Source organism: Oceanimonas aquatica, assembly GCF_030732065.1.
Lineage (GTDB): Bacteria > Pseudomonadota > Gammaproteobacteria > Enterobacterales > Aeromonadaceae > Oceanimonas.
The window spans coordinates 1-56,016 of sequence record NZ_JAVBHX010000004.1 but is presented as its reverse complement, the minus strand read 5'-3'; the positions used below and the strand labels follow the sequence as shown (position 1 = coordinate 56,016).

Sequence of the window (56,016 nt, the reverse complement as noted above, 5' to 3'; positions counted from 1 at the left end):
GAAGTGGCACTGGGTGCCGTGTTCTGGTCCGGCATCATTTTTACCGCCATGAGCTTCTGGAAGATTCGTGAATGGGTGCTCGACGCCATTCCCCAGTCGCTGCGCTATGCCATGACCGCCGGTGTGGGCCTGTTTCTGGGCTTTATCGGCCTGAAAACCGCCGGCATCATCGCCGACAGCCCGGTCACCCTGCTGACCACGGGTGATCTGACCCAGCCCCCGGCCTGGCTGGCCGTTGCCTGCTTTCTGATTATTGCCGTACTGGCGCATCGCAAGATCTTCGGCGCCGTGCTGATCGGCGTGCTGGGTACCACCCTCATCGGTCTGGGCATGGGCATTGTGGAATACAACGGCATTTTTGCCGCGCCGCCGAGCCTGTCCCCCACCCTGTTCAAGCTCGACATCATGGGCGCCCTGGACGTGGGCATGATCACCGTGATCCTGGCGTTTTTGTTTGTGAACATGTTCGACACCGCCGGCACCCTGATGGGCGTGGCCGAACGCGCTCACCTGCGCCGCCCCGACGGCACCATTGAAGGCCTGAAAAAATCCCTCAAGGCCGACAGTGCCTCGTCCGTGATCGGTACCTTTGTGGGCTGCCCGCCGGTGACCAGCTACGTGGAAAGCTCCGCCGGCGTGGCCGCCGGTGGCCGTACCGGCCTGACCGCGGTGACCATTGCCGCGCTGTTTCTGCTGTCGCTCTTTCTGGCGCCGCTGGCCGGTATGGTGCCCCCCTACGCCACCGCCGGCGCCCTGATCTATGTGGCCTTTCTGATGACCAGCAGCCTGGCCAACATCGAGTGGCACGACTACACCGAAATGGCCCCGGCCGCCATCACCGCCCTGATGATGCCGCTGACCTTCTCCATCGCCAACGGCATCGCCATGGGCTTCATCGCCTACACGGTGCTGAAAGTGGCCACCGGCCAGGCCGCCAGGGTCTCGCTGGGAGTGTATGTGCTGAGTGCCATCTTCGTGGCCAAGTTTATCTTTATGTAAGCCGTTGCCACTGAATGTAAAAAGCCACCGCAATGCGGTGGCTTTTTTATTTCCGGCGGACTCGTCTCACCCCGCCAGGCGGCTCATGCGCTGACGCAGCTCGTTCATCTTGTCGTTCATCACCTGTTCAAACCGGCCCAGCTCCAGCAACAGCCGCTCCCGGGAGCTTTCCCGGCCGAGCAGTTGCTCCAGCTCTTCAATGGCTGCATCCAGGGTTTTGGCCACTTCCCGGTCGATCACTTGCGGAAAACGGAACTTGAGGCTGCTGGGCTGACAGGAGTCCGCTGCGTGCTCAAACCAGACTTTCAGCTCCTTGTGATCATCAGCGTCACGCAGACGAAAACGGCTGATGGCATTGATGTTCTCAATGCCCATGGCAGCGAGCGTGGGGTAAGCCTGACTCATAACAACCTCCGTCATTCACACAAATCATTTACATCTCATTAACCGAAAGGCTAGCTATTTGTGCTGCTGGACGCTAGAGCCAGTTACCGGTGGGGAATGAGACCAGCTGGCCCTATTGAATGCCGCCGGCTGGTGCTAATGCCGGGGCAGGAGCACTTCTAGAGTGGGAACCACTACCTGTGAATACAACAAAGACAAGGAGCCGTCATGGCAGCAAATTCTCTTACCCTGGAACTGAGCCCGGAGCTCGCGGCACTGTTTGAAGAATACGAGGCCCTGACCCGCGTCAGCGCGGAGCAGTATGTTCAGCAGCTGGTGGAAAAGACCCAGCCCACCCTGGAAGCCATGGTGGCGGCCCTGCAGGAAGCCGGCGACGACGAAGACGCTGTGATGGAGCTGTTTGGCAAGAAAATGGCGGAATCCATGCTGCGTCAGCAGCAGGCGGCCCAGGCCTGAAAACAATAACGCCATGCGCAAGGCATGGCGTTATTGTATGTGATTACTTCAGCGCTTCTATCTGACGGCGCAGTTCGTCCAGCTTGTCCTGCATGACCCTTTCCATGTGCTCCAGATCCGCCAGCAACTGCTTTTTGGTGTCGGCGGTGGTGTCATCGGTGCGCACCTCGCTGCCCAGCAGGGTGTGCAGCTCCAGCAAGGCCTGGCGCAATACCGGGCTGGTGTCTTCCAGCTGGTGCCACTGCTCGGTTTTCTGAAACTCCACCGGACCCAGTGATTTGGGGCGGGCAAAGGTAAACTTCTTGCTGCGCGACAACAGCGAGCCCTTGGGTCTGTGGTAATAAATCTTGAGTACATCCGCCCGGCCTTCGCGACGAAGCTGGTAGCGGCTGATGTTGTCAAAAGAGGTGATACCCATCTGGGTAAGGGTGGGATACTGATTGCTCATTGCTGCTCACTCGGAAGTTCATTATTCAACACAATCCCGCACTTCTTGCGGAGAAAACTGTTGCTTCAGGCCTTCTTCCTTGAGCAGCGCCGACACGCGGGCCGGGTCGAGCAACAGGCCGAGAAGTCTAGCCCGCCCCGGAAAGAATGAACAGGGCCAGTTCAGCCTTTTCGCTGGCACCAGCAGCCTGACGAAGTCAGGCTGAAACCAGCACGGTTTTGGCCCGGCAGAACTCTTTCAGCGCCGGCCGCTGGGCCGGATCGGAGTGCGGCGGCCAATGCCGGCCATGGTAAGGATCCGGATTGACCCGACACAGATCAAAGGGCAGCGCCCGGGCCAGCTGCTCGCCGCGAGCGCGATCCTGAGTCCAGATGGACGCCATGCCATCGGGCGGCAATTGCCGGCACAGCGCCACCATGGCCGCGTCGTCCGCCACCCGCAATACGCCACAGAGCGGACCGGCGGGCCAGGCGGGAAACAGCGTCATGGCCGGATCATCACCCTCGATCAAGGTGGGCGGGTAATACCAGCCTTCTTCGTCAGGCAGGTAACCGCCGCAGCGAATGCGCCCGCCCCGGCGTTCGGCCTCGCGCAGCTGACGCTCCAGCCATTCCCGCTGGCCGCTCTTGGCCAGCGGCCCCAGCTCCACGCCCAGGTCGTCGGGCTGCCCCGGGTGAAGCTGAGCCAGCCGGGCGGTCAGCAGCTCCAGAAAGGCTTCTGCCAGCCCGGGGGTGATCAGCACACCACCCTCGCTCTGGCGCCAGCTGGCCCGGTAACGAAAACAGCTGTTCAGCACCGATTCCACCGCCGGCTCCAGCGCGGCGTCGTCCAGCACCAGTTGCAGATCCGCCTGAACCAGCTCAAGCCGCACCGGCTTGAGCTGAGCGCCGGCCAGGGCCGCCATGGCCGCCCCGCCCTTGCGCTCGCCACTGTAGGCCAGGCCGCCGATGCGCGAGTCCGCCACCAGTCCGGCCACCTGCTCCTTGGAGATCCGCAGCGGGGTCACCAGCCCTTCCGGCACCTCGGCCTCGACCATCAGCCGTTCCAGCAAGGTCACAAAGCGGGACAGATGCTCCGCCGGCTTCAGTAACAGGCCATTGCCGGCCATCAGCGCAGGCACCAGCAAGCGAAAGCATTGCCACAAGGGCGCCGGTCCGGCGGTGAGCGCCAGCATCAGCCCCAGAGGAAGCTGACTGACCTGGCTGCGCGCCGACGGCAGCATGGCCTGGCCATGAGCGGCAAAATGGGCACACTCCTCGGCGCAACGCTCCACCTCCTGCAGGCAGTCGGCCAGCAGGGTGCCGGTTTCCAGACTCAGCTCCCGGGCCAGGGACTCGCGCTTTGCCGACAGGGTGGAGGCCAGCCGGAACAACAGCGCCGCCCGTTCGGCGGGCGTCACTTGCTGCCAGTCCAGCGTGGCCTCATGGGCCCGGGTCAGGCATTGCTCCAGGCCGGGTCCGCTCAGGCAGGCATGATGAGCCAGCACGCGGCCAGAACTGGGATCAAAGGAAACAAAGGTCATAACACGGCTCCTTGTGCAGGGCTCACCGCGCCCTCGGCAACGAAATCGGCTGGTATACTGAATGCTGTGGTGGCACTCGGTACCACGTTTTCACCGACGTTAATCAAGGGTTAACCGGCCCGCAAAGGCCAGTTGCCTCTGTTGTATGGAACCAGGAGACAATTCCCATGCCCGAGCCGACGGCCGGCTATTTTTCCCGCATGCAGCGCCTGCTGCCCTTTCTCGACTGGTGGCCCCGGGTCAATGGCAACAGCCTGCGGTCCGACGCCCAGTCCGGCCTGACCAACGCCATTGTGGTGCTGCCCCAGGGGGTAGCCTATGCCCTGATCGCCGGCCTGCCGCCGGAATACGGCCTGTATGCCGCCATTATTCCCGCCGTGATCGCCGCCCTGTTTGGCTCGTCCTGGCACCTGATTTCCGGGCCCACTGCCGCCATGTCGGTGGTGGTGTTTACCTCGGTCAGCCCGCTGGCCGAGCCCGGCACCGCCACCTTTATTGCCCTCGCCCTGACCCTGACACTGATGAAGGGGGTATTTCAGCTGGTGCTGGCCCTGGCCCGGCTCGGGGTGCTGGTGAATTTTGTGTCCCAGTCGGTGGTGATCGGCTTTACCGCCGGCGCCGCCGTGGTGATCGCCTCCAGTCAGCTGCCCACCCTGCTCGGTGTTGCCATCGAGAGTAACGGCAGTGTCACCGGCACCTGGTGGCAATTGCTGCATCATTTACGGGAAGTGGACTATTACAGCCTGTCGGTGGCGCTGTTTACCGTGGCGGTGTGCGTAGCGATCAAGCGCTGGCGACCGCGCTGGCCCAATATGCTGATTGCCCTGGCCCTGGCCAGCGGACTGGCGGTGATGATCGATCCGGCTCATGAGCACATCGCCCTGGTGGGGGCCATTCCTTCCGGCCTGCCGCCCTTAAGCCTGCCTGATTTCAGCCTGGCGAGCATCAGCGCTCTGGCCCCGGGAGCACTGGCCATCAGCCTGCTGGGGCTGGTGGAAGCCGCCGCCATTTCCCGGGCCATTGCCAGCCGCTCGCATCAGCGTCTGGACGACAACCAGGAGTTCATCGGCCAGGGGCTGTCGAACATAGTGGGCGCCTTTTTCTCCTGTTACGCCTCGTCGGGCTCCTTCAGCCGTTCCGGCATCAATTACACCTCCGGCGCCCGCACCCCCATGGCGGCCATTTTCGCGTCCGGTTTTTTGCTGCTGATCGTTCTGCTGATCCCCGGTATTACCACCTGGCTGCCCCGCCCGGCCATGGCCGGCCTGCTGCTGGTGGTAGCCTGGAACCTGATCGACTTTCGTCATATTGGCATGATTATTCGCGGCTCCCGCTCCGAGGCCACGGTGCTCACCGCCACCTTTGCCGCCACCCTGCTGGTGGAGCTGGAATTTGCCATTTACACCGGGGTGATCCTGTCGCTGGTGTTCTACCTCAAGCGCACCTCCACCCCGCGGGTGGTGTCGATTCTGCCCGACCCCGACAGCAAGCATCCGTTTTTTGTTAACGCCGAACGCCGCCGCCTGCCCTACTGCCCCCAGCTCAGAGTGATCCGCATTGAAGGCTCGCTGTTCTTTGGCGCGGTCAACCATGTGCAGGAATACCTGCAGGCCATTCGCGAGCCCAGGCTGCTGATTGTGGGCAACGGCATCAACTTCGTCGACATGGTGGGTGCCGACATGCTGGTGCAGGAGGCCGAGCGCCGGCGCGAGCTGGGCGGCGACCTTTACCTGTGCAACCTGCGCGAAGGGGTGCTGCGCTTTTTGCTGCGCAACAACCGGCTCGATGACATTCGCCGGGACCATGTGTTTATCAACAAGGGCCAGGCCATCCACCGCATTTACGATCAGCTGGATGCGGACGTGTGCCGCACCTGTACCGCCCGTATTTTCAGGGAATGTCATATTCGGCCGCCGGGGCAGCCCAACGAAGCAGACTGAGAGCACACTGGCCATATGGCCGCCGCGCAACTGGCCCTGTTCAGGGCTTCGGTGACAGTTAGAGTGTGTTAACACTTTGTTATTCTTAGCCGTTGCCAGCGAGGCCAGTGCCATGACCGATCTTCTTCACGACCACCCCAGCCGGCTGCGCCCGGTACGCGAACTGTTCAACCTCGACGTGGACATGCAGGTACCGGTGTTCGAGCACAAAGACGAACACGTGCCCGACATCGACCCCAACTACTGCTTCAATCCGGATGTCACCCTGGCCATTCTGGCCGGCTTTACCCGCAACCGCCGGGTGCTGCTGCAGGGCCTGCACGGCACCGGCAAGTCCACCCACATTGAGCAGGTGGCCGCCCGCCTCAACTGGCCCTGCGTGCGGGTCAACCTCGACGGCCACATCAGCCGTCTGGATCTGGTGGGCAAGGACACAATCGTGCTGGAGGAAGGCAAGCAGATCACCCGCTTTCAGGAAGGCATAGTGCCCTGGGCGCTGCGCCGGCCGGTGGCGCTGATCTTTGACGAATTCGACGCCGGCCGCCCGGACGTGATGTTCGTGATCCAGCGCATTCTGGAGCAGGACGGTAAGTTCACCCTGCTCGACCAGAATCAGGTGATCACTCCCAACCCCAATTTCCGTCTGTTCGCCACCGCCAACACCGTGGGCCTGGGCAACGTCACCGGCCTGTATCACGGCACCCAGCAAATCAACCAGGCCCAGATGGATCGCTGGAACATCGTCGCCAAGCTCGACTACCTGCCCCGGGAAGACGAAATTCAAATCATTCAGGGCAAGGTGCCCCGCTATAACGACGCCCGTGGCCATGAGCTGATCAGCCGCATGGTGGCGGTGGCCGAGCTCACCCGGGCCGGCTTTGCCGCCGGCGATCTGTCCACCCTGATGTCGCCCCGCACCCTGATCGCCTGGGCCGAAAACACCGAGATCTTCAATGATGCCGCGCTGGCGTTCCGGCTGTCGTTTCTCAACAAGTGCGACGAGGCCGAACGTCCGCTGGTGGCCGAATACTACCAGCGCTGCTTTGATGAGGAGCTGATCGAACCGCAAACCCTGCAACTGACGGCAATCTGAACCATGGCCGACTCCAACCACACTCCGGATCCGGCCGCCGAGGCGCGCCGCCAGCAACGACTGGAAGAGCTGTGCGCGGCGCTGATACGGGCCCAGTCGGCTCAGGCCGCGGTGCGCTACCGGGGCCACCGGCTGGAATGGCGCGGCAAGGCCTATCCGCTGCGCGCACCGCACCTGCAACTGAACGCCCAGCAGGACGACTGGGCTTCATGTCGGGGCGTGGCCGATGCCATTGCCCTGCGCCTGCGCCATCATGACACCGAGTTGCACCGGCACCTGCTGCCGGCGCCGCCGGTGGCCCGGCTGGTATTCGAGTTGCTGGAGCAGCTCAGGGTCGAATCCCTGGTCCCTGCCCACCACCCCGGCAGCCGGCGCAACCTGCATTACCGTTTCAGCGCCTGGAGCAATCGTTTTCTGGCCTCGGGCCAGACCGAAAGCCACCTTGGCATGCTGCTGTTTACCCTGTCGATGATGAGCTGGGTACAGATGGGTGGCGGTCCCATCGACGAAGGTACCGAGATGCTGATCGAGTCGACCCGCATGTTTCTGCTGCGGGAAATCGGCCAGCCCTTTGGCCGGATCCGGCGTTGCCGCGAGGATCAGGCCGCCTACGGCGAGCAGGCGCGGGCCATCGCCCTGACCGTGAACGAACTGATCGAGGATCTGCAACAGCAACTGGCCGACGGCGAGCAGGATCAGGACGCGCTGGAAGAGGTCGGCAACGGCTTTGGCCTGCTGCTGGATTTTGATGGCGACGGCGATCAGAGCGGCAGTCTGGCCGGCGGCGCCTCGACCCGTGACAGCGACGGCGAAGCCGGCTACCGCATTTTTACCAGCCAGTACGACAAGGAATGGCAGGCCGCCAAAAAGGTGCGTCCCGAGCTGCTGGCCCGACTGCGTCAGCAGCTGGATGAGCGCATACGCGCCCAGGGGCTCAACCTGAATGGCCTCACCAAAAAGCTGCGCCGGCTGCTGGCTCGCCCTCACGACGACGGCTGGCGCTTTGGCGAAGAGGAAGGCCGCCTCGATGGCCGCCGGCTATCAACCCTGGTCACCAGCCACGCCGACCGCCGAGTGTTCAAGCAACCCCGGGATGAATGGCAGGCCAATGCCGCGGTCACCATACTGGTGGACAACTCCGGCTCCATGCGTACCCACATGGAACATATCGCCATGCTGATCGACCTGCTGGTACAGGGGCTGGAGCGCACCGGTGCCCGCACCGAGGTGCTCGGTTTTACCACCGGCCACTGGAATGGCGGCAAGCCACTCAAGGACTGGCAACGCCGGGGCCGCCCGGCCAACCCGGGGCGCCTTAACGAGCGCTGCCACCTGGTCTACAAGGGTACCGATACCCCTTGGCGCCGGGCCCGGCGCAGCCTGGCGGCCCTGCTCAAGAGCGACATGTTCCGGGAAGGGCTGGACGGCGAAGCCTTGCTGTGGGCCGAGCAGCGACTGCTGGCCGAGGATGTGAACGAGCGCCTGCTGCTGGTGATCTCCGACGGCTGCCCCATGGATACCGCGACCCGCCAGACCAACGAGCAGGACATTCTCGACAGCCATCTGATGGCGGTGGCCGATCGCATCGACCGGGATCCGCGCATTCGCCTGTGCGCACTGGGAGTGGGGCTCGATCTGAGCCGATATTACCGCCACAACCAGTTGCTCGATCTGGAACACAGCCCCGACAACCGCATTTTTGATGAAATTCTGGGCCTGTTAACAAGAGCCATGCGAGGCTAAACCGAATTCCTGACCAGTGTCATCTCACACAAAATAATTAACAGTTTTTTTACAAAGGACATTTTCAAAGCATTGATAAAAAAGAGGTTTTATTCTGGACCCAGCTTGAAAACACAAGTGGCCCTAACCAATTTAACAGCCTCATTCAAAGATGTTGTCAGGCTTTCGAGAAGCCGAACACCACGGCAAGCCGTCCTGGCGGTCCCTTTCAGGGCAGAGCGGCATGTATTGAGCCAGTCTCACGGAGTGTTCGCACTCCGGCTATCACGGAAGGTAAACGCCCGGTTTCAACCGGGCCACACAACTGGAGCAAGAAACCATGATATTCAAGCAACGTTTTGTGAAGTCCGTCTCCCTCGCCCTCTGCCTTGGCGCCGCCATGGCCAGCCCTCAGGTGCTGGCGAAGACATTTCGTATTGCAGTCGGTGATGCTGCCGGCAGTGCCCAGCACCAGCTGGGTCTGAAATTTTCCGAAGCATTTGCAGAAAAAACCGACGGCAAACACGACACCCAGATGTTCCTCAACGGCCAGCTGGGTGACGAACAGGCCACCGTCAACGATGCCTCCATGGGATTGCTCGACTTCTCCATTCTGGCCATCAACAACGTGACCCCCTTCTCTCCGTCGGTGGGCGTACTGACCCTGCCCTACATGATGCAGAGCCTGGATGACGCCGTGACCCTGACTCAAGGGGAAGTGGGCCAGCAACTGGTGGAAAACACTGTTCGTGATGCCGGCGTGCGCATTGTGGGCTGGACCTATACCGGATTCCGGGTACTGACCAATTCCCAGAAGCCGGTAGAAAAGCTGTCCGATCTGCAGGGCCTGAAGATTCGTGTGCCCAACAACGAGATCATGATCGACACCTACCGCGCCTGGGGCATCAACCCCACCCCCATGGCCTGGTCCGAAACCTTTACCGGCCTGCAGATGGGCGTGGTCGACGGTCAGGACAACCCCTACATCACCGTATCTTCCATGAAGTTCGATGAGGTGCAGAAATACATCACCAACATTCGTTATCTGTTCTCCATTGAGCCGCTGGTCATGTCCGAAGCCGTATTCCAGGAACAGCCGGAAGATGTGCAGCAGGCCATTCTGGAAGCTGGCAAGGTAGCCACCAAGCACAGTGCCGAGTGGCTGGTTGCCCAGGAAGACAAGATCAAGACCGAGCTGGTTGAGAAAGGTATGGAAATTACCGAGCCGGCCGGTGGCGAACAAGAGTGGATCGACAAGGCCGTCAGCCAGGTCTGGCCCAAGTACTACGACCAGCTGGGTGGCAAGGAAGAACTGAACAAGATCCTGAAATCCCTGGGCCGGGACACCATCTAAGCAACAGGCCTAGTGATACTGCCCCCGGTCCCACCGGGGGCAGCGTCCATCAGGGAGGAAAATGCCATGAGTATCGGCAAACTTACTTATAAAATTATCGACAACATTGAAAGGGTTCTCTGCAGCACCCTGCTCGCCACCTTTGTTGTTATTCTGTTTATTCAGATCATTTCGCGGCAGTTGTTCGATTACTCCATCTCCTGGAGTGAAGAACTATCCACTTATATGTTTGTCTGGTTCGTCTATTTTGGTGCCAGCTACGCCACCAAACTGGCGGCCCACAACCGGGTTACCTTTCAGTTCAAGCTGTTCCCGCCCCGCGTGGCGGTGTGGAGCGAAGCACTGGCCGACCTGATCTGGGTGGGTTTCAACAGCTACTTCGTCTGGCTCAGCTATGACTTCGTGTTCAATAAAATGAACCTGTTCTGGAAATCCCAGACCCTCGGATTTCCGATGAAATACGTTTACATGATCCTGCCCATCGCCTTTGCACTGATGACCTTTCGTATTTTGCAGGTGAATTACTACAAGCTGGTCAAGGGCATCGACATTCGCGATCCCGAGTCGCTGGAAGTGGAAAAACTCATGGACTCGGCCCAGCAGCCGCAGGCAAATGATCCTGCGCAAAAGGACGAACCCCAGTCCCCCACTCAAGGCCGAGTAAAAGCGGGAGCACATCATGGTTGAATCATCCGTCGTACTAATCCTGTTCGGCAGCTTTCTGGCGCTGCTGCTGCTGGGTGCGCCCATCAGCGTGTCGCTGGGGGTATCGGCGCTGGCATCGTTCCTTTATCTGGGTGAAAACCCCATCAAGTTCGTGCAAATCGCCTTTACCTCGGTGGGCTCCTTTCCGCTGATGGCGCTGCCCGCCTTTATACTGGCCGGCGCCCTGATGGAAGCCGCCGGCATTTCCAAACGGCTGGTGGATCTGGCCGAGAGTTTTGCCGGGCCCTTTACCGGCGGCATGTCGGCCGCCACCGTCATGGCCTGCATGTTCTTTGGCGCCATTTCCGGCTCCGGTCCCGCCACCACCGCCGCCGTGGGCATGCTGATGATTCCGGCCATGGTCGATCGGGGCTATGGCAAGGGTTATGCCTCGGCCATTACCGCTTCTTCCGGCGGTCTGGGCGTGGTCATTCCGCCGTCCATTCCCATGGTGATCTTCGGTATTTCCGCCATTGGTCTGATGGCGCCCCCCGAGGCAGTGGCCGAACACGGCCAGTTCCAGTCGGTATCCATTCCCAAACTGTTTATTGCCGGCTTTTTCCCGGGACTGGTGCTGTCCTGCGGCCTGCTGACCATGAACTATTTCATGTGCAAGAAACAGGGTTACAAGGGCACTACCGATGGCTGGTCCGGCGCCAACATTCTTGCCATGCTGCGCAAGGGAACCTGGTCGGTGCTGGCCCCCATCGTGATTCTGGGCGGTATTTACAGCGGTCTGTTCACCCCCACCGAGTCGGCCATTGTCGCCATCTTCTACACCCTGTTCATCGGCTTTTTCGTGCACCGGGAGCTGAAGATAAAGGACGTGCTGCGTTCGCTGGAAACCACCACCTGGCTTACCGGCCGCGTGCTGCTCATCCTGTTTACCGCCACCGTGTTCGGACGGCTGCTGGTGGAAAACCAGATCCCGGCCATCGTCGCCTCGTCGATGCTGGAGCTGACCAGCAACATCTACCTGATCTGGGCGCTGATCATCTTCTTCCTGCTGTTTGTGGGCATGTTCATGGAGACCCTGGCGGCCATTCTGATCCTGACTCCGGTACTGCTGCCGGTGGCCTATAGCCTGGGGATTGACCCGGTTCACTTCGGCATTGTGGTGGTGTGTTGTCTGTCCATCGGCTTCCAGACTCCGCCATTGGGTGAAAACCTGTTTATCGCCTCGGGGGTATCGGGCACCTCCATCGAGGAAATTTCCGTGCGGGCCCTGCCCTTTGCCCTGACCTCGGTACTGGCGGTGTTCATTATCGCCTTTATACCGGAAATCACTCTGTTCCTGCCCAGATTGCTCGGGTATTAGGGAGCCAACTCAAGTCTGTAACAATGCCGCCGGCGTGATCAGGGTCAAGGCCCGTTCGCGCCGGCGGCATCATCATGATGTCATGGTTCAGCGTCTATGCTGATCAGTGAAAATTACGATTCCAGCCAGTAAGGGAGTACCACATGCTGCCGCAAGTCAACCGAATCCTGTATTGCACCGACCTGTCCAAGAACGCGTCCTACGCCTTTCAGTATGCCGTGTATCTGGCCAAACAGACCGGCGCCGACATTCATATTCTCAAGGTGGTGGAGCAACTCTCCAGCGACGAAAAGCTCACCCTGCAGTCCTATATTCTCAACCAGAACAGCCGGGAAGAGTTTTTGCACCAGCGCCTGAACCACGCCAAGGCCCAGTTGCAGGAGCGCCAGGATTATTTCTGGGAGCATATCGCTCCGGAAGAAAAGGCCCTGCGCCCCAAAATCACGGGCTGCGAGGTGGTGGAAGGTTACCCGGAGCAGACCATTCTGAAGCGCTCAAAGGAGCTGGACTGCGATCTGATTATCATGGGTGCCCACGAAAAGGGCTGGCTGCAGACCCTGCTGGGCAGCGTGGCCAAGAACGTGCTGCGCGAATCGCGCATTCCGACGCTGATCGTGCCCCGTCCGGAAAAGAACAAGGCCTGATCCCTTCAGGCGGCTCCCGTCTTTCGACAGGGGCTCCTTACCTTCACCAGGCCACTCCCCGGCATTTCACCAGGTCACCCCCGCCAAGGCGGGGGGTCCACCCAGCAGACAACACTCACGTTGATTACCAGGCCTGGCAGGCGTAGCCGTTGTAAAGGCATAAAGCCCATGTCAGTTACTGCGCCGATATTAATGCCGCTGCACACCTGCCCTGGATTCCCGTTTTCAGAGTATGACGACATGTGGGCACTTCTTGCTTGTAAAGTCGTCACCCCCGCGAAGGCGGGGGCCATGTCACCGGCTTCGTCGATGTTAATGCCGCTGCACACCTGTCCTGGATTGCTGTTTTCACGGGAATGACGGGGTTCGGGCAACGATGCAACTGATACACTCCGAAACAAAAAAACCGGGCATCGGCCCGGTTAAAAAGCGTACACAATGAATGCTAGGCCCAGTGGATCCTGTCCTGATCCTCGGGGCGGGTAACCGCACGACCCAGAGGCACATGATCGTTGATCGCCTCGCGGATCGCCGCTTCTTCCTCGGCGGTAAAGCCGCCGCACAGTTCAATCAACTCGATGCGGCGGGTCAGCATTTCCTGAGCGGCCATGATGGCTTCTTCCAGGGTGCTGACGCCGGATACTGCCAGATCAAAGGCTTCGCTCTTGATGCGGCCATGATGCTTGAACATCTCCAGGCTGGGCGCTTTTACAATAAATCCGTAACGACTCAGGCTCATCTGTTCTCTCCTTGTTCAGGCGCTGACGCGGGTGGGTGCCGCAGTGGTCTGACGGTTGTGGTGCACTATGCTGGCCAGGGCGCAGGACGCCAGCCTCGCCTCGGGCGGATCGGCACGGGAGGTGAGGATAATGGGCACGCGCGCCCCCAGCACCAGACCGGCGGCGGTGGCCCCCATAAAGTACACCATCTGCTTGAACAGAAAGTTGCCCGACTCCAGGTTGGGCACCAGCAGAATATCGGCCTCGCCCGGAACCTGCCCGGAAATGCCCTTGATCTCGGCCGCTTCCCGGGACACGGCATTGTCGAACGCCAGTGGTCCTTCCACCACGGCGCCGGGCAGGGCGCCCATGGCCGCCAGCTTGACCAGCTCGGCGGCGTCCTGGCTCGAGGGCATGCTCTTGCTCACCTCTTCGGTGCCCGACAGCAGCGCCACCTTGGGCTCGTCGCAGCCCAGGGCGTGCAGCAGCTCAATGGCGTTGCGGGCGATATGCAGCTTGTCGAGCACACCGGGCTGTACGTTGATCACCGCATCGGTGATGCACAGAGCCCGGCAGCTGCCCGGCACCGTCATGTGGAATACATGGCTCAGGCGGCTGTCGGTACGCAGCCCGGCGGCACGGTTAAGCACCGCCCGCAGCAATACGTCGGTATGCACATGGCCCTTCATGATGGCGTCGGCCTCGCCCTGACTGACCAGGGCCACCCCCAGACGGGCGGCATCGGCCTCGTCGGCAGCATCCACCAGGCGGACGCCGGACAGATCCCAGCCCATGGCCTCGGCTTCCTGGCGCACCCGCGCTTCATTGCCCACCAGAATGGGCGTGATCAGCCCTTCCTGCTGTGCCAGGTGCGCGCTGGCCAGGGACACCCGGTTGACCGGGTTAATCACCACTGTGCTGACGGCTGAGTATTGCCGGGCCTGCTCCAGCAGATGGGCCGGACATTCCTTAGGATTGGTATTGAGCATCACGGATTCCCTTTGATGATGGCCAGTAGACAACCGAATACCGCTCGGCAAACGGGATTGGGTTGGCTTTCTGGAAAAAACCCGGCCGCAAGCGGCCGGGTAAAAAGACTGCCCCGAAGGGCAGCCGTACCTGTCAGCAATAGTCCTTGTACTTGTCCAGGTGACGTACCGGCTTGGACAGGGCGTCACGACGGAAGGGGTCGCCCAGTTCGCGGGTACACATGATTTCGATAACGGTGGTCTTGCCTTCTTCCATCTGGCGTTGGATAGCAGCCTGCAGAGTCGGACCCACGTCTTCCAGCTTGTCGACGGTTACCCCTTCGGCACCCATGGAGCGGGCGATGTCGGCAAAGCTCGGGTTTTCCAGATCACCGGCCACGAAGCGGCGGTTGTAGAAATCAACCTGGTTCTTCTTCTCGGCGCCCCACTGGCGGTTGTGGAACACGATGGAAGTAACCGGAATGTGCTCACGTACGCAGGTCATGATTTCCATCATGGACATGCCCCAGGCGCCGTCACCGGCGTAGGAAACGGCCGGACGGTTGGGCGCGGCGGTCTTGGCACCGATGATGGTCGGCAGGGCGTAACCGCAGTTGCCGAAGCTCATGGCGGCGAAGAAGGAACGCGGCTTTTCAAAGCGCAGGTAGCTGTTGGCCACGGAGTTGATGTTACCGATATCGGTAGACACCATCACGTCTTCGGGCATGGCCTTTTCCAGCTCACGCAGTACCTGACGCGGGTGCAGGTAGTTACCCTGCTCTTCGGACTGCTCGGCGATCATGTCGAGGGAGTAATCGTCCTTCTCGTGAATCCACTGGTCCAGCTCTTGTTCCCAGGCTTCTTTTTCGGAAGCGATTTCGGTGGCACGGGCGCCCTTGTTTTCCAGGCAGGAGACGTTGAGGCTCTGCAGGCGATCCAGAATGGTCACGGCAGCGGCCTTGGCATCGCCACATACGCCCACGGAGATCTTCTTCACCAGGCCCAGCATCTTGGCATCGCAGTCCACCTGAATGATCTTGGCTTCCTTCGGCCAGTAGTCCAGACCGTGCTGCGGCAGGGTACCGAACGGCCCCAGACGGGTGCCCAGTGCCAGTACCACATCGGCGCGGGACAGCAGCTTCATGCCGGCCTTGGAGCCCTGGTAACCCAGCGGACCACACCACAGCGGGTGGCTGGCGGGGAAGGAGTCGTTGTGCAGGTAGCTGTTCACTACCGGCGCACCCAGGTATTCGGCCAGCGCCTTGCACTCTTCTACCGCGTCGGCCATGACCACACCGCCACCGGAGATGATGACCGGGAATTGGGCTTCGGCCAGCAGGGCCGCGGCCTGCTGCAGGCTTTGCTCACCGCCGGCACCACGCTCGATGCGGATCGGCTGAGGGATTTCCACGTTGATGTCGCCGTAGAAGAAGTCACGGGGAATGTTGAGCTGGGTCGGACCGTTTTCCAGCATGGCGCGGTCAAAACAGCGGGCGGTGTACTCGGCCATACGCGCCGGGTTGGACACATGGCCCTGATATTTGGTGATGGTTTCAAAGAAGGGCAGCTGCTGCGCTTCCTGGAAGCCGCCCAGGCCCTGAGTCATGGAGCCGGTTTCCGGCGTGATGCAGACCACCGGGCTGTGGGCCCAGTAGGCGGCGGCAATGGCGGTCACGAAGTTGGTGATGCCGGGACCGTTCTGAGCGATACACACACCGTGACGGCCACTGACCCGGGCATAGCCATCGGCCATGTGACCGGCGCCCTGCTCGTGCACCGTGGGGATCAGGCGAATGCCGGCGGGGGCGAAAATGTCCATGGCATCCATAAAGGCAGAGCCCATGATACCGAAGACGTCGGTAACACCGTTGGCCGCCAGGGTTTCGACCAAAGCTTCACTGGGAGTCATACGTGGCATAACTGTCTTCCTTTTGCTGTTTCCCGTTGGTGGCGGCCTTAAGCCAACCCCCTCGGTTGGGTTGAGTTCAATATTCCGTTTTCTGTTCGGGCAATTGCGTTTGTTATGACGAGCAAGCACCGCTGCAACACTGAGTCTTTGGTGGCTCGCTTGGGAAACAGCTTAGGAAGGGGGGGCAAGGGAACATAGGGCCAGTTTTGCCACCCATGTTACGCCAGCGTTAAAAAATTGGTATTTCGCCATCGGCCAACCTGAACCGGACACTGGGCTCAAGTGGCTTTCATACCGGACCGACCCGGACTCCTGTTTTTCAACCATCAGGGGCTGGCCTGCCGGCTCAGGGCCGCAATGCGCCCATCTTGTCTGCCAGCAGGGTGCTTTGTTGCCAGAAGCGCTCGGCAAGTTCCGAGCGAGGCTCTCCCAGCCGGCACAGCTCAATGGTGAGTTCCAGCGGGCGCACGCCGTTGAGGGGCAACACCCGGCCGGTGGCCAGCTCGTCACGTACCAGGCTTTCGGGCAGAAACGCCACGCCCTCGCCCTGCAGCAACTGCGCCTTGAGCCCCTCGCCCAGGGCGTTTTCACACACCGGCTGCCAGGGCTGCTCCGCCAGGGCCGGCAGGCATTCCCGCTGTACCAGTGCCCCGAGATAGGCATCCTTCGGGTACAGCAGCAGCGGCAGCGGTTGCTCATCGTCAAGCTGAAACCGGGGGCTGCCCTGATCATCGGTGGCCGAGACCAGCGCCAGCCGGTCCTGACCCACCCGCAGCCGCTCCACGTTCAGACGCTGCAGCGCCGCGGTGCTGCCGGCATCGGCAAAGCACAGCAAAAAGTCCACCGCCCCCGCCACGAACTGCTCCATGGCCTCGTGATAGTGGCCGGTATTGAGCCGCACCAGGCCCTCGCCCAGGGCCGGCCGCAGCCGGTGCAGCCAGGCGGGAAAAAAGGTCACCGCCAGCGCCGGCTGGGTGATCAGGCTCAGGCCCGGCGTCTGCTGCTGGCTCAGGCGCAACTGGCTGCGCATGCCGTAGACCTGGGCCAGCAACTGGCGGGCCTGCTCCAGAAAGGCTTCACCCGCCGGCGTCAGCTCCAGCGGATAGCGGTTACGGCACACCAGCGCCACCCCCAGCCAGTTTTCCAGGGAGCGAATGCGCCGGCTGAACGCGGGCTGGGTCACAAAGCGGCTTTCCGCCGCCCGGGAAAAGCTGCCCTGCTCGCTGAGCGCGATAAAATCATGCAGCCATTTGGTTTCCATGAGCATGTCCTTGTTGTTAAAAATAACGCCTATGCAAAAAAGTAACCGCGATGGCCGAAAACGGCATTGGCTCGCTCAACACCATCATCAATAACATAAAAGCAACATTCATTTGTCTTGCTTCACGGAGGAAATCCCATGGCTGCCGACACCCACTCTCCGGTAATGGGCCTGCTACACCGCCTGGACGGCACCCGCAAACGCTATTTTCCAGGCATTTGCGTGGCCGCCACCATCGGCATCGCCGCCAGCTTTTTGTCCCAGCATTATGGCGCCCCCGCCATGCTGATGGCGCTGCTGCTGGGGCTGGCGTTCAACTTTCTCAGCCAGGAGCCCCAATGTGCACCGGGCCTTGAGCTGTCGGCCAAAACCATACTGCGCCTGGGCGTGGCCATGCTGGGCCTGCGCATCACCTTTGGTGACGTGCTTACCCTGGGCTGGCAGCCCATGCTGATGGTGTGCTCCGCCGTGGTGCTGACCATCTGCTTTGGCGTGGTCATGGCCCGCTGGCTGGGCTTCTCCAAAGAGTTTGGCACCCTCACCGGCGGCTCTGTGGCCATTTGCGGCGCCTCGGCCGCCATGGCCATCAGCAGTGTGCTGCCCCAGAGTGAGCAGGCCAAGCGCGACACCCTGTTTACCGTGATCAGCGTCACCACTCTCAGCACCCTGGCGATGATCTTCTACCCCATGATAAGCGACTCCCTGGGGCTGTCGGATCAGGAAGCCGGCCTGTTTATCGGTGCCACCATTCACGATGTGGCCCAGGTCGTGGGCGCCGGTTACAGCATGTCGGCCGAAGTCGGTGACCTCAGCACCTTTGTGAAACTGCTGCGGGTGGCCATGCTGGTGCCCATCGTAATGACCATCGGCATTCTGATCCGCCGCGCCGCCAGCAAGCAGGGTGAAAGCAGCGGTGGCAGCCGAGTGGCCATTCCCGGCTTTCTCATCGGCTTTGTGGTGCTGTTTGTACTCAACAGCCTGAGCTGGATTCCGCAGGAAATTGCCCAGCCCCTGGCCGGCAGCTCTTCCTGGTTGCTGCTCACCGCCATTGCCGCCCTGGGCGTGCGCACCCAGCTCAAGGACATTCTGTCGGTAGGCTGGAAGCCGGTGCTGCTGGTGGTACTGGAAACCGTCTTTATCGCCCTGCTGGTACTGGCCTACCTGCTGCTGATGGGCTGATATTTTCTTCTTTTACTACCCTTGCTATTTTTCGCCCCGCCTTTGCGGGGTTTTTTTTGTTGTTGTCGGGTTGAGAAATAAGCTTGCCGCTTCGCGCCAATTTGCGGGCGAGCCGCCCGCGCTCCAAAGAACGGTGCTTGCAGACGGCCTGAGGGTTAAGCAAAGCAGCAACAGGGATTGCCGAAGCCGACCGTCAAATGTCAGGGAAGACATTTGCCGAGCGTCCCATGGAGGGGCTCGAAGCGTGTCGGCGAAGGCAACCCTGCTGCTGCGCGGACAGACGATGCTCCAGTGTTGGTCAGGTCATGTCCTTGATCAGCGCCACCAGCGCCTCGATACCGGGACGAATGCGCTCCGCCGATATGGAGGAATAGCCCAGCCGGAAATAGTTGAGCGGCACATGCTCGCCCTGAAAATGAATATCACCGGGCTCGATCAAAATGCCTCTGTCGGCGGCTTCCTTGCGCAGCAGGCGGCTGTCCAGGCCTTCCGGCCCCCGCACCCAGTAGCAGGAGCCACCAAAGCCGGGCTGGCGGCTGGAACTCGGCAAAAACTCGTCCAGGGCCGCGCCCATCTCCTGCCAGCGTTCTTCATAGGCCTTGGCCAGGTTCATGATCAGGGCATCGTGATAGCCCCGCTCCAGAAACAGCGCCACCGAACGCTGGTTGTTGGCCGCCGGATGGCGCAGCATCAGCCGGCGCAGGGCCCGGGCCTCGCGGATCAGCTCCGCCGGTCCCACCAGGTAACCCAGCCGCAGCCCGGGCGCCAGGGTCTTTGACAGGCTGCCCACATACAGCACCCTGTCATTACGGTCCAGGCTCTTCAGCGCCGGGGTCGGGTTGGCCTTGAAGTTGGTTTCGCTCTCGTAGTCATCTTCAATGATCAGAAAGTCCTGCTCGCTGGCCTGCTTTAACAGCTCATAGCGCCGTTCCAATGGCATGGTCACCGTGGTCGGACACTGGTGGCTGGGGGTGGTGTACACCAGATCGCAGCCGGACAGCTTGTCATCGATGATCAGCCCCTGCTCATCCACCGGCAGCGGCCGCACCTGTGACGGGTTCATGGTGGCGATATTGCGAATATCCACATAGCCCGGATCCTCGATGCCGATGGTGCTGTCCTTGTCGAGCAACAAGCGCGCCAGCAGGTACAGCGCCTGCTGAGCGCCCACCGTCACCAGGATCTGATCCGCCGAGGCCCAGACGCCGCGCCGGGGCAGCAAGCGAGTACGGATCTGCTCGATCAGCAGGGGATCGTCGTTGTCAAAACTGTCGGACGCCCAGTCGCGAATGGCCGGAATACTCACCGCATCGCGGCAGCATTCGCGCCAGTTGTTGCTGGGAAACAGGGTGGGATCGAACTGGCCGTAAATAAAGGAATAGGGATATTTCTGCCAGTCTCTGGGCTTGCTGATGTTCTGTTGCCCACTGGGATGAATTTTGAGCTTGCGGCTCCAGTCCGGAGGTGTCCCTTCGGTGCTCTGAATTTTGGCATCGGGCACTTCGGGCTGGCGCGACAGAATTTCGGGATTAACGAAATAGCCGCTGCGCTCCCTGGCCAGCAGATAACCGTCATCCAGCAGATGCTCGTAGGCCAGTACCACGGTATTGCGGGCAATGCAGAGCTGCTTGGCCAGCTTGCGGCTGGACGGCAGCGGACTGTCGACGGGAATATTGCCGTTAAGAATGGCGGCGGCGATCTGCTCGCGCAGTTGTTGTTGCAGGCTGGTGCTTTTTTCGGTGGAAAGATGGAACAACGGAAACATGAAAAGACTTTCCTGTCAGCGAGTTGGGTTCGTCTGGCGGGAACACGCAGTGCGCCCTCTGAGTCATGGTTTTAACTCAGAGGGCGGCAAAGTAAAAGCATTGTTAACAATTTAATGCAGTTTTACAGCACTTCGTCACGCAAATGGTACCAGTGATACAGCATGCGCTGCCCCAGACGGCGGAAGGGCGCGAACAGATGCCCCGGCAGCGGCGAGTTGTAAATGGGCAGCTCAAAGCCTTCACGAATGCCTGCAATGCGCTGAGCCATGCGGCGGCCGGCATGGGCCGAGAACATGACACCGTTGCCACCGTAACCCAGGGCGTAGAAGATCTGCTCCTTGTCGTCGGGCTGGTAAATGCGCGGCATCATGTCGTGGCTCACATCCACCCAGCCCCACCAGGAGTAATCGATCTGAATGCCCTTGAGCGGCGGAAACTTGCGATGCAGCCCGTCGATCAGCAATTGCAGGTGCTTGGGATTGCTGGCATCGGCACCGGTAATGGAACTGCGACTGCCGATCTGCACCCGGTTGTCGGGCAGCTTGCGGTAGTAATGACGCAAGGTGCGGGTATCGGTGATCACTTCATTGGTCTTGAAGTTACAGGCGGCAATCTCCTGCTCGGTCAGCGGCCGGGTTACCAACGAGTTCGACAGTATCGGCATGATCTTGCTGTTCAGGCTGCCATGCAGGCCCTGGGAGGTATAGCCGCCGGTGGCCACGCCCACCGCCCGGGCCCGTACCGTGCCGCCCGGGGTCTTGATGTGATGCACACCGTTGATGGTTTCCCAGCCCAGCACCGGGCTCGACGGATGAATGGTGGCACCCAGCTCCCGGGCCATGCGATGGTAACCCTGGGCCAGCTTGAGCGGATGCACGCCGATGCCTTCCGGCTCGTGCATGGCGCCGACGGCCTCGGCCTCGTTGACGTAATCGCGGCTCAGGGTGGGCTTGTCGAGCAGCTCGGTTTCATAACCAAACTGCTCGCGCAGTACCTTGGCTTCCGCCTCCAGCTTGCGCATGGCCTTGTCGCGATGGGCAATGTAGAGGTGACCGCCAGCCTGAGGATCGCAATCGATGTTGCCTTCCTTGATCAGGCTTTTAAAGGTATCAAAGCCTTCCTGCACCTCGTCGTGCATTTTGCGGGCGGTGCTCAGGCCCCAGCGCTTGATCCACTGGGAGCGGGTCAGCCGGCCCGAGGCATTCTGGGCCTGACCACCGTTACGGCTGGTGCAGCCCCAGCTGACCTGGTTGGCTTCCAGCACGGTCGCCTTGATGCCGTGTTCCTTGGCCAGGTGCAGGGCGGCGGACAGGCCGGTAAAGCCGCTGCCGATGATCACGACGTCGACATCCATGTCACCGGTTACGGGGCCATCATCCTCCGGCGGCGTTCCGGCAGTGGCAACCCAGTAAGTGGGGGCATACTGCTGACCCCGTCCGGGCGTGGGCGCCACCAGGGGATCATAGCTGGGATCGTAACGATCCAGCACGGTATCGGCCTTGGCCGGCTGGCGGAAGTCCGCCTGAGTGTTGTTGACCATATCCATATTCGTGATTCCCGTTAACAGAGTGAGGCTGCCGTGGCTTAGCGAGGATCCAGCAGCGGACGATCCTTGCGGAAGGCCTGCTTGAGCGCCAGCTTGCCACCCTTGAGGGTGAACAGATCCACACCATCGGCTTCAATGCGGCGGCCGTCCGGGGTGGTGGCGCAGAAGGTCCACTGGGACACGCCCTTATCGCCGGCGGCGAAGTGGCTGGTGTTCTCCCACTGCACGTCCGGCATGGTGGTCCACACATTGACAAAGGCGGCCGCAACGGCGTCGGCGCCTTCAAAGCGGTTGCCGTGGGCTTCGGGGCCGGCGGCGCCTTCAAACACCACATCGTCGGTCATGCAGGCCATCACGCCTTCAATATCGTGACGGTTAAAGGCGGCAAACAGCTGCTCCAGCAGGGCAACGGTTTTCTGGTTGTTTTCAGCGGACATATCAATTCTCCCTTGGCCAACAAGTGGCGATGAATCATGTCCCGGCGCACCGGGGCGTTTACATGCTCATAACATTAGGGGGAAAGGGGCAAGGGTCGGTAGCGCCAGTTTCAGCCGTTGGCTTGGACCACCAAAAAATAAACACGAAAGGACAAAAGCGGGGCACGGGTGAAAAGCGCGCACGGCAAGGCCGGGGCAGAAGTCATTCTGCCCCGACAACACCGGAATATCGGAAAATCAGCGGCCGCGGCGCTGCTTGGCGACCCCGGAGAACACCACGTGCAGATCGGTGGAGGCGGAGTCGCCATCCAGATTGAGCTTGGCCTCAATGTGGTCCAGGTGCTCGGTCATCTTTTGCAGCGCCGTGTCCTTGTCGCCGGTTTCTATGGCGTTCAGCAGGATCTCGTGCTCGTTAAAGGAGCAATGGGCCTGATGCCCCACTTCGTACTGGGCGATAATCAGCGAGGTCTGGGACACCACGCTGCGCTGAAAATTAAGCAGCGGCGTGTTGTTGGCCATGTGGGCAAGCTCCAGGTGAAACTCACCCGACAGGCGAATACCGCTGCCCCGGTCGCCCCGGGCAAAGGCATCCTGCTCTTCCTGCACCATGGTCCGCATGCGGGCCAGGCTTTCGGGAGTGGCGTTCTCTACCGCCAGCTCGGTGACTGCCAGCTCCACCACCCGGCGGGCAGCAAAGATCTGCCGGGCCTCTTCCACGCTGGGGGCGGCCACCACGGCGCCCCGGTTGGGGCGAATAATCACCACCTGCTCGTGGGAAAGGCGCAGCAGGGCGCGGCGAATAATGGTGCGGCTGACGCCAAAGATCTCGCCCAGCGCTTCTTCGCTGAGCTTGGTGCCCGGCGCCAGCCGTTGCTCCAGAATGGCGTCGAAAATATGTTCGTAGACGATGTCGTCCTGGGTATTTGAGCTCGACTTGACAGGTCTTGGCTCCAGTTGACTGAGTGAACTCATACTTTGGTTTCCAGTTGCGGTCCTGGCTGCGGCGATGCGGGCACCGCCATCCTTGCCATGACCAGTTAAAAAATTGTTACAAACCACGTATACAATCTAGCGCGCTTTTTGCCGGTGTGATAGCCACAATGTCCAAGTCTGTGACTGAACACAAAAAACGCCCGATTCGGGCGTTTTTTCGTGCTCGAATGGACCTTTCTGTTAGTGAGGCCTGTCCCGCCTGTGTTGGCACTCGCCGTAAACATAGGTTTCGGCGATGGATCTGTCGTCCCCCAGCATCATCAGCACGAACAGTTTTTCGTACAGATTTTGTGCGTTTTGTATACGTACCTTCATCAGCGGAGTGGCATCCAGATCCAGCACAAGAAAGTCGGCTTCCTTGCCCGGCAGCAGGTTGCCCAGCTTGTCGTCCAGGCGCAGCGACTCGGCGCCGCCCAGCGTGGCCAGATAAAAGGCCTTGAGCGGATGCAGCTTCTGCTGTTGCAGTTGCAGCACCTTGTAGGCCTCATTCATGGTCTGCAGCAACGAGAAGCTGGTGCCTCCGCCCACGTCGGTACCCAGGCTGACATTGACACCAAAGCGTTCGAGCCGGGCCAGATCGAGCAGGCCGGAGCCGAGAAACAGGTTGGAAGTGGCGCAGAACGACACGCCCGAACCGGTGGCGTGCAGCCGCTCGCACTCGCTGTCTTCCAGGTGCACGCAATGGGCAAAGATGGAACGCTCGCTGAGCAGACCATGGTGATCGTATACGTCCAGGTAACCGCTCTGCTCGGGAAACAGTTCTTTTACCCAGTCGATTTCCTTGCGGTTTTCCGACAGGTGGGTCTGCAGGTAAAGATCGGGGTACTCGCTCAGCAGCCGGCCGGCGGCACCGAGCTGTTCCGGCGTGCTGGTGGGCGCAAACCGAGGGGTCACCGCATAGTGCTGGCGGCCCTGGTTATGCCAGCGTTCAATCAGCGCCTTGCTGTCGGCGTAGGACGACTCGGGCGTGTCCAGCAGATAATCGGGGGCGTTGCGGTCCATCATCACCTTGCCGGCGATCATGCGGGTGTTGCGCCGGGCCGACTCGGTAAAGAAGGCGTCCACCGCCTGCTTGTGCACTGTGCCGTACACCATGGCTGTGGTGGTACCGTTGCGCAGCAGCTCGTCCAGAAACAGCCCCGCCACCCGTGCTGCATGAGCCGGGTCGGCGAACTTGCGCTCCTCCGGAAAGGTGTAGTTGTTGAGCCAGTCCAGCAATTGATCGCCGTAGGACGCGATCATCTCGGTCTGGGGAAAGTGAATATGGGTGTCGATAAAGCCCGGGGTGATCAGCCGGTTTTCAAGCTCCACCACATGCGTGCCGGCGGGCAGCCGGTCCAGCACTTGTGGGGCCGGTCCCACGTCCTGCACATGGCCATCGGCCACCACCAGCACGCCGTCTTCGTACCAGGCAAAGGACTGTTCGAGGCCGACCTTGGCCGGGTCGCCCAGGCTGTAAAGAATGGCGGCGCGATAGGCTACGGGTTGCGTCATCTCTGCGCGTCTCCTTGAAATCAATAAATCAGGCGTGCTCGGCCTGAGTAACGGCGGGGGCCGGTTTCTCGGCCCTGAGGGCGTCTTCGGCCTGGTAGGCCGCGATCAGCTGGCCGGCCATCGACACGGCGATCTCTGCCGGGTGCTTGCCGGTCACCTCGGGCAGGCCGATGGGGCACACCATGCCGGCCAGGGCGGTATCATCAAAGCCCCGCTCCTTCAGCCGGTAGTCAAAGCGCTTGCGCTTGGTGCGCGAGCCGATCACCCCGAAATAGCGGGCATCATTGCGCTTGAGAATGCGGGCGCACAGTTCCAGATCCAGCTGGTGGTTGTGGGTCATCACCAGGTAGTAACTGCCGGTTGGCTGCTCAATCACCTCGTCCACCGGATCGTCACTGACCACAGCGGTGACACCTTCCGGCAGTACGGCGGGAAACTCCTCGGCACGGGAGTCCACCCAGGTGATGCGAAACGGCAGGGTGGCCAGAATGTGCACCAGCGCCTTGGCCACATGCCCGGCACCAAACAACACCAGATGATGCCGTGGCCGCACCACCGGCTCCAGCATGATGGTGGCCATGCCGCCGCAGCACTGACCCAGGCTGGCGCCCAGATTGAAGCGCTCAACACGCATCTGCTGCTCGCCTGCCGCCAGCATTTGCCGCGCCAGCTCCAGGGCCTTGTATTCCAGGTGGCCGCCACCGATGGTGGCGTAACAGCCGGCTTCGGTCACCAGCATTTTGGTACCGCTGTCCCGCGGGGTCGAGCCCTTGTGCTCCACCACAGTGACCATGACACAGGGCTCACCCCGCTGCTCCAGCTCGGCCAGAATCTGAATCCAGTTGTCCTTGAACATCTATTGCTCCCAGGGCGGCGCACCGCCCCTGTTCGCCGGCAATGTGCTGGCCGATAAGTTACTTGGCGGTCACCGGCACATCGCTGGCAGCTTCATTCTGCTCCACCATTTCGCGCATTTGCTCCACCGCCCACAGCACCCGCTCGGGGGTAGCCGGCGCATCGATGTGCGGGTAGCGCAGGTAACCGGAGACGCTGGCCACGGCATCTTTCAGCGCACACCACACCGCCATGCCCAGCATAAAGGGCGGCTCGCCCACGGCCTTGGAGTGGAACACTGTGTCTTCCGGGTTCTTGCGGTTTTCCACCAGCTTGACGCGGAAGTCCACCGGCATGTCGGCCACCGCCGGAATCTTGTAGCTGGCAGGACCCGAGGTCATCAGCCGGCCCTTGTCATTCCACACCAGCTCTTCGGTGGTCAGCCAGCCGGCGCCCTGCAGAAAGGCCCCTTCCACCTGGCCGATGTCGATGGCCGGATTCAGGGAGTCGCCCACGTCGTGCAGTATGTCGGTGCGCAGCAGCTTGTACTCGCCGGTGAGGGTGTCCACCACCACTTCGGCACAGGCGGCGCCGTAGGCGAAGTAGTAGAAGGGACGGCCCGAGCCGGTGGCGTGGTCGTAGTAGATCTTGGGCGTCTTGTAGAAGCCGGTGCTGGACAGCGACACCTGGTTAAAATAGGCCAGCTGCACAAACTCCGGGAACGACATCAGGGTGTGGCGGATTTGCACGAAGTTGTTTTTGAACACCACCTCTTCCGGGCTGACCTGGAAGTGACCCGCCGCCCAGTCGATGAGGCGCTGCTTGATGATGCGGGCCGCATTCTGGGCCGCCTTGCCGTTGAGATCGGCGCCGCTCGAGGCTGCTGTTGGCGAGGTGTTGGGCACCTTGTCGGTATTGGTGGCGGTGATCTGAATGCGATCAATGTCTACCTGGAACTCTTCCGCCACCACCTGAGCCACCTTGGTGTTCAGGCCCTGGCCCATCTCGGTGCCACCGTGATTGAGGTGAATGCTGCCATCGGTATAAACGTGGATCAGCGCCCCGGCCTGGTTGAGGAAGGTGGCGGTAAAGGAGATACCGAACTTCACCGGGGTGATAGCGATGCCCTTTTTCAGGATCGGGCTTTGCGCGTTAAAGGCCCGGATCTGTTCACGACGCTTGGCGTACTCCGAAGACAGCTCCAGATCGTTCACCAGCTCGTGAATAATGTTGTGCTCCACCGGCTGATGGTAATGAGTGACGTTGCGCTCGGCCTTGCCGTAGAAGTTCACCTTGCGAATATCGAGCGGATCCTTGCCCAGGTGCGAGGCGATCTCGTCCATCACGTGCTCGATGGTCATCATGCCCTGAGGACCGCCAAAGCCGCGATAGGCGGTGTTTGACGCAATGTTGGTCTTGCAGCGGTGGCCGATCACGGTGGCATCGCCCAGATAATAGGCGTTGTCCGAGTGGAACATGGCCCGGTCGACGATGGACGAGGACAGATCCGGCGAGTACCCACAGTTGCCGGCCACTGTGATTTCGGCGGCCTGAATGCGGCCGTGATCATCAAAGCCGATTTTGTACTGGTTGTAGAAGGGATGCCGCTTGCCGGTCATCATCATGTCTTCCATGCGCGGCAGCCGCATCTTGGCCGGACGGCCGGTCAGGCGCGCCACCACGGCGGCCATGCAGGCGGGGCCGGCGGCCTGGGTTTCCTTGCCGCCAAAGCCGCCCCCCATGCGGCGCATGTCGATCACCACCTTGTTCATGGGCACGTCCAGGACGCTTGCCACCAGCTTTTGCACCTCGGTGGGGTTCTGGCTGGAGGTAAACACCATCATGCCGCCGTCTTCGGTGGGCACCACCGAGCTGACCTGGGTTTCCAGGTAAAAGTGCTCCTGGCCGCCGATATGCAGGCTGCCCTCGATCACGTGCCTGGCTTTTTTCAGGCCGCCGGCGGAGTCGCCCCGCTGCTGCTTGTGGCTTTCGGTCACAAACAGCTCTTTTTCCAGCGCTTCTTCCACCGACAGCACCGCCGGCAGCTCCTCGTATTCCACAATGGCGGCCATGGCTGCCTTGCGGGCGGTGTCGAGATCACTGGCGGCCACCGCCAGCACCGGCTGGCCGTAGTATTCCACCTTGCCGTCGGCCAGCAGCGGGTCGCCGGCAATGACCGGACCAATATCGAGTTCGCCGGGCACGTCCTCGGCGGTAATGGCAATGGCCACCCCGGGAAAGTCGTAACAGGGGCTCACATCCAGTTTGGTGATGCGGGCATGGGCCTTGTCGGACAGCCGGGCATACACATGCAACTGATTGGGAAACTCCAGGCGATCGTCAATGTACTCGGCCTCGCCGGATACCTGCTTGGCGGCGCTGTCGTGGGGCACGCTTTTGCCCACGCCGGTTTGCAGGCTCTGTTTGACTCGTTCCATCATTTCGTCGATGGTCAGCGTGTTCTGAGGTTTGTTAGACATAAGACGTCACCCTGGTTTCCAGTTTCAGATCCTGTTGTTCGATAAAGCACTTGTACAGCAGGTTGGCCGCGGTGCGCGTGCGGTATTCCTTGCTGGCACGAAAGTCCGATAACGGCTCGAAGTCGGCCTCAAGGGCCTTCATGGCGGTTTTGACCGTGGCCATGTTCCAGGCCTGGCCCGTGAGCGCCTGTTCGCAGCCGGCGGCCCGCTTGGGGGTGGCCGCCATACCGCCAAAGCCGATGCGGGCGTCGGTCACGATGCCGTTTTCAATGATCAGGTTAAAGGCACCGCACACCGCGGAAATATCGTCGTCCAGTCGTTTGGACAGCTTGTACACCCTGAAGTGCTGATTCGCCGCGGGTTTAGGCACGATAATGCGCTCGATAAACTCGCCCTGCTCCTGGGCGGTGACCTTGTAGCTGAGGAAGTAGTCTTCCACCGGCAGCTCGCGCACTCTGTCTCCCTTGCGCAGCACCAGCGTAGCGTTGAGGGCGATCAGCACCGGCGGCGCATCACCGATGGGCGAGGCGTTGCCGACGTTGCCGCCGAGGGTGCCCTGGTTACGGATTTGCAGGGAAGCAAAACGGTGCAGCAGCTCGCCAAAGTCAGGGTAGAAGGTGCTCAGGGCCTCATAGCTGTCGCTTAAAGATCGGGCGGCGCCGATGATCAGGGCCTCGTCGGTTTCTTCCAGGGTTTTCATCTCGGCGACATTACCCAGATAAATCATCTTGGGCAGCTCGCGGTGAAACTGGGTCACTTCCAGCGCCAGATCGGTGCCGCCGGCCAGCAGCCGGGCATCCGGATGCTCGATGAGCAGGGTGGCCAGCTCGTCGCTGGTAGTGGGGGAGAAACACACCTTGTTATCGCCGCTCAGGGTCACCAGGGTATCGGTCTCGATTTTCACCAGCCGGGCGACCAGCTCCTGCTCGTAACGGGAAAATTCGTCGGCAAGCGTAGGCTCTGCGGCAATGGCCTTGGCGGCATCGACTATGGGGCGGTAGCCGGTGCAGCGGCACAGGTTGCCGGCCAGGGCCTCGAGAATGTCGTGCTGATTGGCCGACGGCTTGTTCTTGCTGAGAGCAAACATCGACATGATAAAGCCTGGGGTACAGAAGCCGCACTGGGAGCCGTGAAAGTCGACCATGGCCTGCTGCACCGGGTGCAGGCTGCCGTCCTTTGCCTTGAGGTCTTCCACGGTAAGCAGTTGCTTGCCGTGCAGCGCCGAGACAAAGGTCAGGCAGGAGTTGACCGTTTGGTAGCGAATACGATCGCCGTCGCGCTCGCCCAGCACCACGGTGCAGGCACCACAGTCACCGGAGCCGCAGCCTTCCTTGGTGCCGGTCTTGCCGACGCGGGTGCGCAGATAATTGAGCACCGTCATGTTGGGGGACAGGTCTTGTTCCTGTCGCAGCTCCTGATTTAACAGAAAGGTGATCACGGCTTGCCTCCTTCAGGGGTTATCGCCTCTGGCCGAACAAATGAGTTGTTAATATCTTTACATCTAATTAAATTAAAATCTGACCCTGTGGTCAACAAAAATTTTACACTCAGGTTGCGACTGTCGCCGACTTCATAGTTAACTGCCTGCTGTAAAAACGATTTTCAGGTACGCATCAAGCCCGGCCGCCGGCCCTTTTCTTCAAGTGTAGTGGGAGCATTTTTGAACATGTCCGAAACAATTCAGGACCGGCAAAGCCGGCAGGCGCATCGGGTATTTGCCGGCGTGGCCCTTGCCATCATGCTGGGGGCGCTGGAGATCACCCTGCTGATGCCGGCCATTTCCCGGCTGGGGCAGATCTTTGACGCCCCTGCGCTGGCGCCGCTGCTGGTCAGCAGCTATCTGTTCGCCATGACCCTGACCATGCCGGTGTACGGCCGGCTGAGCGATCGCTTTGGCCGTACGCCTTGCCTGGCCGCCGCCCTGGGCTTTTTTACCCTCGGCTCGCTGGCCAGCGCCCTGACCGACAGCCTGCCGCTGCTGTTGGCCACCCGGCTGCTCACCGGCCTGGGCGGCGGTGGCCTGATCGCGCTGTCGTTTGCGGTGATTGCCGACGTGATCCCGCCCCGTCAGGTGGGCCGCTATCAGGGACTGATCTCCACCCTGTTTGCGGTGTCCAGCGTGGCCGGGCCGCTGCTGGGGGCCTTTCTGGTTGCCCGTTTTGACTGGCGCTGGCTGTTTCTGTTCAAGCTGCCCCTGGGGCTGCTGGCCATGGCGGTCAGCTACTGGGCACTGAAGGGGCTCGGCCACAGAGGAGCCCGCAGTACACCGGATCACTGGGGCATAGCATTGCTGCTGCTGGCCGGCACCGGCTGGGGCTTGTCCACCAACACCGCCGAGCTGCTGCCGGCGCTGGCACAGTTCCAGCCGGTGCTGATGGCCGGCGCCGCCCTGCTCAGCCTGGTGTTGCTGGTACAGCAATGGCGCCACCCGCACCCGGTGCTGCCGCTGCGGTTGCTTGGCGGCCGGCTGATGGCCATTGCGGTGTTGTTACTGGCCCTGTCGGAAGGGGTCCGCCTGGGCCTGTTGGTGTACCTGCCGCTGGCGCTGGAACAGCAACAGGGACTGAGTCCTGACGATACCAGCCGAGTGCTGCTGTGGTTTATTCTGAGCGTGACCGCCGGCACCTTTGTCAGTGGCAAGCGTATCGCCCATGTGGGCTACTGTCGGCCGTTTCCCTGGGCGGGCGGCCTGCTGCTGGGGCTGGGCTGTGTGTTGCTGTGGGGGCTGGTCAGTCAGTGGCTGAACGGCGTCTGGCTGCACGGCGGCCTGATTGCCGGGGGCATCGGCATTGGCTTTTTGATCGTGGCCTGCTCCATTGCAGTGCAGAACGCCCTGCCCTCAAACCAGCTGGGGGCCGGGCTGGCGCTGATGAACTTTTGCCGTTCACTGGGTGGGACGCTGGGCGTGATCTGGCTGGGCTGGCAGTACCAGCAGCAGCTCACCGACTGGACCACTCCCGTGTACGCTTCGCTGTCGGCCTACGGCCTGATCGGCCTGCTGCTGGGATTTGCCATGCCGGACCGGGAGCTGGGCAACCAGGCCAAGAATCAGCCCGGTTAAAGAAAGGCATCATCAAAGAGGACCATGGTCCCCTTTGTTCAGGCCTCGGCCAGGGGCCTGACCCGACAGCCTTCGATCACCAGCCGGGTGATCACCTCGGCGGCCTGATCGTAATCGCTGTCGTCCAGCTCTTCCTTGCCCAGGGCCATGGTGATTTGCCAGTTGAAGTCGGCGTAGGTCTGAGTGGAGGCCCAGATTGCAAACAGCAAATGCCGGGGCTCCAGACAGGCGATCAGGCCCTGCCCCATCCAGTGGCTCAGCTTGTCACTCAAGGCTTGAGTCTGTTCGCTGAGGCGGGCGATGATATCTTCCGGCAGGTGCGGCGCACCGTGCATGATCTCGCTGGCAAACACCTTGGAGGCATGAGGATAATCCCGGGAGATCAGCAGCTTGGCCTTGATGTAGGCGGTCAGCGCCATCACGGGATCCTCAAACTCCTCAAAAGGAGCCGACGCCGCCAGCAGCGGCTCGGTGACGCTCTCCAGCACCGCCCGGTAGAGGTTTTCCTTGCTGCCAAAGTAGTAGTAGATGTTGGGCTTGGGCAATTGCGCCAGTTTGGCGATATCGGCGGTCTTGGTGGCGGCATAGCCATGCTCGGCAAATACCCGGCTGGCGGCGCGTATGATCTTTTCTTCGTTTCTGGCTCTTATCCGTGACATGCTTGTTTTTTTGGCTCCGGCCACATATGGGTGGCTTTGTTTTTGCCAACCATACCGGAATCCGGTAGAAATGCATAAAAAAAACGCCCACCACAGGTGAGCGCGAAAAAAAGAGTAACCAAGGTTACCCCTCGACCAAAACAACGGTGTGGTGCTGCGGCGGCGTCAGCTGCAGTCGGCCTTCAGGCCCACTTTCTCGATACCGGCCACGGCACAGACTTCGTCCACATCGGACAAATCGCCGGTGATGCCCACGGCACCAATGATCAGATTGTTCTCATCACGGATCAGCACGCCACCCGGCGCGGGCAGGATTTTGCCTTCACCCAGGGTGTTGAGCGACTGCATAAAGCCCGGGCGGGCCGCCGCCATTTCAGCCAGACCGCGGGAGCTGCGACCCAGTGCAATGGAGCCCCAGGCCTTGGCAATGGCGATGTCGGGACGCATCAGGCTGGCGGTGTCTTCACGCTGCAGTGACACCAGCACACCGGCGCTGTCGAGCACCGCCACGGTCAGCGGTGCCGCCGACATTTCCTTGCCCCGTTGCAGTGCGCCCTGAGTGATTGCCAGTGCCTGTTCAAGTGAAACTGTATTCATTACTCAATGACTCCCTGTCTAGCCATACTAAAGTATTACCAACTGGAGACTAATAAAACACAAAACCGAGACAAAGTTAACAGATATTTGTATACGTTTAATATAAAGATAAATATCCCGTCACCTTTGCTCTACCTTGGGCGCATTTTTAACAAGGGGTGCCCAAGGGCCCGCCTCCGCTCCGCGGTGGCTTCCATGGCATGAAACTTGCCTATTCCGGACAGACGAGCCTTCCACTGGAGAAAGGAACAATGCCGGAGCTGCGACAGGTTTCAACGCTGAACTGGTTCATGTGCTGGCTGATGCTGAGCTGCCTGATGATCACCCTGCTGCCCGACCGGCTGTTTTCCGGGGCCTTTGGCGCCTGGCTGGGGGAATACCGGCTGCTGTTTGTGCTGGCCATGGTGCTGTCGGCCACCTACTTTCTTTCCATTGGCGCCCTGCTGCTGTTTCAGCACGTGTTTTACCGCAAGCAGCGGCTGACCCGGCAAAAGCTGCTGAAAGAGTTGCTGGAGTATCTGGATGCCAGTGAAAAGGCGGTGTTGCGGGAGTTCGTGATCCAGCGCCGCAGTGTCATAAAATTGCCGGTTACCGAGCCCTGCGTCAAAAATCTGCTGGATCAGGGCATTCTCACCTATGCCTACGGCGAGCCCGGCGACAGCAGCCTGCAGACCATCAAACCCCTGATGATTACCCTGGAAGCCCGTCCCCTGCTGACCTTTCGCGTGCTGGGGCTGAACCCGGCCAGCATGACCGAGGAGCAGAAAAACCAGATCCTCAACACCCGCCCCCGCTACGCCTACAAGCAGCTGGGCCGAAGCTGATCAGGCATCGTTTTCACTGCCTTATAAAACGCAAAAAGCTCCCGGTCGGGAGCTTTTTCACTGGAAGCGGGCGACATCAGGCCACTTCGTAATAAACCGCGTTTTTGGCGTTTTCTTCCGCCAGAATGGCCAGCGCCACGGGAATGCACTTGCCGCACTGAGAGCCGACCCCCAGCTCACGCTTGAGGTCCATAAACTCGGTATTGCCCTCGGCAATGGCTTCTTTTAACTGGCGCTCGGTAATGCCCTTGCACAAACACACATACATGAATAATGTCCTCCGCGTTCAGGACAAATCTAAATGATAGCAGTTATCAGTGCAAGTTAATTTTGTTGAAAAAACAGGCGTCAGTTCACACCCCCGGCGACCGGCCCGGCATTCGCCTCCCCCAGCTCATTCCATGCCTGAAACAGGCTGAGGTACACGCGGCCGGTAAGCCTGGACAACAGCTCACTGCGCTCCAGCCGGTCCATCACAGGGCCTTTCACCTCCGCCAAGTGAAACTCGATACCGGCCAGCCCCAGCCGTTCGTTGATCATCAGCAGACTGTCGAGGGCCGAGGCATCAATACGGTTAACCGCACTGCATTGCAGCACCAGGTGGCGCAAACCAGGCCGCAGACTGACCAGGGTGGCGATAATGTCTTCCAGCTGGCCGGCATTGGCAAAATACAGGCTTTCATCCACCCGCAAACACAGCAGCGAGGGCCGCAGCTCAACACGATGGCGCAGCCGGTTGCGAAAATGCTCGGTGCCGTCAATGCGTCCCACTTCGGCCCAGTGCGGGCGATGACTGTGGTACAGGTGCAGCAGTAACGACACCAGAATACCGCTCACCAGCCCGGCTTCCACCCCGGCCAGCAGGGTTACCACAAAGGTAGCGCAGAGGGCGGTAAAGTCGGCCCGGGAATAGCGCCAGGCATGACCAAACCGGCGCCAGTCAAACAGCCCCAGCACCGACACCACTATGGTGGCGGCCAGCACCGCCTGGGGCAGGCCGCTCAACCAGGGCGCAAACCAGAGCCCCGCCAGGGTGATGCCGATGGCCGCATACATGCCCGCCGCCGGGGTACGCGCACCGGCGTCGAAATTAACCACGGAGCGGGCGAAGCCACCGGTCACCGGCATGCCGCTGGAGAGCCCTGCCGACAGATTGGCCAGCCCCAGGCCGATCAGCTCCTGATTGGGGGAAATGCGCTGGCGCCGCCGGGCCGCCAGGGTCTGGCCGATGGACACCGACTCCACAAATCCCACCAGAGCCAGCAGCAACGACGGCATCAGCAACTCGCGCCAGGGCAGCCTGGCCCAGTCCGGCCAGCTCAGGGCCGGTAACCCCGCCGGAACCGCCTGCACCACGGCCACGCCGGCATTCTCAAGCTCAAGCAGGCCCGACAGCACGATGGCCAGCACCACCACCAGCGCCGGCATCAGCCGCACCAGGGCCAATGCGCGGCCTGCGCTCAGCCGGCCCTGCAACAGATGCCCCAGGCCATGACGGGCCCAAAGCAGCAACCCCAGCGAGATGACGGAGACCGCCAGGGTGGCCGGCGCCATGGCATCCAGCTGTGCCAGCAAGACGCCCGGCCATTGCCAGAGTGCCCCTTCCAGCGGCACCCCCAGCAGGTGGCGAAGCTGGCTCAGGGTGATCAGCACCGCCGAGGCGCTGATAAAGCCCGACATCACCGAGTGACTGATAAAGTGGGCCACAAAGCCCAGCCGCAACAGGCCAAACAACAGCAGCCAGCCGCCGCTGAGCAGCGCCAGGGCCAGAGCACCGTCGGCGTAAGCGATCCCCTTCAGGGAAAGCTGCCCCAGGGTGGCGGCGGTCATCAGCGACAACACCGCCACCGGCCCCACCGACAGGGTACGGCTGGAGCCGAACAGGCCGTAAATGACCAATGGCAGTATGCTGGCGTACAAGCCGGCTTGTGGCGGCAGGCCCGCCAGCATGGCATAGGCCAGCGACTGGGGGATCAGCATCAGGGTCACAATCAGGGCGGCGGCACCGTCCTGTGCCAGGGTTTTCCTGTCGTAGCCCCGCCCCCATTGCAGAATGGGCAGGCGCATGCTCAGCCCTTGTTGTCGCGGGAAAGATAGCGCTCGTTAAGGCGTTCGCTGTGAGCCGACAGATCATACCCGGCAGCGGCGCACTGCTGAAGCAACTCGGCGGCAGGCTGTTGTGACGCCCGGGACAATGCCCACAGGGTGATGGAGCGGGTGCCGGTGCGGCAAAAGGCCAGCACCGGCTGCGGATGACGTGCGAGGGCGGCGCCAAAGTCGGTGATGGCCTGCTCGGTAAAGTTGCCCGAGGAGATGGGAATCCACGCCCAATTAAAGCCCTCGGCGTGAGCCTGCTCGGCCAGCGCTTCGGCCGCCGGCTGGCCGGCAGTTTCACCGTCGGGCCGGTTGCAGATGAGGGTGTTGTACCCCAACTCCTTTAACCGGGGAAGATCGTCGGCGGTGACCTGATCCGCCACGGCAAAGTCCGGTGTGACCTGTCTGATGTCCATACTGTGCTCCTCGTGGTGTTATCGGGCTCGCAACATCACGTGCACTACGCCCATGCCTTTAAATTAGAAGCTACTAACATAAAGGCATGGTCGCAAGGGCTAAAACGAAAAAAGGAGGCCGAAGCCTCCTTTTTAAACGCGCAGGTTGCGCCAGTCATCAATTACTTGACGATCTTGGCTACAACGCCGGCGCCTACGGTGCGGCCACCTTCACGGATAGCGAAGCGCAGACCGTCTTCCATCGCGATGGGAGCGATCAGGCTTACAACCATCTTGATGTTGTCGCCAGGCATTACCATTTCAACGCCTTCCGGCAGTTCGATGGTACCGGTCACGTCAGTGGTACGGAAGTAGAACTGCGGACGGTAGCCCTTGAAGAACGGAGTGTGACGGCCGCCTTCGTCTTTGGACAGTACGTACACTTCGGATTCGAAGTCGGTGTGCGGGGTGATGGAGCCCGGCTTGGCCAGAACCTGACCACGCTCAACGTCTTCACGCTTGGTACCACGCAGCAGAACACCTACGTTCTCACCAGCACGGCCTTCGTCCAGCAGCTTGCGGAACATTTCAACGCCGGTACAGGTGGTCTTGGTGGTGTCCTTGATGCCTACGATTTCAACTTCTTCACCAACCTTGATGATACCGCGCTCTACACGACCGGTAACAACGGTACCACGACCCTGGATGGAGAATACGTCTTCGATCGGCAGCAGGAAGGCACCGTCGATGGCACGCTCGGGATCCGGGATGTAGGAATCCAGGGCGTTGGCCAGTTCGATGATCTTCGGTTCCCACTCGGGATCGCCTTCCAGGCCCTTCAGAGCGGAGCCCTGAATTACCGGAATGTCGTCGCCCGGGAAGTCGTACTCGGACAGCAGCTCACGCACTTCCATTTCTACCAGCTCGAGCAGCTCTTCATCGTCAACCATGTCACACTTGTTCATGAAGACAACGATGTAAGGTACACCTACCTGGCGGGCCAGCAGGATGTGCTCACGGGTTTGCGGCATGGGGCCATCGGTGGCAGCAACTACCAGGATCGCGCCGTCCATCTGGGCAGCACCGGTGATCATGTTCTTCACGTAGTCGGCGTGGCCGGGGCAGTCAACGTGAGCGTAGTGACGGGTTTCGGTGTCGTACTCAACGTGAGAAGCGGCGATGGTGATACCACGGGCCTTTTCTTCCGGGGCGTTATCGATCTGGTCGAAGGCGCGAGCGGCACCGCCGAACTGCTTGGCCAGCACGTTGGTGATGGCAGCGGTCAGAGTGGTTTTACCGTGGTCAACGTGGCCGATGGTACCAACGTTAACGTGCGGTTTCGTACGTTCAAATTTTTCTTTAGACACGGACTAGTCCTTCCTGATTTGCTCCCGCCCTGCTGGGGCGGGAAGATTTAACAAAGATTAATTAACCTCGGCGGACAGCAATCACTGCCTCGGCCATGTTCGCAGGCACTTCGGCGTACTTGGCAAACTCCATGGAGTAGGAAGCACGGCCCTGAGTCTGAGAACGCAGGTCGGTAGCGTAACCGAACATTTCGGACAGCGGAACCAGGGCATGCACAGTCTTGCCACTGGGGCCGTCTTCCATGCCTTCAATGATGCCACGGCGACGGTTTACATCGCCGATCACATCACCCATGTACTCTTCCGGCGTTTCCACTTCCACCTTCATCAGCGGTTCCAACAGCGCAGGGTTACATTTCATGAAACCCTCTTTAAATGCCATGGAGCCGGCGATTTTAAAGGCCATTTCGGAAGAGTCAACATCGTGGAACGAGCCGTCATACAGGGTGACCTTGAGGTCTTCGATGGGATAACCCGCCAGCACGCCCTGCTTCATCTGCTCCTGAATACCCTTGTCCACGGCAGGGATGTATTCCTTGGGAATCACACCGCCCACAATGGCGTTCACGAAGGTGTAGCCGGCGCCCTCTTCCTGGGGCTCGATTCTGATCCAGACATGACCAAACTGACCACGACCACCGGACTGACGCACGAACTTGCCTTCCTGCTCCACAGAACCACGAATGGTTTCGCGGAACGCCACCTGGGGCTTGCCCACGTTGGCCTCCACCTTGAACTCGCGCTTCATGCGGTCCACGATGATGTCCAGGTGCAGTTCGCCCATGCCGGCGATAATGGTCTGACCGGACTCTTCGTCGGTCCAGACCCGGAACGAGGGATCTTCCTGGGCCAGACGGCCCAGGGCCAGGCCCATTTTCTCCTGGTCGGCCTTGGTTCTAGGCTCAACCGCGATGGAGATCACCGGCTCGGGAAATTCCATCCGCTCCAGAATGATCGGCGCGTCCGGGGCACACAGGGTGTCACCGGTGGTCACGTCTTTCAGGCCGATGGCGGCAGCAATATCGCCGGCGCAAACGGACTTGATCTCGTCACGCTTGTTGGCGTGCATCTGTACGATGCGGCCAATGCGTTCACGCTTGCCCTTGACCGGGTTCACCACGGTATCGCCGGTGTTGACGACGCCGGAGTAAACGCGGAAGAAGGTCAGGTTGCCCACAAAGGGATCGGTGGCGATCTTGAACGCCAGCGCCGCAAAGGGCGCCGCGTCGTCGGCGGGACGGGTATCAGGCGTTTCGCCGTCTTCCTTCACACCGGCAATGGCAGGTACTTCCAGCGGCGACGGCAGGTATTCCAACACCACGTCGAGCATGGCCTGTACACCCTTGTTCTTGAACGCGGATCCACAGGTGACCAGGATGACCTCATTGCTGAGCACACGGCTGCGCAGGCCGGACTTGATGTCTTCCTCGCTCAGCTCGCCTTCATCCAGGTACTTTTCCATCAACTCTTCACTGGCTTCGGCGGCGGCTTCAACCAGATTCTGGTGCCACTCCTCGGCCAGCTCCTGCAGGTCTGCAGGAATATCGTGATATTCAAAGCTGGTGCCGTTGTCTTCGTCACTCCAGTCGATGGCCTTCATTTTGACCAGGTCGACCACACCCTTGAAGCCTTCTTCGGCACCAATGGGCAGCTGCACCGGTACGGGCACGCCTTTCAGGCGGGTCTTGATTTGCTCGACCACACGCAGAAAGTCGGCACCGGTACGGTCCATCTTGTTGACGAAGGCAATACGGGGAACGTGGTACTTGTTGGCCTGACGCCATACCGTCTCGGACTGTGGCTGAACACCACCCACGGCGCAATACACCATAACAGCACCATCGAGCACCCGCATGGAGCGTTCTACTTCAATGGTGAAGTCAACGTGTCCGGGAGTGTCGATGATGTTGATGCGGTGCTGGGGAAACTGGTGATCCATGCCGTCCCAGAAACAGGTAGTTGCTGCGGACGTAATGGTAATGCCACGCTCCTGCTCCTGCTCCATCCAGTCCATGGTGGCAGCGCCCTCATGAACTTCACCCAGTTTATGGCTTACACCGGTGTAGAACAGGATGCGCTCGGTGGTGGTGGTCTTGCCGGCGTCAATGTGAGCGCTGATACCGATATTACGATAGCGCTCAATCGGAGTTGTACGAGCCACAATAAGATCCTCTTGCCAAGGTCGAATGTCCTTAGTGAGCCACAAGGGGCGCGGCATGCGCCGCGCCCGCTCTCATTACCAGCGGTAGTGAGCGAAGGCCTTGTTGGCTTCGGCCATGCGGTGAACGTCTTCACGCTTCTTCACGGCAGAGCCTTTGTTTTCAGAGGCATCCATCAGCTCGCCAGCCAGACGCTGGGCCATGGATTTTTCGCCACGCTTGCGCGCAGCTTCTACCAGCCAACGCATGGCCAGGGCGTTGCGACGCACGGGGCGTACTTCAACAGGCACCTGATAGGTGGAACCACCTACCCGGCGGGATTTAACTTCAACAGTAGGACGAACGTTGTCCAGGGCTTCTTCGAACAGCGCCAGGTGCTCTTTGCTGCTTTTGGCAGCAACGATGTCCAGGGCACCGTAAACAATCTTTTCAGAGGTAGACTTCTTGCCGTCTACCATTACTACGTTAACAAACTTTGCCAGCAGCTCGGATCCGAACTTGGGATCCGGCAGGATTTTACGCTGGCCGATTACGCGACGTCTTGGCATTGCAAACTCTCCGTAACTTCAGGAATAACCCAAAACAAAACAGGTTAAAAAAATAAATGTTTGGCCTTACTTAACGGAGAACCATTAAGCCTTGGGCTTCTTGGCGCCGTACTTGGAGCGGCCCTGACGACGGGCGGAAACACCGGAGGTGTCCAGCGCGCCGCGCACGGTGTGGTAACGCACACCGGGAAGATCTTTAACACGACCACCGCGGATCAGAACAACGGAGTGCTCCTGCAGGTTGTGGCCTTCACCACCGATGTAGGAGTTCACTTCGAAACCGTTGGTCAGACGAACACGGCATACCTTACGCAGTGCGGAGTTCGGCTTCTTCGGAGTGGTGGTGTATACACGGGTGCACACGCCGCGCTTTTGCGGGCAGGCTTCCAGCGCCGGCACGTTGCTCTTAGCAACGGCTTGTTGGCGAGGCTTGCGCACCAGCTGGTTAATAGTTGCCATTAACAGCTCCTGATAATGTCGTTCTACAGTTGAAAAAATCCATCCCCAAAAGCGGGGACGCAAAATTCTATGCCTGCCCCGAAGGCAAGTCAAGATTTATACAGTTACTCGTACGGACAATGGCAGAGTTACGGTCTGCAGCGTGCACCCCCGTCACTGGCCGCTTGCCCATCACCAGGCGGTGGGACTGCCCTGCTCCACCACCAGCTCAACCAGGCCGGCCATGGTCAGCACTTTCCCCATAATGGGCTCAAGGCCGCGGGCAGCAAGGTCTTCACTCATCACATGCAGCCGGCCAGCGTCGGCCAACGGCTGCAGCCGGGGTTGCCAGGCCGGCAGGGTAGCGGCAATCACGCCGTCCTGCCACAGCACCAGGTGATCATCGGGCTGCATATGGTGCAGTGCCTGCTCGAGGCCGTGGTGACCGAAGGGAGAATGTTTAACGGTATGCAGCATAGGCCCTCAGAAGGTCAGGCAAACGTCGTGTTCGCTCAGCAGACGGCGCAGCTCGCCGGCATCACAGACGTCGGCATCGATACACAAATCGGCCGGGCTCAGGCCACGCTCAGCGAGGGATTCGGCACACACATAGACGCGTTCGATATCGTAAAGCTCCAGCAGGCCAAAGGTGGGCGCATAGTCACGGCCATGAATGGCGGCCGGTGCCTGACCGGCTTTCAGCTGGTAGACGCCATCGTCGATAAAAAATACCGCCAGCTCCTCGCTCAGGGCCGAGGTGGCCAGCACCGCGTCCAGTCCTTCCCGGCCGGCGGCGCTGCCGTGAGGCAGCGTGCGGAATATAAAGGCAACCTTGTTCATCAGAATTGCACCACGCGATCGGCGGTCAGGGCCGCCTGGGCCAGGGCACCGAGGCCACTCAGACGAAAGGGTGCGGCCACGTTGCCACCGTCCAGGCCCGCTTCCGCAGCCCCTTTGTCGTCGCACAGGCCACGGCGCAGCGCCGCTGCCACGCACAGGTCCAGGGTGAGGTCATGGCGTTCGGCAAGCGTAACCCAGGCCCGGTGCAAGTCGAATTCGTCGCTGGCGGGCTGTACCAGGCGGTTACCGTTATGCACCCCTTCCTGATAGAAAAACACACTGTCGATGGCATGACCCTGTTCCAGCACGGCGCTGGCAAAACGCCAGGCATCGGCGGCGGCCTGAGTACCGTAACAGGGGCCGGTCACCAGCAGGGCAAAACGCAGGGGAGTGTCGGTCATGGAAAAGTCCGCAAAAAGCAAAAGAGCGGCCGGGGCCGCTCTTGGCAAGGTTTATTCCACCAGGGCGATGGCTTCCACTTCTACCAGCACGTCTTTCGGCAGACGGGCCACTTCCACGCAGGAGCGGGCCGGGGCACCGGCGGCAAAGTAGCTGGCGTACACTTCGTTGAAGGCCAGGAAGTTGTTCATGTCGGACAGGAAGCAGGTGGTCTTGACCACGCTGGTGGCGTCGGCGCCGGCTTCGGCCAGTACCGCCATCAGGTTGTCCATTACCTGCTTGGTCTGGGCTTCAATGCCGCCTTCCACCACGTCCATGGTAGACGGATCCAGCGGGATCTGGCCGGAGGTGTAGACCATGTTGCCCACGCGGGTGGCCTGAACATAGGGGCCGATGGCGGCGGGGGCCTGGTCGGTGGCGATTACGGTTTTAGTCATGGGTTCTCCTGGTTATGTGGCGATGACGCTTCGTCATCGCGTTTTTTCTGTCTGATATAGAGATAGACAGTGTGTTTGGAAATGTTGAGTTTGTCCGACACCATGGCGATGGCGTCCTTGATGTCGAAGATGCCTTTTTCAAACAGGGTGGTGACGATCTGCTTGTTCTTGGCGTTGTTGGCCACATCGGGATCGGCATTGATGGCGTCGATGGTGCGCTCCACCGTGAGCGTCACCAGCTCTTCCACGTTGTTACTGAAATTTTCCGCCGAGGCCTGGGGCCGCTCGTTTTCCGGCGGCAGCAGGTCGGCCATCAGCTCATGCAGCGGCGCTCCCAGATCGAGATGCAGGCACAACAGTCCGGCCAGCTCGCCATGAGCACCGCGCACCGCCTGCACCAGACTGCGCACCGGTGCCCCCAGGCGCTGGTGGGTCAGGCATAACCTGTCTTCGCCCCGGCGTTGCAGTTCGGCCAGCAGCCGTTGCTCGGCATCGGTCATGGCCGCCCCCGGCTGGCGGTTGCCGCCGGCCAGACGCTCCGCCATGCCCTCGGGCGGGTCCAGGCGATAGAGCGCCACCTCGCAGTGCCGGCCATAGAGGGCGGCAAGGCCGTCCACCAGCTGGGCACAGGAAGCCACTGCATCGTGCTGCGATGCGCTGGCTGCCGTTTCCGTGGCCGTTGTGTTCAGCATACGGGCCGTCCCGGAACGGGCCGTCCCACTTTCCGTTGGCATTGCTGGCTTCACCCCCCTTGTGTCTGGCTCTGATTTTCAATCGCTGGTAATGAATGTCAACTTTTTTTGAAGCGAAGCGTGAGGCCGAAAGCGCACTCACAAAAAAACCGCCCGCAGGCGGTTTTTTTTATTCACAGGCGAACGGCTCAGGCCCGCAGGGATTTTTCGCCCCGGGATACGCCACACACGCCACTGCGCACCACTTCCACCACCTCGGTGGTCTCGCTCATGTTGCCAATAAAGGCGTCGAGCTTGTCGCTGGTGCCCACCAGCTGCACCGTGTACAGATGCGGAGTTACATCCACGATCTGACCGCGGAAAATATCGGCGGTACGCTTGACCTCGTCGCGGTTGCTGCCGTCGGCACGCACCTTGACCAGTACAATTTCCCGCTCGATATGATCGCCGTCGGTCAGGTCGCTGACCTTGAGCACGTCCACCAGCTTGTTGAGCTGTTTGGTGATCTGCTCGATCACCCGCTCGTCACCATTGGTAACAATGGTCATGCGGGACAGGGTGGGATCCTCGGTGGGCGCCACGGTCAGGGTTTCAATGTTATAGGCCCGCTGGGAAAACAGCCCTACTACCCGGCTCAGGGCACCGGACTCGTTTTCCAGCAACAGGGAAATAATACGCCGCATCAGGTTCGCTCCGTTTTGCTCAACCACATTTCATCCATGGCTCCGGTCTTGATTTGCATGGGGTAAACATGCTCTTCCGGATCGATCTGAATATCCATGAACACCAGCTTGTCGGTCAGGGAGAAACACTTCTCCAGGGCCGCGTCCAGCTCGGCCGGTTCGGTGACCTTCATGCCCACGTGACCGTAGGATTCGGCCAGCTTGACGAAGTCGGGCAGTGAGTCCATGTAGGAATGGCTCTGGCGGCCTTCATAGAACATCTTCTGCCACTGTTTCACCATGCCCAGGGCACTGTTGTTCATGGAGATGATCTTCACCGGTATGTTGTATTGCATACAGGTGGAGAGCTCCTGAATGTTCATCTGAATGGAGCCGTCGCCGGTCACGCACACCGACACCGCATCGGGGCAGCCCAGCTTGGCGCCCATGGCGGCGGGCAGGCCAAAGCCCATGGTGCCCAGACCACCGGAGTTGATCCACTGGCGCGGCTTGTCGTAGGGATAGTAAAGCGCGGCGAACATCTGGTGCTGGCCCACATCGGAGCTGATGATGGCCTTGCCCTCGGTGATGCGGTAAACCGCCTCCATCACCTGCTGGGGCTTGATGTACTGCTCGCTTTTCTCGTAGCTCAGGCACTTGCGGTCACGCCACTGTTCGATCTGCACCCACCAGTCGTCCATCGCCTGGGGGTCGGGCTTGAGCCCAAGCTCGCGAATGGCTTCCAGCATCTGGGCCAGTACGGTGTCGGCCGAGCCCACAATGGGAATGTGCGCCGGAATGGTCTTGGAGATGGAGGTCGGATCCACGTCCACGTGCACTATGGTGGCGTGGGGGCAGAACTTGGCCACGTTGTTGGTGACCCGATCGTCAAAGCGGGCGCCGATGGCCAGGATCAGATCCGAGTTGTGCATGGTCTTGTTGGCTTCATAGGTACCATGCATGCCCAACATGCCCACAAACTGCTTGTGCGTGCCGGGCATCACGCCCAGGCCCATCAGGGTGTTGGTGACCGGCAGGTTGAACTGCTCGGCCAGTTGCACCACCAGGCCGCTGGCGTCGGCGGTAATGGCACCGCCCCCCACGTACATCACCGGGCGCTTGGCCGCGGCCAGGGCCTTCATGGCTTTCTTGATCTGGCCCTTATGGCCCACACCGGTGGGGTTGTAGGAACGCATGTCTACCGACGACGGATAAACATAAGGGTGCTTTTCCTTCGGGTTCTGAATGTCCTTGGGCAGATCCACCACTACCGGTCCGGGACGGCCGGACGCCGCGATGTAATAGGCCTTTTTAATGGCCAGCGGAATATCAGACGCCTTTTTACACAGAAAGCTGTGCTTCACGATGGGGCGGGAAATACCGATCATGTCGGTTTCCTGGAAGGCATCATCACCAATGTAGTTGGTCGGCACCTGACCGGACAGCACCACCATGGGAATGGAATCCATGTAGGCGGTGGCAATACCGGTAATGCAGTTGGTCGCACCCGGCCCCGAGGTTACCAGCACGGTACCCACCTTGCCGGTGGCCCGGGAATAACCATCGGCCATGTGCACGGCCGCCTGCTCGTGGCGCACCAGCACGTGTTCTATTTTGCTGTTTTCAAACAAGGCATCATAGATGTCCAGTACCGAGCCGCCGGGATAACCAAACAGGTAATCAATCCCCTGGTCCTCCAGCGCTCGCACGACCATTTCTGCGCCTGATAACATCTCCATGGTAAAGCCCTCCAGGCTCTGCTCCGTTCACCTTGCCACTCTCTCGTACAGCGATGCACGGCCGCCAGCCGGGCAACATGACAAAAGGAGCGACTTTTTATATTTATAAAACAACAACTTACAACAGCGAAGCTGAAGATAAGCAGAAAAAGGATGAAAAATCACCTTAACCTGCTTTAAATCCGTTGTCTACGGGCTTTGACAAATCCGTTGGCTTCGCTCGAAACAGCCTGCCACGGCCGCCTTCAGCGTGACAGCGCCAATAAAACGCAGGTGCTGGCGCCAGTGCTCAAACCCTCACCAAAGTGACCGGCAAAACAGCCATTCACCAACAACAAAACAATAACAATGCAAAATCAACAAAGGTCAGAACCATCACTAGAATTTAAAGTTAAATGGCAGCATAAAAAACCACAACCTTGTTTTATTTCATTCATATTTAAAGGGTTTACCCTGTAATGTGAATGTCGCTAAAGTTGACATCATCATCGTTAATCGTTATCTGTATAGCGTTGTTAACGGATTCTTTCCTGATGTGAGTGACCATGCATAAGCAGATTCAGCTACTACTACTAACCAACAAGGTGCTTTAGCGCACGGGGTCAGGCGTAGCTGGAATTTATCATTCACACAGTTTCACACTTAAAAACCCGTGCCGTCCGCACGGGTTTTTTTCATTCTGCCTCGGGCGGCACGAATACACAGAGGAAAGCGACATGTCGAACCAAGTCATTTTATTCGATACCACCTTGCGGGACGGTGAACAGGCGCTTTCCGCCAGCCTGACCGTCAAGGAAAAGCTGCAGATCGCCCAGGCTCTGGAACGGCTCGGCGTGGACGTGATGGAAGTGGGCTTTCCCATTTCCTCACCCGGCGACTTTGAATCGGTGCAGACCATTGCCCGCCATATCAAGAACAGCCGGGTCTGTGCCCTGTCCCGCGCCCTCAAGGCCGATATCGACGCCGCCGGCGAGGCCCTGCGGGTGGCGGATCAGTTCCGTATTCACACCTTTATCTCCACCTCCGACATTCATGTGCAGAGCAAGCTGCGCAAGGACTTCGACTCTGTGGTGGAAATGAGCGTGGCGGCTGTCAAGCACGCCCGGGGCTATACCGACGATGTAGAGTTCTCCTGCGAAGATGCCGGTCGCACTCCCATCGACAACCTGTGCCGCATGGTGGAAGCCGTGATCAAGGCCGGTGCCCGCACCGTGAATATTCCTGATACCGTGGGCTACACCGTGCCCAGCGAGTTTGGCGGCATTATTCAGACCCTGTTTGAGCGGGTGCCCAACATTCATGAAGCGGTGATTTCCGTGCACTGCCATGACGACCTCGGCATGTCGGTGGCCAACTCCATCGCCGCCGTACAGGCAGGTGCGCGTCAGATCGAATGCACCATCAATGGCATCGGTGAGCGGGCCGGCAACTGCTCGCTGGAAGAAGTGGCCATGATCATGAAGACCCGGGGCGAGCTGCTCGGGGTGCACACCAACATCAACCACCAGGAAATCTACCGCACCAGCCAGCTGGTACGTAACCTGTGCAATATGCCGGTACAGCCCAACAAGGCCATTGTGGGTGCCAATGCCTTTTCCCACTCCTCCGGCATTCACCAGGACGGCGTGCTCAAAAACAAGAACACCTACGAGATCATCACTCCCGAAAGTATTGGTCTGCCCAAGAACCAGCTCAACCTGACGTCCCGCTCCGGCCGCCACGTGATCAAGCATCGCATGGCCGAGATGGGCTACACCGAGCAGGACTATGATCTCGACACCCTCTACAACAGCTTCCTGGCGCTGGCCGATCGCAAGGGCCAGGTATTCGACTACGACCTGGAAGCCCTGGTGTTTTTCAGCCAGATCCACGAAGAGCCAGAGCAGTACAAACTCAAGTATCTGAGCGTGCAGTCCGGCAGCAACGTCATGTCCACCGCCAGTGTGCGCATGGAAGTGGGTGGTGACGTGGTCAACGAGGCCGCCGTCGGCAATGGTCCGGTCGATTCTGTCTATCAGTGCATCAACCGGGTCACCGGCTATGACATTCGCATCGACAAGTATGAGCTGCAGAGCAAGGGCGAAGGCAAGGATGCGCTGGGTCAGGTGGACATAGTGGCCGAATACAAGGGCCGCAAGTTCCACGGCATGGGTCTGGCCACCGACATCGTCGAGTCGTCTGCCCAGGCATTGATTCACGTGATTAACTGCATTTACCGGGCCGAGCAGGTCGCGGAAAAGAAAGAAGAAATTCAGAAAAAAATACGTATGGAGACAGTGTGAACATGAGCGCAAGCTACAAGGTCGCGGTATTGCCGGGTGACGGCATTGGCCCGGAAGTGATGGCCGAGGCCATTCGTGTGCTGGATAAAGTGCAGGCCGAGTTCGGCCTGCAGCTGGACTACAGCCATCATGATGTGGGCGGCATCGCCATCGACAATCACGGCAGCCCCCTGCCCGCCAGCACCCTGGCCGGCTGTGAAGCCGCCGATGCCGTGCTGTTCGGTTCGGTAGGTGGTCCCAAGTGGGAAAACCTGCCCCCCAACGAGCAGCCCGAGCGCGGTGCCCTGCTGCCCCTGCGCGGTCATTTCAAGCTGTTCTGCAATATGCGTCCGGCCAAGATTTATCAGGGCCTGGAAGGCTTCTCGCCGCTGCGCGCCGACATCAGCGCCCGTGGCTTTGACATAGTGTGCATGCGCGAGCTGACCGGCGGCATCTACTTCGGTCAGCCCAAGGGCCGTGAGGGTTCAGGCCCGGAAGAAAAAGCCTTTGATACCGAGGTGTATCACCGCTATGAAATCGAGCGCATCGCCCGGCTGGCATTCGAAGCGGCGCAGGGCCGCCGTGGCGTGGTGACCTCCGTCGACAAGGCCAACGTCCTGCAGGCCTCCATTCTGTGGCGCGAAGTGGTGACCGAAGTTGCCAGGGATTACCCGGACGTGACCCTGAACCACATTTACATCGACAACGCCACCATGCAGCTCATTAAGGATCCGTCTCAGTTCGACGTGCTGCTGTGCTCCAACCTGTTCGGCGATATCGTCTCCGACGAAATGGCAATGATCACCGGCTCCATGGGCCTGCTGCCCTCCGTCAGCCTGAACGACAAGGGCTTTGGCCTGTACGAGCCGGCCGGTGGCTCCGCCCCGGACATCGCCGGTCAGGGCATTGCCAACCCCATCGCCCAGATTTTGTCCGCCGCCCTGATGCTGCGTTACAGCTTCAAGCAGGAAGAAGCGGCCCAGGCCATTGAGCGTGCCGTGGCCGAAACCCTGGCCGCCGGCTACTTCACCGGCGACCTGTACAGCGACAAGGCTGAACATCCGGTGCAGTCCACCAGTCAAATGGGTGAGCAGATCGTATCCCGCATCCGGAGAGCAAACTAATGGCCAAGACCCTCTATCAGAAAGTATTTGACGCCCACCTGGTGCGTAACGAAGCCGGTGAAACCCCGCTGCTGTACATCGACCGTCACCTGGTGCACGAAGTGACCTCGCCCCAGGCCTTTGACGGCCTGCGTGAAAAGGGCCGCAAGCTGCGCCGCCCCGACCGCACCTGGGCGACCATGGACCACAACGTGTCCACCGAAACCAACGACATCGCCGCTTCCGGTGAAATGGCCCGCATCCAGATGGAAACCCTGGCTAAAAACTGTGAAGAGTTCGGCGTGCCCCTGTACGACCTGCACCACAAGTACCAGGGCATAGTGCACGTGATCGGCCCGGAGCTGGGTCTGACCCTGCCCGGCACAACCATCGTCTGTGGTGACTCCCATACCGCCACCCACGGTGCCTTTGGCGCCCTGGCGTTCGGTATCGGTACCTCAGAGGTAGAGCACGTCATGGCCACTCAGACCCTGAAGCAGGGCCGGGCCAGGACCATGAAAATCCAGGTCAACGGCAAACTCAACCCGGGCATCAGCGCCAAGGACGTGGTGCTGGCCATTATCGGTGAAGTCGGCCACGCCGGCGGCACCGGTTATGTGGTGGAATTCTGTGGCAGCGCCATCGAGGCGCTCTCCATGGAAGCACGCATGACCATCTGTAACATGGCCATCGAGCTGGGTGCCAAGGCCGGCCTTATCGCTCCCGACCAGACCACCTTTGACTACCTCAAAGACAAGCCGTTCGCTCCCGAAGGCGAGCAGTGGGATGCCGCCGTGGCTTACTGGCAGACCCTCAAGTCCGACGAAGGCGCCGAGTTTGACGCTGTGGTTGAGCTCGACGGCGCCGACATTGCGCCGCAGGTAACCTGGGGCACCAACCCGGGCCAGGTAATGCCGGTGAACGGTACCATTCCCGCCCCGGAAGACTTTGACGACGCCGTTGAGCGTCAGTCTGCCGTCAAGGCGCTGCAGTACATGGATATTCCCGCCGGTGGCAAGCTGACCGACGTCAAGGTAGACAAAGTATTCATCGGCTCCTGTACCAACAGCCGCATCGAAGATCTGCGCGCCGCTGCCGCCATCGCTCAGGGGCGTCAGGTGGCCGCCGGGGTTCAGGCCTTGGTGGTACCCGGCTCGCAGCAGGTGAAAGCCCAGGCGGAAGCCGAAGGTCTGGACAAGATCTTTATCGAAGCCGGCTTTGAATGGCGCCTGCCCGGTTGCTCCATGTGTCTGGCCATGAACAACGACCGGCTGCAGCCGGGCGAGCGTTGTGCCGCCACCAGCAACCGCAACTTTGAAGGCCGTCAGGGCCGGGGTGGCCGCACCCATCTGGTGAGCCCGGCCATGGCCGCCGCCGCCGCCGTGTTCGGTCACTTTGTCGACATTCGGGATTTATAAGGGGAATAACATGAGCGGATTCAAGCAATTAACCGGTATCGCCGCCCCCCTGGATGCGGCCAACGTAGACACCGATCAGATCATTCCGAAGCAGTTTCTGCAAAAGGTGACCCGGTCCGGTTTTGGCAAGCACCTGTTTCACGACTGGCGCTTTCTGGATGACGCCGGCGAGCAGCCGAACCCGGAGTTCGTGCTCAACCAGGCACCTTACGATCAGGCCGTGATCCTGCTGGCCCGGGAAAATTTCGGTTGTGGCTCCAGCCGTGAGCACGCCCCCTGGGCCCTGGCCGACTTCGGCCTGCAGGCGGTGATAGCGCCGAGCTTTGCCGATATCTTCTATGGCAATGCCATCAACAACGGCATGGTGCCGGTACGCCTGACCGAAGCGCAGGTTGACGCCCTGTTCCAGCATGTGGCGGCCAGCAAGGGCGCCGAGATCACCGTTGATCTGGAAGCCTGTGAAGTACGCGCCGGCGAGCACGCCTTCCCCTTCGAAATCGACGAGTTCCGTCGCTACTGCCTGCTCAACGGCCTCGACAACATCGGTCTGACTCTGCAGCACGCAGATCAGATTGATGCCTATGAGGCCAAGCAGCCGGCCTGGCTGTAACGCCTGCCCCTGCTTCAAAACGCCGGCATGATGCCGGCGTTTTTATTGGTGCAGCGGGTCAGTGCACCTCTTCCAGAAACACCGCCACCAGATCGCTGGTGACGCCTTCTTCCACCCTCAGCACCTGGGCCATGGCCTTGAGCGGAGGCACCCGCTCGCCGGCCGAGGGCAATACCAGCTGCCACTGCTGTCCCGGCTGGCAACGACCGCACTCCACTTCCATCAGCATGCCTTCCGGGCTGAGGTTAAGGCAGGTTCCCTGAACACGTTCGCTGGTGGTCGCAAGGATCACGGTGGCGTTGATTTGAATGCGGCTGAACAGCCGCTGCTCCTTGTTGGCAGATAACATGGGCTCATCCTTTCAATGGCTGGTTTCACAGGATAAATCTTCCTACAATAGCGCCCTTACCCCATTGCAATCGGGATCGCCGGCAAAAGCAGCGTGTCACCCCGATGCGAAAACTCAACCAGGGAGTGGCCCGTGAAAAAGACTCTGCTTGCCTTGCTGCTGGCAGCCAGTACACCGCTGGCGGCGCAGACACCGACGCTTACCATCTATACCTATAGCTCATTTGCATCCGACTGGGGGCCCGGGCCAGCCATTGAGAAAAGCTTTGAAGCCGAATGCGACTGCGATTTGCAGTGGGTCGCACTGGACGACGGTGTCTCCATTCTTAACCGGCTGCGGCTGGAAGGGGACAACACCAAAGCCGACATCGTGCTGGGGCTCGACAACAACCTGCTGCAGGCGGCCACAGACACCGGCTTGATTGAACCTCATGGCCTGACGCCCGAGGGACTGACCCTGCCCGGCGGCTGGAACAACCCCAATTTCCTGCCCTTTGATTACGGCTATTTCGCCTTTATCTACAATGCCGATAAGCTGGCCAAGCCGCCAACCAGCTTTGCCGAACTGCTCGCGCGACCCGAGCTGACCCTGCTGTATCAGGACCCCCGCACCAGTACTCCGGGGCAGGGCCTGCTGCTGTGGGTACAGAAGCTGTACGGCGACCAAGCTCCCGAGGTCTGGCAAAACCTGGCCGGCCGCACCATCTCGGTAACCAAGGGCTGGAGCGAGTCCTACGGCATGTTCCTCAAGGGCGAAGCCGACATGGTGCTGTCTTACACCACCTCCCCCGCCTATCACATCGAGGCGGAGCAGCAGCACCAGTATCGGGCCGCCGCCTTTGACGAAGGTCATTATCTGCAGGTGGAAGTGGCCGGCAAAGTGAAAGGCTCAACGCAACCCGAACTGGCCGACCGCTTTATGCAATTCATGACCACGCCCGGTTTCCAGCAGCATATTCCCGCCGGTAACTGGATGTATCCGGTCATTGATGCCGAACTGCCCGCCGGCTTTGACGAGCTGGTCACCCCGAGCGGGTCGTTAAGCTTTACCGCCGAGGAAATGGCGAGCCAGCGCAAGCAATGGCTGCGCGAGTGGCTTGCCGCCACCACCCGCTGATGCCGGTACGTTTATGGTGGCTGCCAGGCTTAATCAGCACTGGCGCCATTCTTTTGCTCACCGCCGCCCCCATTACCGCGCTGCTGCTTCAGGGCGGCAGCGATGCGGCACAGGTGTTTGCCGACCCTTATCTGCGCCATGTGGTCTGGTTCAGTTTTTACCAGGCGGCGCTGTCTACCCTGCTCAGCCTGGGTCTGGCCCTGCCTCTGGCTCAGGCCCTGTCGCGCCGACGCTTTCCCGGCCGAACCCTGCTGCTAAGGCTGTTCGGCCTGACCCTGGTACTTCCGGTGATCCTGGTGGTGTTCGGGCTGGTGGCGGTGCATGGTCGCCAGGGCTGGAGTAACGGACTGCTGACCCTGCTTGGCTTTGAGCCGGTCAGCTATCTCTATGGCCTGACCGGCATTTTGCTGGCCCATGTGTTTTTCAACATGCCGCTGGCGGCGCGTATTTTGCTGCAGAGCATGGAAGCCATTCCCGCCAGCCAGTGGCGACTGGCCAGTCAGCTCGGCTTTAACAGCAGGCAACTGTTTCGCTGGCTGATCTGGCCGGCGGTACGCGGCCCCCTTCCGGGGCTGGCCAGCCTCATTTTCATGCTGTGCTTTACCAGCTTCGCCACCGTCATGGCCTTGGGTGGCGGCCCCAAATCCACCACCCTGGAAGTGGCCATCTACCAGGCCCTGCGGTATGACTTCGACCTGCCCCTGGCGGGCAGCCTGGCCCTGCTGCAACTGGTGTTCTGCAGCGCTTTCCTGCTGCTGCAATACCGCGTCAGTAAAGCGCCCGAATACCGGGGAGAACGGCAATTACCCTGCCTGCGTCATGACTCCCTCTGGTGGCGTACCCGGCTGACCGACACCCTGGTGATGACACTGGCGCTGAGCATATTTCTGCCACCGCTGCTGGCCATTGTGACCGCCGGAATCAATCCACAACTACTACCGGCACTGGCTTCACAGCAGCTGTGGTCGGCCCTTGGGCAGTCGATGGCCATTGCCGTCTGCGCCGGCCTGCTGTCGGTAATGCTGACCACCGGACTGCTGGTAACCAGCCGGCATCTGCGACTCAGACAGGATCGCTCACGGCTGGCCAGCATACTGGAAGCCAGCGGCTCCACCATTCTGGTGCTGCCCGCCGTGGTACTGTCCACCGGCCTGTTTATTTTGCTGCGTGGCGTGGCCGATGTGTTTGCCCTTGGCCCCTTACTGGTGGTTCTGGTCAATGCCCTGATGGCCATGCCCTATGGCCTGCGTACCCTGCAACATCCCATGGAGCGAGTGGCCCAGCGCTACGACCGGCTGTGTGACAGCCTGAACATACGTGCCCTCAACCGTCTTTGGCTGGTGGAGTGGCCGCTGTTGCGCCAACCCCTCGCGCTGGCACTGGCCCTGGCGATGATGTTGTCACTGGGTGATTTAAACGCCATTGCGCTGTTTGGCAGTCAACAGTTGCAGACCCTGCCCTGGCTACTCTACCAGCAGCTGGGCAGCTACCAGATGACGCAAGCCGCCGCTACCGCTCTGGTGCTGCTGGTGCTGAACCTGGCGCTGTTCCTGTTGATTGAGCGCGTACTGGGAGGCCGGAATGCTCACACTGACTAACCTGACGGCTCACTATCCGGAGCAAAAACAGTGCTTCTCGCTAAGCGCCGCTCCGGGCACCATCACGGCGCTGATCGGCCCCAGCGGCGCCGGCAAGTCTACCCTGCTGGCGATGATTGGGGGCTTTGCCAAAACCGACTCGGGCAGCCTGGCGCTGGGCGAAGCAAACCTGCTGCCCCTGTCCCCTGCAGAACGGCCCATCACCACCCTGTTTCAGGACAATAACCTGTTCTGGCATATGAGCGTGTACCAGAATATCGCCATTGGCCTGAATTCGGGGCTGAGGCTGAACGACGCCCAGAAACGACAGGTACAACAGGTAGCCAGCCAGTTGGGCATCGATACCCTGCTGGAGCGCAAGCCGGCGCAGCTGTCGGGGGGGCAGCAACAACGGGTGGGACTGGCCCGCTGTCTGGTTCGCAACCGCCCGGTATTGCTGCTGGATGAACCCTTTTCCGCATTGGACCCGGCGTTGCGCTTTGAATTGCTACAGCTGTTGCGGGAGCTAACTGACAAGTGGCAATTAGTCGTACTGCTGGTGACCCATCATCCGGAAGAAGCAGCACAGGTCGCCGACCGGATTGCCTATGTACATGATGGCCGGATCCTTGAGCAGGGCGACGGGGCGCTGCTGTCGGGCCCCCGAACCAGTGAGTTGAAGGCTTATCTTGGGCAGTGAGGGGGTGAGCCATTCACCCCCTCACTTTTTCACAGATTTTCCTCGGCAAAGGATGCCAGCCGGCTGCGCATGACGCCATTCAGGTAAATATTGGCGCTGCCTTCAAAATCCTTGAAGCGCTCTACGATGTAGGTCAGCCCGGAGGTCACCGGGGTGAGGTAATTGGAGTCAATCTGTGCTAGGTTACCCGAGCACACCAGCTTGGTACCTTCACCGCAGCGGGTGATGATGGTCTTGAGCTGGGACGCGGTCAGGTTCTGGCACTCGTCCAGCAGCACAAAGGTGTTCTGAATGCTGCGGCCACGCATAAAATTGACCGATTTGAACTGAATGTTGGCCTTGCCCATGATGTAGCTGAGCGAACCGTCCATGCATTCGTCCTGCTTGTGCAGTACTTCCAGGGTATCGGTAATGGCCGCCAGCCAGGGCGCCATTTTTTCCTCTTCCGAGCCGGGCAGAAAACCGATGCTCTCGGCGATTTCCGGCGTGTTACGCGTCACGATAACTCTGTCATAAATACCTTTTTCGATGGTCATTTCCAGTGCCGATGCCATGGCCAGCAGGGTTTTACCACAGCCCGCCGGGCCGGTCAGGATCACCATGTCGATATGGGGATCCAGCAACGCATCCAGTGCCATGGCCTGATAGATATTCTTGGGCTGAATCCCCCAGGCCTTGCGTCCCATCATGCGTTCCCGGCCGAGATCCACAAAACGAAGATGCCCATTTTCCTTGTCGAGCACCCGGCCGGCAAAGTCATCGGTATCATCGATCAGATACTGGTTGATATGGGCCCCCGGCAGCAATTCTTCCGAGACGGTGTGAATAACTTCGCGGCCGTGGGTTTCACTTTCGCACTCGCCCACCCGGTCCCAGAAGCAGTTTTCAACATGGCAGAAACCCTTGGCCAGCAAGCGAATATCATCCACCAGCTGATCTGAGCGGTAATCTTCCACATGCTCCAGGCCCGCGCCCTTGGCCTTGAGCCGCATGTTGATGTCCTTGGTGACCAGTACCGCCTTGCCGCCCCCCTGGTGTTTTTGCAGGTAGAGGGCGGTGTTGATAATACGGTTATCGGCCTCGTCATCGGTGAACACCGCATAGCCTTCCGGCAGGTGACGATCCGAGATAATGGCAATACGGCCCGAGGCCTCGTCGTCTTTCAGTCCCAGTGGCACACCGGCAATGATCTCTTCAGGTGTGGCATCGTGGAAAATATCCTCCAGGGTGCGAATGGCCACCCGCGCGTCCCGGCTGACATCCTTCTGTCGGTCCTTGATGCGATCGAGTTCTTCCAGCACCGTCATGGGAATGACGACGTCGTGCTCCTTGAAGGAATAGATGGAGAGAGGTTCGTGCAACAGCACATTAGTGTCGAGAATAAAGCGTTTGCGGTCGTAGCCGTCCATAGGCGTGCTCCCCGGGCTGAGCCCTTGTCATGGTCATGGCCCAGTTAAAGCATCGGGCCGTGACAGCTTTATTACGATTTAACGCTATGCCTTTTTTCTTCCATGGGCAAGCCCCGCTCACGAACCTGTATAGCAACTGGCCATAAATCAGCCGTTTCCTGAAATACCGTGATTCTCAGTGTGACTCGAAACACAAAAGCGACAAACACGAAAAAAGCCCGATACATGAGTATCGGGCTTTTCGGGTTTGGGTGCCTGGCAGTGACCTACTTTCACATGGCAGCTGCCACACTATCATCGGCGCGGTTGCGTTTCACTGCTGAGTTCGGCATGGAATCAGGTGGTTCCACAACGCTATGGCCGCCAGGCA

At 60.3% G+C, this 56,016-nt stretch carries 52 protein-coding genes and 1 rRNA gene (1 of these 53 only partly in view); 19 read left to right on the top strand and 34 right to left on the bottom strand.

Going from position 1 to position 56,016, the window contains the following annotated elements:
• Positions 1 to 999, top strand: partial view of an NCS2 family permease gene (locus Q9290_RS07120; RefSeq protein WP_306078949.1) — the 3' portion only. The gene continues 345 nt to the left of window position 1, outside the view; only the last 999 of its 1,344 coding nucleotides appear in the window; its start codon lies off the left edge, out of view; its stop codon occupies positions 997 to 999.
• A gap of 66 nt (positions 1,000 to 1,065) precedes the next feature.
• Here the strand turns inward: Q9290_RS07120 and Q9290_RS07115 are convergent, their stop codons facing one another.
• Positions 1,066 to 1,404, bottom strand: a complete 339-nt coding sequence (locus Q9290_RS07115; RefSeq protein ID WP_306078948.1) for a DUF3461 family protein — start codon at positions 1,402 to 1,404, stop codon at positions 1,066 to 1,068.
• 207 nt (positions 1,405 to 1,611) lie between these two features.
• Between Q9290_RS07115 and Q9290_RS07110 the strand changes: the two genes are divergently transcribed.
• Positions 1,612 to 1,860: a hypothetical protein gene (locus Q9290_RS07110; RefSeq protein WP_306078947.1), complete on the top strand. Its 249-nt coding sequence runs from the start codon at positions 1,612 to 1,614 to the stop codon at positions 1,858 to 1,860.
• A gap of 43 nt (positions 1,861 to 1,903) precedes the next feature.
• On the opposite strand, the gene Q9290_RS07105 is transcribed toward Q9290_RS07110, so the two are convergent.
• Both Q9290_RS07105 and Q9290_RS07100 read right to left on the bottom strand, forming a co-directional pair.
• The gene (locus Q9290_RS07105) at positions 1,904 to 2,308 is read right to left on the bottom strand and encodes a DUF3461 family protein (protein WP_306078946.1); all 405 of its coding nucleotides are present in this window, start codon (positions 2,306 to 2,308) and stop codon (positions 1,904 to 1,906) included.
• 196 nt (positions 2,309 to 2,504) lie between these two features.
• Complete coding sequence (locus tag Q9290_RS07100) at positions 2,505 to 3,830, bottom strand: aldehyde dehydrogenase family protein (protein WP_306078945.1); 1,326 nt, start codon at positions 3,828 to 3,830, stop codon at positions 2,505 to 2,507.
• Positions 3,831 to 3,997: 167 nt separating this feature from the next.
• On the opposite strand from Q9290_RS07100, the gene Q9290_RS07095 reads away from it, so the two are divergent.
• From Q9290_RS07095 to Q9290_RS07065, 7 genes are all read left to right on the top strand, one after another.
• Positions 3,998 to 5,770 carry a SulP family inorganic anion transporter gene (locus Q9290_RS07095; protein WP_306078944.1) on the top strand — a complete coding sequence of 591 codons (1,773 nt, stop codon included), beginning with the start codon at positions 3,998 to 4,000 and terminating at the stop codon, positions 5,768 to 5,770.
• A gap of 112 nt (positions 5,771 to 5,882) precedes the next feature.
• Positions 5,883 to 6,863, top strand: a complete 981-nt coding sequence (locus Q9290_RS07090) for an AAA family ATPase (protein ID WP_306078943.1) — start codon at positions 5,883 to 5,885, stop codon at positions 6,861 to 6,863.
• A gap of 3 nt (positions 6,864 to 6,866) precedes the next feature.
• Entirely contained in the window at positions 6,867 to 8,606 is a 1,740-nt protein-coding gene (locus tag Q9290_RS07085; RefSeq protein WP_306078942.1) for a cobaltochelatase CobT-related protein, read from the top strand.
• Positions 8,607 to 8,925: 319 nt separating this feature from the next.
• Positions 8,926 to 9,939 (top strand): TRAP transporter substrate-binding protein, encoded by a 1,014-nt coding sequence (locus Q9290_RS07080; protein WP_306078940.1) that lies wholly within the window; start codon positions 8,926 to 8,928, stop codon positions 9,937 to 9,939.
• 66 nt (positions 9,940 to 10,005) lie between these two features.
• The gene (locus tag Q9290_RS07075; protein ID WP_306078939.1) at positions 10,006 to 10,626 is read left to right on the top strand and encodes a TRAP transporter small permease; all 621 of its coding nucleotides are present in this window, start codon (positions 10,006 to 10,008) and stop codon (positions 10,624 to 10,626) included.
• Entirely contained in the window at positions 10,619 to 11,962 is a 1,344-nt protein-coding gene (locus Q9290_RS07070) for a TRAP transporter large permease (RefSeq protein ID WP_306078938.1), read from the top strand. Before Q9290_RS07075 ends, Q9290_RS07070 begins: the two co-directional genes overlap by 8 nt.
• Before the next feature lie 143 nt (positions 11,963 to 12,105).
• Positions 12,106 to 12,606, top strand: a complete 501-nt coding sequence (locus Q9290_RS07065; protein ID WP_306078937.1) for a universal stress protein — start codon at positions 12,106 to 12,108, stop codon at positions 12,604 to 12,606.
• 445 nt (positions 12,607 to 13,051) lie between these two features.
• Here Q9290_RS07065 and Q9290_RS07060 read toward each other — a convergent pair whose 3' ends face one another.
• From Q9290_RS07060 to Q9290_RS07045, 4 genes are all read right to left on the bottom strand, one after another.
• Positions 13,052 to 13,345: a DUF6506 family protein gene (locus Q9290_RS07060; protein WP_306078936.1), complete on the bottom strand. Its 294-nt coding sequence runs from the start codon at positions 13,343 to 13,345 to the stop codon at positions 13,052 to 13,054.
• A 15-nt stretch (positions 13,346 to 13,360) separates the two neighbouring features.
• On the bottom strand, positions 13,361 to 14,314 hold the full coding sequence (locus tag Q9290_RS07055) for a bifunctional enoyl-CoA hydratase/phosphate acetyltransferase (protein ID WP_306078935.1): 954 nt from the start codon (positions 14,312 to 14,314) through the stop codon (positions 13,361 to 13,363).
• A gap of 133 nt (positions 14,315 to 14,447) precedes the next feature.
• Positions 14,448 to 16,211: a sulfoacetaldehyde acetyltransferase gene (gene xsc / locus Q9290_RS07050; RefSeq protein WP_306078934.1), complete on the bottom strand. Its 1,764-nt coding sequence runs from the start codon at positions 16,209 to 16,211 to the stop codon at positions 14,448 to 14,450.
• 337 nt (positions 16,212 to 16,548) lie between these two features.
• Positions 16,549 to 17,463, bottom strand: coding sequence for a LysR family transcriptional regulator (locus Q9290_RS07045; RefSeq protein WP_306078933.1), 915 nt, complete (start codon positions 17,461 to 17,463; stop codon positions 16,549 to 16,551).
• A 138-nt stretch (positions 17,464 to 17,601) separates the two neighbouring features.
• Here Q9290_RS07045 and Q9290_RS07040 point away from each other — a divergent pair, with 138 nt between their 5' ends.
• Positions 17,602 to 18,642 (top strand): YeiH family protein, encoded by a 1,041-nt coding sequence (locus Q9290_RS07040; RefSeq protein WP_306078932.1) that lies wholly within the window; start codon positions 17,602 to 17,604, stop codon positions 18,640 to 18,642.
• A 298-nt stretch (positions 18,643 to 18,940) separates the two neighbouring features.
• On the opposite strand, the gene pdxR is transcribed toward Q9290_RS07040, so the two are convergent.
• The 8 genes from pdxR to xdhA all read right to left on the bottom strand — a co-directional run bounded on the left by pdxR (position 18,941) and on the right by xdhA (position 29,630).
• Positions 18,941 to 20,407, bottom strand: coding sequence for a MocR-like pyridoxine biosynthesis transcription factor PdxR (gene pdxR, locus Q9290_RS07035; RefSeq protein ID WP_306078931.1), 1,467 nt, complete (start codon positions 20,405 to 20,407; stop codon positions 18,941 to 18,943).
• A 122-nt stretch (positions 20,408 to 20,529) separates the two neighbouring features.
• Positions 20,530 to 21,954 (bottom strand): NAD(P)/FAD-dependent oxidoreductase, encoded by a 1,425-nt coding sequence (locus Q9290_RS07030; RefSeq protein WP_306078930.1) that lies wholly within the window; start codon positions 21,952 to 21,954, stop codon positions 20,530 to 20,532.
• Positions 21,955 to 21,992: 38 nt separating this feature from the next.
• Positions 21,993 to 22,391 (bottom strand): nuclear transport factor 2 family protein, encoded by a 399-nt coding sequence (locus tag Q9290_RS07025; protein WP_306078929.1) that lies wholly within the window; start codon positions 22,389 to 22,391, stop codon positions 21,993 to 21,995.
• Positions 22,392 to 22,628: 237 nt separating this feature from the next.
• Positions 22,629 to 23,363: a GntR family transcriptional regulator gene (locus tag Q9290_RS07020; protein ID WP_306078928.1), complete on the bottom strand. Its 735-nt coding sequence runs from the start codon at positions 23,361 to 23,363 to the stop codon at positions 22,629 to 22,631.
• 201 nt (positions 23,364 to 23,564) lie between these two features.
• Positions 23,565 to 24,878: a guanine deaminase gene (gene guaD, locus Q9290_RS07015; protein ID WP_306078927.1), complete on the bottom strand. Its 1,314-nt coding sequence runs from the start codon at positions 24,876 to 24,878 to the stop codon at positions 23,565 to 23,567.
• A gap of 28 nt (positions 24,879 to 24,906) precedes the next feature.
• Positions 24,907 to 25,734 (bottom strand): xanthine dehydrogenase accessory protein XdhC, encoded by an 828-nt coding sequence (gene xdhC / locus Q9290_RS07010; RefSeq protein ID WP_306078926.1) that lies wholly within the window; start codon positions 25,732 to 25,734, stop codon positions 24,907 to 24,909.
• A 58-nt stretch (positions 25,735 to 25,792) separates the two neighbouring features.
• Positions 25,793 to 28,192: a xanthine dehydrogenase molybdopterin binding subunit gene (gene xdhB, locus Q9290_RS07005; RefSeq protein WP_306078925.1), complete on the bottom strand. Its 2,400-nt coding sequence runs from the start codon at positions 28,190 to 28,192 to the stop codon at positions 25,793 to 25,795.
• On the bottom strand, positions 28,185 to 29,630 hold the full coding sequence (xdhA, locus tag Q9290_RS07000) for a xanthine dehydrogenase small subunit (RefSeq protein ID WP_306078924.1): 1,446 nt from the start codon (positions 29,628 to 29,630) through the stop codon (positions 28,185 to 28,187). Before xdhA ends, xdhB begins: the two co-directional genes overlap by 8 nt.
• 228 nt (positions 29,631 to 29,858) lie before the next feature.
• Here xdhA and Q9290_RS06995 point away from each other — a divergent pair, with 228 nt between their 5' ends.
• Positions 29,859 to 31,253 carry an MFS transporter gene (locus Q9290_RS06995; protein ID WP_371930901.1) on the top strand — a complete coding sequence of 465 codons (1,395 nt, stop codon included), beginning with the start codon at positions 29,859 to 29,861 and terminating at the stop codon, positions 31,251 to 31,253.
• Between the two features lie 38 nt (positions 31,254 to 31,291).
• Here Q9290_RS06995 and Q9290_RS06990 read toward each other — a convergent pair whose 3' ends face one another.
• On the bottom strand, positions 31,292 to 31,912 hold the full coding sequence (locus Q9290_RS06990; RefSeq protein WP_306078922.1) for a TetR/AcrR family transcriptional regulator: 621 nt from the start codon (positions 31,910 to 31,912) through the stop codon (positions 31,292 to 31,294).
• 165 nt (positions 31,913 to 32,077) lie between these two features.
• The gene (locus Q9290_RS06985) at positions 32,078 to 32,509 is read right to left on the bottom strand and encodes a GlcG/HbpS family heme-binding protein (RefSeq protein WP_306078921.1); all 432 of its coding nucleotides are present in this window, start codon (positions 32,507 to 32,509) and stop codon (positions 32,078 to 32,080) included.
• Between the two features lie 251 nt (positions 32,510 to 32,760).
• Between Q9290_RS06985 and Q9290_RS06980 the strand changes: the two genes are divergently transcribed.
• Positions 32,761 to 33,333, top strand: coding sequence for a superinfection exclusion B family protein (locus Q9290_RS06980; protein ID WP_306078920.1), 573 nt, complete (start codon positions 32,761 to 32,763; stop codon positions 33,331 to 33,333).
• Between the two features lie 76 nt (positions 33,334 to 33,409).
• Here the strand turns inward: Q9290_RS06980 and Q9290_RS06975 are convergent, their stop codons facing one another.
• From Q9290_RS06975 to Q9290_RS06910, 14 genes are all read right to left on the bottom strand, one after another.
• A complete protein-coding gene (locus Q9290_RS06975) occupies positions 33,410 to 33,601 on the bottom strand; it encodes a bacterioferritin-associated ferredoxin (protein WP_306078919.1) in 192 nt (63 codons plus the stop codon).
• Positions 33,602 to 33,681: 80 nt separating this feature from the next.
• Entirely contained in the window at positions 33,682 to 35,400 is a 1,719-nt protein-coding gene (locus Q9290_RS06970; RefSeq protein WP_306078918.1) for a SulP family inorganic anion transporter, read from the bottom strand.
• A 2-nt stretch (positions 35,401 to 35,402) separates the two neighbouring features.
• Positions 35,403 to 35,843, bottom strand: coding sequence for a protein tyrosine phosphatase family protein (locus Q9290_RS06965; protein ID WP_306078917.1), 441 nt, complete (start codon positions 35,841 to 35,843; stop codon positions 35,403 to 35,405).
• A 161-nt stretch (positions 35,844 to 36,004) separates the two neighbouring features.
• Positions 36,005 to 37,189 (bottom strand): elongation factor Tu, encoded by a 1,185-nt coding sequence (gene tuf, locus Q9290_RS06960; protein WP_306078916.1) that lies wholly within the window; start codon positions 37,187 to 37,189, stop codon positions 36,005 to 36,007.
• Positions 37,190 to 37,250: 61 nt separating this feature from the next.
• On the bottom strand, positions 37,251 to 39,350 hold the full coding sequence (gene fusA, locus Q9290_RS06955) for an elongation factor G (protein WP_306078915.1): 2,100 nt from the start codon (positions 39,348 to 39,350) through the stop codon (positions 37,251 to 37,253).
• 75 nt (positions 39,351 to 39,425) lie between these two features.
• A complete protein-coding gene (rpsG, locus tag Q9290_RS06950; RefSeq protein WP_306078914.1) occupies positions 39,426 to 39,896 on the bottom strand; it encodes a 30S ribosomal protein S7 in 471 nt (156 codons plus the stop codon).
• A gap of 84 nt (positions 39,897 to 39,980) precedes the next feature.
• Complete coding sequence (rpsL, locus tag Q9290_RS06945) at positions 39,981 to 40,355, bottom strand: 30S ribosomal protein S12 (protein WP_014293656.1); 375 nt, start codon at positions 40,353 to 40,355, stop codon at positions 39,981 to 39,983.
• A 171-nt stretch (positions 40,356 to 40,526) separates the two neighbouring features.
• Positions 40,527 to 40,811 (bottom strand): sulfurtransferase complex subunit TusB, encoded by a 285-nt coding sequence (gene tusB, locus Q9290_RS06940; protein WP_306078913.1) that lies wholly within the window; start codon positions 40,809 to 40,811, stop codon positions 40,527 to 40,529.
• 6 nt (positions 40,812 to 40,817) lie between these two features.
• On the bottom strand, positions 40,818 to 41,174 hold the full coding sequence (gene tusC, locus Q9290_RS06935; RefSeq protein ID WP_306078912.1) for a sulfurtransferase complex subunit TusC: 357 nt from the start codon (positions 41,172 to 41,174) through the stop codon (positions 40,818 to 40,820).
• Entirely contained in the window at positions 41,174 to 41,575 is a 402-nt protein-coding gene (gene tusD, locus Q9290_RS06930) for a sulfurtransferase complex subunit TusD (protein ID WP_306078911.1), read from the bottom strand. The genes tusC and tusD overlap by 1 nt, the downstream gene beginning before the upstream one ends.
• Positions 41,576 to 41,626: 51 nt before the next feature.
• Positions 41,627 to 42,010 (bottom strand): RidA family protein, encoded by a 384-nt coding sequence (locus tag Q9290_RS06925; RefSeq protein WP_014293660.1) that lies wholly within the window; start codon positions 42,008 to 42,010, stop codon positions 41,627 to 41,629.
• The gene (locus Q9290_RS06920) at positions 42,007 to 42,702 is read right to left on the bottom strand and encodes a helix-turn-helix transcriptional regulator (RefSeq protein WP_306078910.1); all 696 of its coding nucleotides are present in this window, start codon (positions 42,700 to 42,702) and stop codon (positions 42,007 to 42,009) included. Before Q9290_RS06920 ends, Q9290_RS06925 begins: the two co-directional genes overlap by 4 nt.
• A 188-nt stretch (positions 42,703 to 42,890) precedes the next feature.
• Positions 42,891 to 43,385 (bottom strand): acetolactate synthase small subunit, encoded by a 495-nt coding sequence (gene ilvN / locus Q9290_RS06915; RefSeq protein WP_306078909.1) that lies wholly within the window; start codon positions 43,383 to 43,385, stop codon positions 42,891 to 42,893.
• Entirely contained in the window at positions 43,385 to 45,103 is a 1,719-nt protein-coding gene (locus Q9290_RS06910) for an acetolactate synthase 3 large subunit (RefSeq protein WP_306078908.1), read from the bottom strand. Before Q9290_RS06910 ends, ilvN begins: the two co-directional genes overlap by 1 nt.
• Positions 45,104 to 45,819: 716 nt before the next feature.
• Here Q9290_RS06910 and leuA point away from each other — a divergent pair.
• From leuA to leuD, 4 genes are read left to right on the top strand one after another with little or no spacing between them, the layout of a single operon-like run.
• Positions 45,820 to 47,385 carry a 2-isopropylmalate synthase gene (gene leuA / locus Q9290_RS06905; protein WP_306078907.1) on the top strand — a complete coding sequence of 522 codons (1,566 nt, stop codon included), beginning with the start codon at positions 45,820 to 45,822 and terminating at the stop codon, positions 47,383 to 47,385.
• Between the two features lie 2 nt (positions 47,386 to 47,387).
• Positions 47,388 to 48,488 (top strand): 3-isopropylmalate dehydrogenase, encoded by a 1,101-nt coding sequence (gene leuB, locus Q9290_RS06900; RefSeq protein ID WP_306078906.1) that lies wholly within the window; start codon positions 47,388 to 47,390, stop codon positions 48,486 to 48,488.
• Positions 48,488 to 49,885, top strand: coding sequence for a 3-isopropylmalate dehydratase large subunit (gene leuC, locus Q9290_RS06895; protein ID WP_306078905.1), 1,398 nt, complete (start codon positions 48,488 to 48,490; stop codon positions 49,883 to 49,885). Before leuB ends, leuC begins: the two co-directional genes overlap by 1 nt.
• Before the next feature lie 10 nt (positions 49,886 to 49,895).
• Positions 49,896 to 50,495 carry a 3-isopropylmalate dehydratase small subunit gene (gene leuD, locus Q9290_RS06890; RefSeq protein WP_306078904.1) on the top strand — a complete coding sequence of 200 codons (600 nt, stop codon included), beginning with the start codon at positions 49,896 to 49,898 and terminating at the stop codon, positions 50,493 to 50,495.
• A gap of 58 nt (positions 50,496 to 50,553) precedes the next feature.
• On the opposite strand, the gene Q9290_RS06885 is transcribed toward leuD, so the two are convergent.
• Complete coding sequence (locus Q9290_RS06885) at positions 50,554 to 50,844, bottom strand: PilZ domain-containing protein (protein WP_306078903.1); 291 nt, start codon at positions 50,842 to 50,844, stop codon at positions 50,554 to 50,556.
• A 144-nt stretch (positions 50,845 to 50,988) separates the two neighbouring features.
• Here Q9290_RS06885 and thiB point away from each other — a divergent pair, with 144 nt between their 5' ends.
• From thiB to thiQ, 3 genes are read left to right on the top strand one after another with little or no spacing between them, the layout of a single operon-like run.
• On the top strand, positions 50,989 to 51,960 hold the full coding sequence (thiB, locus tag Q9290_RS06880) for a thiamine ABC transporter substrate binding subunit (RefSeq protein WP_306079161.1): 972 nt from the start codon (positions 50,989 to 50,991) through the stop codon (positions 51,958 to 51,960).
• Complete coding sequence (gene thiP / locus Q9290_RS06875; protein WP_306078902.1) at positions 51,960 to 53,558, top strand: thiamine/thiamine pyrophosphate ABC transporter permease; 1,599 nt, start codon at positions 51,960 to 51,962, stop codon at positions 53,556 to 53,558. The genes thiB and thiP overlap by 1 nt, the downstream gene beginning before the upstream one ends.
• Positions 53,542 to 54,237, top strand: coding sequence for a thiamine ABC transporter ATP-binding protein (thiQ, locus tag Q9290_RS06870; protein WP_306078901.1), 696 nt, complete (start codon positions 53,542 to 53,544; stop codon positions 54,235 to 54,237). Before thiP ends, thiQ begins: the two co-directional genes overlap by 17 nt.
• A gap of 29 nt (positions 54,238 to 54,266) precedes the next feature.
• On the opposite strand, the gene Q9290_RS06865 is transcribed toward thiQ, so the two are convergent.
• Together Q9290_RS06865 and rrf are read right to left on the bottom strand one after the other, a co-directional pair.
• The gene (locus Q9290_RS06865) at positions 54,267 to 55,646 is read right to left on the bottom strand and encodes a PhoH family protein (protein ID WP_306078900.1); all 1,380 of its coding nucleotides are present in this window, start codon (positions 55,644 to 55,646) and stop codon (positions 54,267 to 54,269) included.
• A gap of 253 nt (positions 55,647 to 55,899) precedes the next feature.
• Positions 55,900 to 56,014, bottom strand: a 5S ribosomal RNA gene (gene rrf / locus Q9290_RS06860).
• Positions 56,015 to 56,016 lie beyond the last annotated feature (2 nt).

What these genes read in the sequence shown, in the direction of transcription:
- Q9290_RS07115 (WP_306078948.1), bottom strand. Translation starts at nt 1,404, where the DNA reads ATGAGTCAGGCTTACCCCACGCTCGCTGCCATGGGCATTGAGAACATC.
- Q9290_RS07110 (WP_306078947.1), top strand. Translation starts at nt 1,612, where the DNA reads ATGGCAGCAAATTCTCTTACCCTGGAACTGAGCCCGGAGCTCGCGGCA.
- Q9290_RS07105 (WP_306078946.1), bottom strand. Translation starts at nt 2,308, where the DNA reads ATGAGCAATCAGTATCCCACCCTTACCCAGATGGGTATCACCTCTTTT.
- Q9290_RS07100 (WP_306078945.1), bottom strand. Translation starts at nt 3,830, where the DNA reads ATGACCTTTGTTTCCTTTGATCCCAGTTCTGGCCGCGTGCTGGCTCAT.
- Q9290_RS07095 (WP_306078944.1), top strand. Translation starts at nt 3,998, where the DNA reads ATGCCCGAGCCGACGGCCGGCTATTTTTCCCGCATGCAGCGCCTGCTG.
- Q9290_RS07090 (WP_306078943.1), top strand. Translation starts at nt 5,883, where the DNA reads ATGACCGATCTTCTTCACGACCACCCCAGCCGGCTGCGCCCGGTACGC.
- Q9290_RS07085 (WP_306078942.1), top strand. Translation starts at nt 6,867, where the DNA reads ATGGCCGACTCCAACCACACTCCGGATCCGGCCGCCGAGGCGCGCCGC.
- Q9290_RS07080 (WP_306078940.1), top strand. Translation starts at nt 8,926, where the DNA reads ATGATATTCAAGCAACGTTTTGTGAAGTCCGTCTCCCTCGCCCTCTGC.
- Q9290_RS07075 (WP_306078939.1), top strand. Translation starts at nt 10,006, where the DNA reads ATGAGTATCGGCAAACTTACTTATAAAATTATCGACAACATTGAAAGG.
- Q9290_RS07070 (WP_306078938.1), top strand. Translation starts at nt 10,619, where the DNA reads ATGGTTGAATCATCCGTCGTACTAATCCTGTTCGGCAGCTTTCTGGCG.
- Q9290_RS07065 (WP_306078937.1), top strand. Translation starts at nt 12,106, where the DNA reads ATGCTGCCGCAAGTCAACCGAATCCTGTATTGCACCGACCTGTCCAAG.
- Q9290_RS07060 (WP_306078936.1), bottom strand. Translation starts at nt 13,345, where the DNA reads ATGAGCCTGAGTCGTTACGGATTTATTGTAAAAGCGCCCAGCCTGGAG.
- Q9290_RS07055 (WP_306078935.1), bottom strand. Translation starts at nt 14,314, where the DNA reads ATGCTCAATACCAATCCTAAGGAATGTCCGGCCCATCTGCTGGAGCAG.
- xsc (WP_306078934.1), bottom strand. Translation starts at nt 16,211, where the DNA reads ATGCCACGTATGACTCCCAGTGAAGCTTTGGTCGAAACCCTGGCGGCC.
- Q9290_RS07045 (WP_306078933.1), bottom strand. Translation starts at nt 17,463, where the DNA reads ATGGAAACCAAATGGCTGCATGATTTTATCGCGCTCAGCGAGCAGGGC.
- Q9290_RS07040 (WP_306078932.1), top strand. Translation starts at nt 17,602, where the DNA reads ATGGCTGCCGACACCCACTCTCCGGTAATGGGCCTGCTACACCGCCTG.
- pdxR (WP_306078931.1), bottom strand. Translation starts at nt 20,407, where the DNA reads ATGTTTCCGTTGTTCCATCTTTCCACCGAAAAAAGCACCAGCCTGCAA.
- Q9290_RS07030 (WP_306078930.1), bottom strand. Translation starts at nt 21,954, where the DNA reads ATGGATATGGTCAACAACACTCAGGCGGACTTCCGCCAGCCGGCCAAG.
- Q9290_RS07025 (WP_306078929.1), bottom strand. Translation starts at nt 22,391, where the DNA reads ATGTCCGCTGAAAACAACCAGAAAACCGTTGCCCTGCTGGAGCAGCTG.
- Q9290_RS07020 (WP_306078928.1), bottom strand. Translation starts at nt 23,363, where the DNA reads ATGAGTTCACTCAGTCAACTGGAGCCAAGACCTGTCAAGTCGAGCTCA.
- guaD (WP_306078927.1), bottom strand. Translation starts at nt 24,878, where the DNA reads ATGACGCAACCCGTAGCCTATCGCGCCGCCATTCTTTACAGCCTGGGC.
- xdhC (WP_306078926.1), bottom strand. Translation starts at nt 25,734, where the DNA reads ATGTTCAAGGACAACTGGATTCAGATTCTGGCCGAGCTGGAGCAGCGG.
- xdhB (WP_306078925.1), bottom strand. Translation starts at nt 28,192, where the DNA reads ATGTCTAACAAACCTCAGAACACGCTGACCATCGACGAAATGATGGAA.
- Q9290_RS06995 (WP_371930901.1), top strand. Translation starts at nt 29,859, where the DNA reads ATGTCCGAAACAATTCAGGACCGGCAAAGCCGGCAGGCGCATCGGGTA.
- Q9290_RS06990 (WP_306078922.1), bottom strand. Translation starts at nt 31,912, where the DNA reads ATGTCACGGATAAGAGCCAGAAACGAAGAAAAGATCATACGCGCCGCC.
- Q9290_RS06985 (WP_306078921.1), bottom strand. Translation starts at nt 32,509, where the DNA reads ATGAATACAGTTTCACTTGAACAGGCACTGGCAATCACTCAGGGCGCA.
- Q9290_RS06980 (WP_306078920.1), top strand. Translation starts at nt 32,761, where the DNA reads ATGCCGGAGCTGCGACAGGTTTCAACGCTGAACTGGTTCATGTGCTGG.
- Q9290_RS06975 (WP_306078919.1), bottom strand. Translation starts at nt 33,601, where the DNA reads ATGTATGTGTGTTTGTGCAAGGGCATTACCGAGCGCCAGTTAAAAGAA.
- Q9290_RS06970 (WP_306078918.1), bottom strand. Translation starts at nt 35,400, where the DNA reads ATGCGCCTGCCCATTCTGCAATGGGGGCGGGGCTACGACAGGAAAACC.
- Q9290_RS06965 (WP_306078917.1), bottom strand. Translation starts at nt 35,843, where the DNA reads ATGGACATCAGACAGGTCACACCGGACTTTGCCGTGGCGGATCAGGTC.
- rpsG (WP_306078914.1), bottom strand. Translation starts at nt 39,896, where the DNA reads ATGCCAAGACGTCGCGTAATCGGCCAGCGTAAAATCCTGCCGGATCCC.
- rpsL (WP_014293656.1), bottom strand. Translation starts at nt 40,355, where the DNA reads ATGGCAACTATTAACCAGCTGGTGCGCAAGCCTCGCCAACAAGCCGTT.
- tusB (WP_306078913.1), bottom strand. Translation starts at nt 40,811, where the DNA reads ATGCTGCATACCGTTAAACATTCTCCCTTCGGTCACCACGGCCTCGAG.
- tusC (WP_306078912.1), bottom strand. Translation starts at nt 41,174, where the DNA reads ATGAACAAGGTTGCCTTTATATTCCGCACGCTGCCTCACGGCAGCGCC.
- tusD (WP_306078911.1), bottom strand. Translation starts at nt 41,575, where the DNA reads ATGACCGACACTCCCCTGCGTTTTGCCCTGCTGGTGACCGGCCCCTGT.
- Q9290_RS06925 (WP_014293660.1), bottom strand. Translation starts at nt 42,010, where the DNA reads ATGACTAAAACCGTAATCGCCACCGACCAGGCCCCCGCCGCCATCGGC.
- Q9290_RS06920 (WP_306078910.1), bottom strand. Translation starts at nt 42,702, where the DNA reads ATGCTGAACACAACGGCCACGGAAACGGCAGCCAGCGCATCGCAGCAC.
- ilvN (WP_306078909.1), bottom strand. Translation starts at nt 43,385, where the DNA reads ATGCGGCGTATTATTTCCCTGTTGCTGGAAAACGAGTCCGGTGCCCTG.
- Q9290_RS06910 (WP_306078908.1), bottom strand. Translation starts at nt 45,103, where the DNA reads ATGGAGATGTTATCAGGCGCAGAAATGGTCGTGCGAGCGCTGGAGGAC.
- leuA (WP_306078907.1), top strand. Translation starts at nt 45,820, where the DNA reads ATGTCGAACCAAGTCATTTTATTCGATACCACCTTGCGGGACGGTGAA.
- leuB (WP_306078906.1), top strand. Translation starts at nt 47,388, where the DNA reads ATGAGCGCAAGCTACAAGGTCGCGGTATTGCCGGGTGACGGCATTGGC.
- leuC (WP_306078905.1), top strand. Translation starts at nt 48,488, where the DNA reads ATGGCCAAGACCCTCTATCAGAAAGTATTTGACGCCCACCTGGTGCGT.
- leuD (WP_306078904.1), top strand. Translation starts at nt 49,896, where the DNA reads ATGAGCGGATTCAAGCAATTAACCGGTATCGCCGCCCCCCTGGATGCG.
- Q9290_RS06885 (WP_306078903.1), bottom strand. Translation starts at nt 50,844, where the DNA reads ATGTTATCTGCCAACAAGGAGCAGCGGCTGTTCAGCCGCATTCAAATC.
- thiP (WP_306078902.1), top strand. Translation starts at nt 51,960, where the DNA reads ATGCCGGTACGTTTATGGTGGCTGCCAGGCTTAATCAGCACTGGCGCC.
- thiQ (WP_306078901.1), top strand. Translation starts at nt 53,542, where the DNA reads ATGCTCACACTGACTAACCTGACGGCTCACTATCCGGAGCAAAAACAG.
- Q9290_RS06865 (WP_306078900.1), bottom strand. Translation starts at nt 55,646, where the DNA reads ATGGACGGCTACGACCGCAAACGCTTTATTCTCGACACTAATGTGCTG.